The sequence below is a fragment of the Actinomyces sp. W5033 genome (assembly GCF_051303165.1).
This window is the reverse complement of record NZ_JBPPGD010000006.1, coordinates 1-57,204: the sequence shown is the minus strand read 5'-3', so window position 1 is coordinate 57,204 and position 57,204 is coordinate 1. Positions and strand designations below refer to the sequence as shown.

The following is a 57,204-nucleotide window of genomic DNA, read 5'->3' as shown; positions in this document are numbered from 1 at the left end:
TGGACGACGGTGCCCACCACCTGCCCGCCAACGCCCCCGGGCTTGTCCACCGGGTGTGGGAAAAGGTTGTCAGACCTTGTGGAGTCCGGCTGTCCGCACCCTCGTGCGCCACCCCCTGTGACAGCCGTGTCCTGGCGGGCCACGTCCTGCTCCCGTTCTCCCCACATGTGGACAACTCTGTGGAGAACTACCATGATGACAGCTCCGGCCACCCCGCCGGACCCACCCACCCGACGCGAGCACCCGCAGGCGTCCCGAGCCCGGAGGAGGGCACCGTGCCCGACCAGACCACCGACCTGTGGGCCTCAGCGGTCGATCACCTGGCTGCGGCCGGCACGATGGGCACGGGCAAGGTGGCCATGCTGCGCATGACCAACGTCCTCGACGTCGATGACACCCTCGTCGTCGTCGTCGGCTCCACCTTCGCCCGCGACACCTTCGAGAAGGACCGGGCAACGATCTCCGCCGCGCTGGCCGCCGTCGCCGACCGCCAGATGCCCTTCGAGATCATCGTCGATCCCTCCCTCGAGGCCGCGCCCTCACCGCTCCAGCGCGAGCCACGTCCCGCCCCGCGCACCGCGCCCGCCGCCCCGGTGGGCGCACCAGCAGGCCCGACCGCGGACGCCCCCACGCCGCCCGCGCCGCCGTCTGCCCGCCCCACGTCCGGCCTGCGCTCGTCGCCGCAGCCGACCGTCACGCCCGAGCAGCGTCACACCAGCCCGGACCACTCCCGCCTCAACCCTCACTACACCTTCGACACCTACGTCACCGGTGGCTCCAACCGCTTCGCCAACGCCGCCTCCCTCGCCGTCGCCGAGGCCCCGGGCACCGGCTACAACCCCCTGTTCATCTACGGGGGGTCCGGGCTGGGCAAGACCCACCTGCTGCACGCGATCGGCAACTACGCCCGTGAGCTGCGCCCGACGACGCACGTCAAGTACGTCTCCAGCGAGGAGTTCGTCTCCGACTTCATCGACTCGGTGCAGGTCGGGCGCATGAGCTCCTTCAAGGACCGCTACCGCGGCGTGGACATCCTCCTGCTCGACGACATCCAGTTCCTCAGTGGCAAGGAGTCCACGCTCGAGGAGTTCTTCCACACCTTCAATGCCCTGCGCCTGGACAACAAGCAGATCGTCCTGACCTCTGACCAGCCCCCCAAGGAGCTCAAGGGCTTCGAGGACCGGCTCATCTCGCGCTTCACCGAGGGGCTGACCGCGGACGTGCAGCCGCCGGACCTCGAGACCCGCCTGGCGATCCTCGCCCGCCGTGCCCGTGACGAGGGCCAGGATGTGCCCGTCGAGGTTCAGGAGTACATCGCCTCGCGAGTGACCACGAACATCCGCGAGCTCGAGGGCGCGCTCATCCGCGTCACCGCCTTCGCCTCCCTGACCAAGCAGCCCATCGACCTGACTCTGGCGGAGATGGTGCTCAAGGACATCATCTCCGACCCCGCCGGGGAGCAGATCACGGCGGCACTCATCATGGCGCAGACGGCGGACTACTTCGGCATGACCATCGACGACCTGTGCGGCAAGGTCCGCACCAAGACCTTCGTGCACGCCCGCCACGTGGCCATGTACCTGTGCCGCGAGCTCACCGACCTGTCCCTGCCACAGATCGGCCGCGAGTTCGGCAAGGACCACACCACCGTCATCAACGCCAACCGCAAGATCGTCGAGCAGATGTCCGAGCGGCGCTCGACCTACAACGAGGTCATGGAGCTCACCAGCCGGGTCAAGCAGGCCGCTCTGACCGCTCGACGCTGACCACCCGGTCCTGTGGACAAGCTGGGCAGCCGGCTGGGACACACCCCCCGTCGGGCTGTGGACCGCGGCCACGGTCCTGGGGACGCGCCTACGGGCTGACCCCCTGCGTCCACCGCAGCGGCCAGGAGCCCACGAAGTCACCCCCGTGTGATTCCACAGCGCAGGACCTCACGCTGCGGGGCCGAAACCCGGTTCTCCCCAGGATCCACATGTCCTATTACGTCTGCTCACCTCTCTCACACGACGCACCCCCTGCCTGCCCGCACGTGCTCCCACCCGGGCGCCCACGCTCGTAGGTACGTCTAGAATCCGGGTGGATCGTCCTGACCGCAGGACCACAGCACCGTCGCGGACGCCACCGCGCGGGGCACGCCAGCAGAAGGAGCACACCGTGAAGCTCAGGGTTGACCGCGACGTCCTCGCCGAGGCCGTGACCTGGACCGCCCGCTCCGTCCCGGCCCGCCCGCCCGTTCCCGTGCTCGCCGGGGTCAGGCTCGAGGCCCAGGGCGCCAGCCTCGTCCTGGCCTCCTTCGACTACGAGGTCTCAGCCCGATGCGAGGTCCCCGCCGACATCGAGCAGGAGGGCGTCGTCCTCGTCTCCGGCCGCCTGCTGGCTGACATCGCCAAGGCCCTTCCCTCCAAGCCCGTCGATCTCGAGGTCGAGGGCACCAAGGTGATGGTCTCCTGCGGCTCCTCCCGCTTCTCCCTGGCCGCCATGGCCGCCGACGACTACCCGGCCCTGCCCGTCATGCCCAGCGCCGCCGGCACGGTTGACGCCCACGACCTGGCCCAGGCGGTCGCCCAGGTGTCCGTCGCCGCCTCCCGTGACGAGACCCTGCCGCTGCTCACGAGCGTGCAGATGGAGGTTGACGGCGACGCCCTGACCCTCATGGCCACGGACCGCTACCGCCTGGCCGTGCGCGAGATGACCTGGAAGAGCGGCGACTCCACGCTCAACACCCACGCGCTGCTCAAGGCCCGCACGCTGTCCGACGTCGCCAAGTCCCTCACCTCCACGGGCGAGGTCACCATCTCCCTCACCGAGCCCGGATCGACCACCTCCAGCCTCATTGGCTTCGAGGCCGCAGGACGCCGCACGACGAGCCTGCTCACCGACGGCGACTACCCGCCGGTGCTGCGCCTGTTCCCCGAGACGACGACGATCCACGCGACGGTCGGCCGCGAGGAGCTCATGGGCGCGGTGCGGCGCGTGAGCCTCGTCGCCGACCGCTCCACCCCCATCCACATGACCTTCACCCAGGGCAACCTGTCCCTGGACGCCGGCAGCGTCGAGGACGCGCAGGCCTCCGAGCAGCTCGTTGCCCACCTCGAGGGCGAGGACATCACGACGGCCTTCAACCCGGGCTACCTGCTCGACGGCCTGGGCGCTATCACCCAGCCCTACGTCACCCTCGACTTCACCCACGCCTCCAAGCCCGCCGTGCTCACCGGCGTGGACTCCATCGGCGGGCAGCCGGACACGTCCTTCCGCTACCTCATCATGCCGATCCGTTTCGGCGCCTGAACGGCGTGTACGTCTCGGACCTCGCACTCGACGACTTCCGCTCCTACGAGCACCTCGTCGTCTCCCTCGAGCCGGGCACGACGACCTTCGTCGGGCCCAACGGCCAGGGCAAGACCAACCTCGTCGAGGCCGTGGGCTACCTGGCCACGCTCTCCAGCCACCGGGTCGGCAGCGAGTCGGCACTCGTGCGCCGCGCCGCCCCCGGGCAGGAGCAGCCCGGGGGCGCCGTCGTGCGCGCGAAGGTGGTCCACGGCGACAGGCCGACGGTCCTGGAGGTGGAGATCGTCTCGGGCAGGGCCAACCGCGCCCGGCTCAACCGGGGCCAGACCCGGCCGCGCGAGCTGCTCGGGGTCCTTCGCACCGTGGCCTTCACGCCTGAGGACCTCGCTCTCGTGCGCGAGGAGCCGGTGGTACGACGCCGTTTCCTCGATGAGCTCGCCGTCACCCTGCGCCCCGCCCTGGCCGGGGTGCGGGCCGAGCACGAGCGGATCCTGGCCCAGCGTGCCAGCCTGCTCAAGGCGGCGCGGGCGGCCCGGGGGGCGAGCGCCTCAATGATGACGAGCCTGGAGGTGTGGGACACCCAGCTGGCCTCGGCCGCTGCCCGTCTCATCGCGGCGCGGGTCGGCGCCGTCACCCGTCTGCGCGACTGGGTGGCCTCGTGCTACGCCACCGTCAGCGGGGCCCAGTCCCAGGCACAGGTGGCGTACCGCTCGAGCCTGCTGCTGCGCGAGGGGGTGGCGCAGCCCGACCCGCGCCGAGGCTCAGGCTGGTTGAAGCAGGAGCACGGGCTGCTCGACGTCGAGGCGGTGACCTCCCGTCTCATCGCGGCCATGACGGACCTGCGCCCGCAGGAGATCGAGCGCGGGACGAACCTCGTGGGCGCGCACCGCGACGACCTGGCCCTCTTCCTCGGGGACCTGCCGACCAAGGGCTTCGCCTCCCACGGTGAGCAGTGGTCCATGGCCCTGGCCCTCAGGCTCGCCTCCTACGAGATGCTGCGCCACGACGTTGACGCCTTCGGAGGCGACGGCGAGCCCGTGCTCATCCTCGACGACGTCTTCGCCTCACTGGACTCCCGGCGCCGGCGGGCCCTGACGGGCGTCGTCGCCGGGGCCCAGCAGGCCCTCGTGACGGCGGCCGTTGACGAGGACGTGCCGGCCGGACTGGCCGGCGCACGCTTCCGGGTCGAGGCCTCGACGCTGACGGCGGTTGCCTGAGATGGCCGACTCCACGGCCGGCCGCCAGCGGCCCGACGCCCCCGCAGCCGGGCACCCGCACGAGGAGGACGACGCCCTGGCGCTGCAGGTGCTCGCCCGCGCCCAGGCCCACGCCTGGGGCGCGGGCGACGAGCGGGCGCGGCTGGCACGCACCCCGGCCGGTGAGGACGGGCTGGCGGCCTGGGACGCGCCGCGTCGCCGTCGGGCTGAGACAGACGGGCAGCACGACGACGAGGACCGAGGACCTGGGCTGGCCCGGGGCCGTGACCGGCCGGGCCCCACCCGCTTCGACCCGCGTCCGGGGGGCCGTGAGCTGGGTGACGCCTTCACCGAGCGCGGCTGGGCGGGCAAGCTCGCCATGGCCCAGCTGGCCGTGGCCTGGCCGCGGCTCGTCGGCGAGCGTGTGGCTGGTCACACGCGGGTGGTCGCCTTCGAGGTGGGCCGTCTGGACGTGCAGGCGAGCTCGACGGCATGGGCCCAGCAGCTGCGCTTGCTCATGCCCTCGATCCAGCGGCAGGTCGCCGCCGAGATGGAGCGGATCACGGCTGCCGGCCGGGGTCCCGGGGGCCGGCGACGCGTGGAGGTGCCGACGGTCGAGGTGCGTGTGCTGGGGCCCACGGGCCCGACGTGGGGCCACGGGCGCTTCGGCTCGGCCCGTGGGGGACGGGGTCCGCGCGACACCTACGGCTGACAGCCGGTGCCGACGGCGTGCGGGAGGTGAGACTGCCCACGCTGTGCAGGGGCCCCCACGGCGGGGTCAGGAGGGTGCGTCACGATAGAATCGGTCTGGAATTGCCCATAGTGCGCCTGGGGTGCCCGGCAGGTACCCACCTACACGACGCGGCCCCGGACCCGGAATCGGCCGTCTGGGGGACCAGGTCCCATCCGGCGCACACAACGAGGAGCACCTGACACGTGTCTGACCAGGACCAGCCTGTGACCACCGGCGCCGAGAGCCCGGCCGGGACCCGCCCCGTCGGCCAGGGCAGCGCCGACTACGGCGCCAGCGACATCACCGTCCTTGAGGGCCTGGAGGCGGTGCGCAAGCGACCGGGCATGTACATCGGCTCCACCGGCGAGCGCGGCCTGCACCACCTCGTCTACGAGGTCGTGGACAACGCCGTGGATGAGGCCCTGGCGGGCTACTGCGACCACATCGAGGTCACGATCCAGGACGACGGCGGCCTGAGGGTGGTGGACAACGGCCGCGGCATCCCGGTGGACGAGCACCCCACCGAGCACCGTCCCACCGTCGAGGTCGTCATGACGATCCTGCACGCCGGCGGCAAGTTCGGTGGCGGCGGCTACGCCGTCTCCGGTGGCCTGCACGGCGTGGGCATCAGCGTCGTCAACGCCCTGTCCACGCGGGTGGACACCGAGATCCGACGCCAGGGCCACGTGTGGCGCATGAGCTTCGGCGACGGCGGCCACCCGGTGACCGAGCTCGTCAAGGGTGAGGCCACCGAGGCGACCGGCACCACCCAGACCTTCTACCCGGACCCGGAGATCTTCGAGACCGTCGAGTTCGACTACGAGACCCTGCGCCGCCGCTTCCAGCAGATGGCCTTCCTCAACAAGGGCCTGCGCATCACCCTGACCGACGAGCGTGAGGGGGTCACCGACGAGGGCGATGAGATCACCGGGGACGAGATGGGCCCGGCCGATGACCCGGTCAAGGGCCACCGTCAGGTGACCTACTGCTACGCCAACGGCTTGCACGACTACGTCGCCTTCCTCAACAAGGCGAAGAAGGTGGAGGTCGTCCACCCCGAGATCATCGACTTCGAGGCCGAGCAGCAGCTCGACGAGCTGCGCGGCATCAGCCTCGAGATCGCCATGCAGTGGACCAGCGCCTACTCCGAGTCGGTGCACACCTACGCCAACACGATCAACACGACCGAGGGCGGCACGCACGAGGAGGGCTTCCGCACGGCGCTGACCACCCTCGTCAACCGCTACGGCCGTGACAAGGGCCTCATCAAGGACAAGGACGACAACCTCACCGGTGACGACATCCGCGAGGGCCTGACCGCCGTCATCTCCGTCAAGCTCTCCGAGCCCCAGTTCGAGGGCCAGACGAAGACCAAGCTCGGCAACACCGAGGCCCGCACCTTTGTCCTGCAGACCGTCAGCTCACGGCTGGGGGACTGGTTCGACTCCCACCCCGCCGAGGCCAAGGCGATCATCTCCAAGGCCATGCAGGCCGCGGCCGCCCGGGTGGCGGCCCGCAAGGCACGCGAGGCCACCCGGCGCAAGGGCGTCCTGGAGTCCGCCTCGATGCCAGGCAAGCTGCGCGACTGCTCGAGCCGCGACGCCTCCCAGTGCGAGATCTTCATCGTCGAGGGCGACTCCGCCGGGGGCTCCGCCGTCGGCGGCCGCGACCCCGAGCACCAGGCGATCATGCCGATCCGCGGCAAGATCCTCAACGTCGAGAAGGCCCGTCTCGACCGTGCCCTGTCCTCGGACACGATCCGCTCACTCATCACCGCCTTCGGCACCGGCATCGGCGAGGACTTCGACATCTCCCGGCTGCGCTACGGCAAGATCGTCATCATGGCTGACGCCGACGTGGACGGCCAGCACATCGCCACCCTCCTGCTCACACTGCTCTTCCGCTACATGCGCCCCCTCATTGAGCAGGGCCACACCTACATCGCCATGCCGCCCCTGTACCGCCTCAAGTGGTCCAACGCGGAGCACGAGTTCGCCTACTCCGACGCCGAGCGCGACCACCTGCTGCGCGCAGGCGCCGAGGCCGGGCGCCGCCTGCCCAAGGAGGGCGGCATCCAGCGCTACAAGGGCCTGGGCGAGATGAACGACCACGAGCTGTGGGAGACGACGATGGACCCGGCCACGCGCATCCTCAAGAAGGTCACCCTCGACGAGGCCGCCGACGCCGACGAGACCTTCTCGATCCTCATGGGCGACGACGTCGAGCAGCGCCGCTCCTTCATCCAGCGCAACGCCGCCGACGTCCGCTTCCTCGACATCTGACCCGTCGGCCGACGCCGGCAGCAAAGGAAACCAGCCACCGTGAGTGACGAGACCACCAACCTCCCCGTCGAGGAGCGGACCCACGACCGCGTCCAGCCGGTCGATCTCCAGATGGAGATGCAGCGCTCCTACCTCGACTACGCGATGAGCGTCATCGTCGGGCGCGCCCTGCCCGACGTGCGCGACGGCCTCAAGCCCGTCCACCGCCGTGTCCTGTACGCCATGTACGACGGCGGCTACCGCCCCACCTCCTCCTTCTCCAAGTCCTCGCGCGTCGTCGGCGAGGTCATGGGCAACTACCACCCGCACGGTGACGCGGCGATCTACGACGCCCTGGCCCGCCTCGTGCAGTGGTGGTCTCTGCGCTACCCGCTGGTGGCCGGGCAGGGCAACTTCGGCACCCCGGGCAACCTGGGGCCGGCCGCCCCCCGCTACACCGAGTGCAAGATGGCGCCGCTGGCCATGGAGATGGTCCGCGACATCGACGAGGAGAGCGTCGACTTCCAGGACAACTACGACGGCAAGAACCAGGAGCCGACGATCCTGCCGGCCCGCTTCCCGAACCTGCTGGTCAACGGCTCCGAGGGCATCGCCGTCGGCATGGCCACCCGGATCCCGCCGCACAACCTGCGCGAGGTGGCCGACGGCGTCCAGTGGTTCCTCGACCACCCGCAGGCCTCCCGTGAGGAGCTGCTCGAGGCGCTTATCAAGCGCATTCCCGGACCCGACTTCCCCACCGGCGCCACCATCCTGGGCCGGCGTGGCATCGAGGACGCCTACCGCACCGGGCGCGGCTCGATCACGCAGCGCGCGGTCGTGAGCGTCGAGGAGATCCAGGGGCGCCAGTGCCTCGTGGTCACCGAGCTGCCCTACCAGGTCAACCCGGACAACCTGGCGGACAAGATCGCCCAGCTCGTGCGCGACGGCCAGATCACCGGCATCGCCGACATCCGTGACGAGACCAGTGGCCGCACGGGCCAGCGGCTCGTCATCGTGCTCAAGCGCGACGCCGTCGCCAAAGTGGTCCTCAACAACCTGTACAAGCGCACGCCACTGCAGGACAACTTCCCGGCGAACATGCTCGCCCTCGTGGACGGCGTGCCGCGCACACTGAGCCTGGACGGCTTCGTGCGCCACTGGGTGGCCCACCAGATTGACGTCATCGTGCGCCGCTCCCGCTTCCGCCTGCGCAAGGCCGAGGAGCGTCTGCACGTGCTCGCCGGCCTGCTCAAGGCCATCGACGCGCTCGACGCCGTCATCTCCCTCATCCGCCGCTCGCCGACGGCCGACGAGGCCCGCACGGGCCTCATGGGGCTGCTGGGCGTGGACGAGGTCCAGGCCGACGCCATCCTGTCCCTCCAGCTGCGCCGCCTGGCCGCCCTCGAGCGCCTCAAGATCCAGCAGGAGGCCGACGAGCTCCAGGCCCGGGTGGACGACCTCAGGCAGGTCATCGCCTCCCCCGAGCGCCAGCGCGCCATCGTCTCTGCCGAGCTGGCGGAGATCGTCGAGAAGTACGGCGACGAGCGCCGCACGAGGATCGTGCCCTTCGACGGCGAGATGAGCATGGAGGACCTCATCCCGGAGGAGGAGGTCGTCGTGACGATCACCCGCTCCGGCTACGCCAAGCGCACGCGCACCGACCATTACCGCTCGCAGCACCGCGGCGGCAAGGGGGTCAAGGGTGCGGCCCTGCGTGAGGACGACGTCGTCGACCACTTCTTCGTCACCACCACCCACCACTGGCTGCTGTTCTTCACGAACCTGGGGCGCGTCTACCGCGCCAAGGGCTACGAGCTGCCGGAGGGCGGGCGCGACGCCAAGGGGCAGCACGTGGCCAACCTGCTCGCCTTCCAGCGGGGCGAGGAGATCGCCCAGGTGATGGAGCTGAGGGACTACGAGCAGGCGGACTACCTTGTGCTCGCCACACGCCGTGGCCGGGTCAAGAAGACGCGCCTGACGGACTACGACTCCCCGCGCTCGGCCGGCCTCATCGCCATCAACCTGCGCGAGGACGAGGACGGGCAGACGGACGAGCTCGTCTCGGCGAGCCTGCTGAGCGAGGGCCAGGACCTGCTGCTCGTCTCGCGCCACGGCCAGTCCACGCGCTTCACGGCCAGTGAGGACGAGCTGCGCACGATGGGCCGTGCGACCAGTGGTGTCACGGGCATGCGATTCCGCGGGGACGACTCGCTGCTGGCGATGGACGTCGTGGATCCGGGGTGGACGGACGCGGACCTGTTCGTCGTCACCGAGGGCGGTTTCGCCAAGCGCACGAACGTCCAGGAGTACCCGACCAAGCACCGTGGCGGCCTGGGGGTCAAGGTCGCCAACCTCGTCGAGGAGCGCGGGGACCTCGTGGGCGCGTTGGTGACGGCACCGACCGATGAGGTCATGTGCATCATGGCCTCCGGCAAGGTGGTGCGCTCGGCGGTCGCGGAGGTCTCAGTCACCGGCCGCAACACGCAGGGTGTCACCTTCGCCAAGCCCGAGGACGGTGACCGCATCATCGCGGTGGCCCGCAACGCTGAGCGCGAGCTCGACGGGGACGAGCCCACCGCTGACAGCGCTGCCACCGCCGACGAGGCAGAGGCGGTAGCGTTGGCCGACGACGACAGTGAGGAGCAGGCATGAGCGAGCCCGTCACCCACCCGCCCGTGAGCGGAGACATGAGTGCTGACGCCCCGGCGTCGGTCGAGCAGCCACAGGCACCGGAGGAGGCGAGGGCGGGGACCGTCGTCGGTCCGCGCCGCGTGCGCCTGGCGCTGACGAGCGTCAACGCCCTGTCGGTCATGAAGGTCTCCTTCCTGCTGTCCGTGGCCACCGGCATCATGCTTGTCATCGCCGCCGCCCTCGTGTGGTTCATGCTCGACCGGATGCACGTGTTCTCCACGATCCAGGACCTCGTGGGCACGATGTTCGACTCGAAGTCCAACGCCTTCACGGCGCTGGTGGAGTACATGCGCTTCTCCCGCGCGATCTCCATGGCGACGATCATCGCGGTGCTCAACATCATCCTGTCCACGGCGCTGTCCACGATCGGGGCGCTGCTGTACAACGTCACCGCCACGCTCGTGGGTGGGGTCCATCTCACACTGGCGGACGAGTGATCTGATTTGGTCGCTCAGGACCGGCTGGGTTAGTCTCATCCGGTCGCACGGGCCTATAGCTCAGTTGGTTAGAGCGCATCCCTGATAAGGATGAGGTCGCTGGTTCGAGTCCAGCTAGGCCCACCACCCGCGGTGGAACGATGAGGAGGGTTCACATGAACCGGATGATCATCTCAGCCGCGGTTTTCTCATGCCTGGGGGTCCTCGCCTACGCGACCTGGTTCCGGTATGAGTCCGAGCGCGTTGAGCGCTCCGGCTGGGTCGAGGTCGCTGACCCGTCCTGAGCCCAGGGGGCCATGGCGCAATTGGTAGCGCACCTGCTTTGCAAGCAGGGGGTTACGGGTTCGAGTCCCGTTGGCTCCACCACCGCGGCGCAGCCGTGCAGGCCCACCTACCAGTCCACCCACCGCCGGTGCGAGGTGGGCGCCTGTGCCCGTCACCCGTCGTGAGCCCCGGCCATGACCTCCCTCAAGCGAGACCTCCACTGACGAGGCGCTCGCCAGGTGCTGCTGTGGGCTCGGCACGCGCCGTCGCGCCGTCGGCACACGCCTCGCAGGCACCAGCCGCCACCCCTGCGGGAGCCGTGCTGTTCGTACACGGTTGTCCTGTCAGGCGTGCGCGCCACCGTCCCGGGACGCCCGGCCTGCGTTGTCCCCTGCTGGAGCCACAGCCATGCGCCCGGCCGCCCACAGGCGGTGAGCAGGCCCTGTCCCCAGCCGGTGGACAAGCGTGTGGATAACCGCCGCCTCAGGCTGGCGCCAGGCCAACGTTCTCCCCACCTGTGCGCAGCGCTGTGGAGAACTACGTCCATGTGCTTCCACACCCTGATCCACAGGTGTGGAGGAATGACAGGCATGTGCTTCCCCAGAACCCACAGGCGAGAGAAAACCTGTGGACAGATGTGCACCCGGACCTGGGCGCGAAACGGCCCCGCCCGTCACGGGCGGGGCCGGGCTCGGGTGGACTCGGGCCTCAGCTCACCAGCGCCTTGGCGGCCACCAGGGCCAGGAGCACGAGCCCCACGGCCACCGGCCCCCACACCCCCACGGCCTTGCGCCGCTCACGCGGGGCCCAGGCGAACAGAGCCGACACCGCCGCACCTGTGAGCAGGCCACCCAGGTGGCCCTGCCAGGAGATGGACGCCCCCGTGAAGGAGATGACGAGGTTGACGGCCAGCAGGCCCACGATGGCCGAGGTGTCGCGCCCGAAGCGCCGCTGGATGACGAACATCGCCGCGAAGAGGCCGAAGACCGCGCCCGAGGCACCCACCGTCCCGGTCCACCACGAGGCACCCGACGGCGAGGCCAGCAGGTAGACCATGACCGAGCCGCCCAGCGCGCTCAAGGCGTACAAGGCACCGAAGCGCCACCTGCCGAGCAAGGGCTCCAGCGCCGTGCCCGTCACCCACAGGGCCCACATGTTGAAGGCCAGGTGCAGGAGGCTCGAGTGCAGGAAGGCCGTCGTGAGGAAGCGCCACGGCTCGCTCAGCGCCACCGCCGGCGCGAAGAGAAGGTCGGAGGTCAGTGAGGCCAGCACCTGCTGGGCGACGAAGACCACCACGCAGGCCCCGATGAGCAGCCTCGTGAGCAAGGCGTCTGCCACGGCTGCGCCACCCAGGACCGTGCGCACCCCGGGGCGCGCCGCCCCAGCGGAGCGCACGCAGTCAACGCAGTGCACGCCCACAGCGCCGGGGACCTGGCACTCGGGGCACACAGGACGGTCACAACGCTGGCAGCGGACGTAGGAGACGCGACCGGGGTGCCGCGGGCACACGGGGACGGCCGGGACACTCCCGGCGGGGTACTGGCTCATGGGTGCTCCTCACAGGGCGACAAGGGGCCGGGTGCGCCGACGCCGTCGGACCAGGCGGCCCGACGGCGTCGAAGGGGCGGGTGCCCCGGGGACGGACTGAGGTCACACGCTCACTCGGTGACGGACACCGAGGTGATGACGACGTCCTCAAGGGGGCGGTCGCGCGGGTCGGTGCTGACGGCGCTGATGGCGTCCACGACCGCGCGGGAGGCGTCATCGGCCACAGCGCCGAAGATCGTGTGCTTGCCCTGCAGCCACTCGGTGGGCGCCGTCGTGATGAAGAACTGCGAGCCGTTGGTGCCCTTGCCCATGCGGCGGCCGGCATTGGCCATCGCCAGGACGTAGGGGGCGGAGAAGGTGAGGGAGGCGTCGATCTCGTCGTCGAAGACGTAGCCGGGACCACCCGTGCCCGTGCCGAGCGGGTCGCCGCCCTGGATCATGAAGCCGGGGATGACGCGGTGGAAGATGACGCCGTCGTACAGCGGGGAGGAGGAGTCCTCACCCGAACGCGGGTCGGTCCAGCTCTTCGCGCCCGTGGCCAGGCCAACGAAGTTCGAGACGGTCTCGGGCGCCTGCTCGGGGAAGAGCTCGAGGCGGATATCGCCGAGGGAGGTGTGCAGTGTCGCTTCCATGGGTGTCATCGTCGCATGGAGGGCGCCCGCGGTACTCGGACGGCCGCCAGGTCCACGTGCATTTCACCGCAGGCAAAACCCCTGCCCGGGGCCGACGCGATCATCAGGCGGCGCACAGGATGAGGTGCCACCATGGGAGCCAGGACCCGTCCGGGCGTCCGCCCGGCCTCACCGACCGTCCGAGGAGGAGCGATGGAGCTCACCAAGCACGAGATCACCTTCGACACCGACCAGCTGCGCAGTGAGGTCGCCGCGCTGGCCGAGACGCTCGGCGAGCAGGCCGAGCGCGCTGCGGAACGCGCCGCGCAGTGGGTCGCTCCCGCCGTGGAGCGCGCCCGCACCGGAGCGGACAGGCTCGCCAAGGAGACCGCCGGCGCCGCCAAGGAGGTGCAGGAGCGTCTCGAGGTCCTCAGCGAGGACGCCCTCGCACGTGCCGAGCGGGCGGCGTCGGCCGCGCGCACCGCCATCGACGCCCCCGGCACCGTGACGCAGCGGGCTCAGCGCGCTACCGTAGCGGCTGTGAACGCTGCACAGACCACCGCCCCCCGTAAGTCCCGCCGTGTCCTCAAGAGCCTGTGCTGGCTCACCGTCGCCGGTGTCGCCGCCGGCGCCGCCTACGTCGTCTGGCGCCGCAGCCAGCCGGTCGAGGACCCGTGGGCCGAGGAGTACTGGGCCGACTCCACCGAGGACGCCGACGCCGAGTGAGCCGCTCGGCTGACTGAGCCTGACCGAGGGCGCTCCCACTTGCGTGGGGGCGCCCTCGCGCGTCCTGGCTCCCGCTCCGGCTCCCGCACGCCGCGACGGGGTCGTCCCTCCGCGCCAGCGCCCCACTAGCCTGTGCGCATGAACGCTGCCCTGGACACGCCCGGTCCCCTGCCCGCCCCCGCCATCGCCCTGCGTCACGCCACCGGCGTTGAGGGCCTGACCATCCCCCAGCTGGGCCTGGGCACCTACAAGGTCAGCGACGACGACGCCCACAGGACCGTGTCCCAGGCCCTGGAGATCGGCTACCGACACATCGACACCGCCCAGATGTACGGCAACGAGGCCGGCGTCGGCCGCGCCCTGGCCGCCAGCGGCCTGCCCCGTGACGACCTCTTCATCACCTCCAAGCTCAACAACCCCAACCACCGGCGCGCCGACGCCATGCGCTCCTTCGACGAGACGATGGACCGCCTGGGCCTCGACGTCCTCGACCTCTTCCTCGTCCACTGGCCGCTGGCGGCCTCCGAGGGCATCGACCTCGTGGAGACCTGGGAGACGATGGGCGAGATCTTGTCCACGGGCCGCGTGCGGGCCGTCGGGGTCTCCAACCACCGGCCCTGGCACCTGCGGCGCATCATCGAGGCCACGGGCCTGACCCCGGCCGTCAACCAGATCGAGCTGCACCCCTACCTGCGTCAGGACGAGCTGCGTGCCCTGCACGCCGAGCTCGGCGTCGTCACCGAGTCCTGGTCCCCGCTGGGCCGCTCCCGCCTGCTCCATGACCCCGACCTCGCCCGTCTGGCCGCCGAGCTGGGGGTCACCCCCGCCCAGGTGGTCATCCGCTGGCACCTCCAGCACGGGATCGTCGTCATCCCCAAGAGCGTGCACGTCGAGCGCATGCGCGCCAACGCGGACGTCTTCTCCTTCACGCTGGACGCTCAGGCCATGGGTGCCATTGACGCGCTCGACCGCGGCCTGCGCACCGGGTCCCACCCGGACGAGGTCCAGCTCTGAGAGCCCTTCGGTCGGCTCACTTCCAGCGCAGCAGCCCCAGGAAGCCGACCATCATGACGCTGAAGCCGATGTAGAGGTTGCCGTTGACGAGCCAGTCCGAGGCGTGGTGCTGGGTGAAGTAGGGCAGAGGGTAGCGGCCCTGGAACAGGTAGGTGACCACGACCCACAGCAGCCCGACGACCATGAGCCCCACCATCGTGGGGGCGTACCAGCGCGGCGAGGAGGTGTCGCGGACCTTGTGCGGTGTGCGCGAGACACGGTTGGCGGCGGCGCGGGAGGCCTCCAGGCGCTCGCGCTCCGCAGCGGCCTTGGCCGGGTTGCCCGAGCGGCGGGGGTCGGTCGTCCTCTTGTCGGCCACGCCGGGCCTCCTCGTCTCATCGTGTCTACGGGTCGGCGCGCCCACGCCGTCAGCCACGGGGGCAGGTCCGCCATGTGCGCTTAGGCGCCCAGCCTAGGCCATCACTGTGCTCAGCCCATCCACCGCGGGCACGGCAGCGGGACGCCCGTGCCGGCCAGGCCGCCCAGGGCCCTACACTGGCGGCGCTACCCATCAGGAGGCCCAGTGCACTCAGAACAGACCGTCAACCGGCCGCGCTACCGCCGTCGGCACGCCCGCCGCAGCCAGCGCACCTGGTTCGGCCACCTGGTGGGCGGCGTAGGGGAGCTCCTCATCACCGGCGGCCTCGTCATCGCCCTGTTCCTCGTGTGGCAGCTGTGGTGGACAGGCATCGACGCCGTTGACAGGGCCACGGCAGTCCGGGAGGAGTTCGAGACAACCCAGGTCGCCTCCCCGATGAGAGCCGGAAAGCACTACACGCAGGATCCTCCCCCCGTCGCGGCCGTCGGCTACGGCGAGACCATCGGGATGCTCATCGTGCCCGACTGGTACGGCGTGACGAACAACAACATGCCCATCCTCGAGGGCACCGGCGCCGACGTCCTCGACCAGGCCGCCGCGGGCCACTACGAGCACACCCAGCAGGTCGGTGAGGTCGGCAACTTCGCCATCGCCGGGCACCGGCGCACCAACGGCAACTCCTTCCGGCGCATCGACCTGCTCGAGCCCGGCGACGAGGTCATCGTCGCCACCACCGACACCTGGTACGTCTACGTCGTCACCGACTACCAGGTGGTTGAGCCCGACGACGTCGATGTCATCGCCCCCGTCCCGGGGGACCCGACGGCCACCCCCACCCAGCGCACGCTCACGCTCACCACCTGCCACTCACTGAGCGTCGGCGAGTGGGGCAACGACCACCGCTGGATCACGCACGCGACCCTGTCCTACTGGATGCCCCGTTCTGAGGGCCGCCCAGAATCGGTCCTCAACGACCCGGAGGTCAACTGATGTATGGATGGATCTGGCGTCACCTGCCCGGCCCCACCTGGCTCAAGGTCATCGAGGCGCTCCTGCTCGCAGCGGGTGCCGTCCTGCTGCTCTTCGAGGTGGTCTTCCCCTGGGCGAACGAGGCCTTCAACCTGTCCGGGGAGGCGACGGTCTGAGGGGCGACAGGGTGCCCTGACAACGAACAGCCGTGTGGGAGCGCGTCCCGCACGGCTGTTCGTCTGTTGTCAGGGCACGGGGGCCGGGCCCGCCGGCACCCGCTGGTGGCTCAGCTGCCTGAGCTGGTCGTCGCCGCAGCGGTTGCCTGGTACTTGCCGATGGTCACCGTCACGGGCGTGTCCGTGCTGATTGTCGAGCCCGGCGCCGGGGAGATGTCCAGGACGATGCCGTCCTCGTCCGCGCTCGTGGTGGTGCGGGTCGGGAAGGACACCTGGGTGAAGCCTGCCAGGGCCTCGCTGGCCCTGCTCTGCGTCATCCCGCGCACGTCCGGCACAGGCATCTGCCCGGAGCCGACGACGATGGATACCGAGGTGCCCAGCTCCACCTGGGTGCCGCTGCCCGGGGAGGAGGACAGGACGCGCTCCTTGTGGGCAGCGTCCGAGTTGCCGGGAGTGACGTTCCCAGCCTTGAGCCCGGCCTCCTCGAGGGCCTGGCGCGCCTGCTCCTGCGTCATGCCGGTGAGGGCCGGGACGGAGGTCTTGCCGGTGGACACGACAAGGCCCACGGACTCGCCGCGCTTGACGGAGGTGCCGGCCACGGGGCTCGTGCGCACCACCTTGTCCTTGGCGATGGTCGCGGCGTCCTCGCTGGTGACCGTGCCGGCCTTGAGCCCGGCCTTCTCCAGGGCCTCCTTGGCCTGCTCCTGCGTCATGTCGGACACGTCGGGCACCTCCACCATGGCTGACCCGGCTGAGAAGTGCACGGTGATCTCCGTGCCGAGCACGGCGGAGGTGCCCGCACCCGGCTCGGTGGAGACGGCCTGGCCGGCCGGGATGTCGTCGGAGGCGACGTCGGAGCCCTTGACGAAGGTCAGGCCGACGCCCTCGATGGCCCTACGCGCCTCGGACTCGCTCATCCCCTTGACGTCGGGGACCGCCGCGGCCGTGGCCGTCGCCGTCGGTGCGGGCGTGCTGCCGCCCAGGCGGTCGGTCATGAGCAGACCGATGCCGACGCCTGCGGCGATGAGCAGGGCGACGACGAGCACCCACACCCACCGGCGTGAGGGCCGTTGCTCCTCCTCCTCGGCGACGGCCGGCTCGGGGACCGCAGGCGCCGGCGAGGGCGCAGGGGCCGGGACGGGCACCGGCGCGGGGGCCGGGGACAGGACGGTGGTGGCGGAGGTCCACGTGTCCACCGCCGGAGCGAGGACCGCGGCGCCGCGGGCGGCGGCCAGCAGGTCCGTGCGCATGTGGGCCGCATCCTCGTAGCGGTCGTCACGGCTCTTGGCCAGCGCCTTGAGGACCACGCGGTCCAGGGCCTCGGGAACGTCCGCCGCAACCGATGAGGGCGGGCGCGGGATCTCACGCACGTGCTGGTAGGCGATGGCCACCGCCGAGTCCCCGACGAAGGGCGGCTGGCCGGTGAGCAGCTCGTAGAGCAGGCAGCCCGCCGAGTACAGGTCCGAGCGCGAGTCAACGATCTCGCCCCGCGCCTGCTCGGGGGACAGGTACTGGGCGGTGCCGACAACGGCGTGCGTCTGGGTCACGGTGACCGCCGAGTCCTCGACGGCACGGGCGATGCCGAAGTCCATGACCTTCACGGCGCCCGTCGAGGTGAGCATGATGTTGCCCGGCTTGATGTCGCGGTGGACGATACCGGCGCGGTGGGAGTACTCCAGCGCGTCGAGCACCCCGGTGACGATCTCCACGGCCTCTGGGATCGGCACGGCCTCGCCCTCGCCGAGCAGCTCGCGCACCGTGTGCCCCTCGACGTACTCCATGACGATGTACGGCACGGTGCTCACGGAGCCGTCCGGGCCGGTCATCTGCTCCTCGCCGGAGTCGTAGACGGCGACGATCGACGGGTGGTTGAGGGCCGCCGCGCTCGTGGCCTCACGCCGGAAGCGTGCCTGGAAGGTGGGGTCCCCGGCGATGTCCGAGCGCAGCAGCTTGATGGCGATGATGCGCGACAGGCGCGTGTCGTAGCCGAGGTGGACCTCGGCCATGCCGCCGCGGCCAATGAGCTCGCGGATCTCGTAACGACCTGCGAGGACCTGGGGATGCTGTCCAGTCACAGTGCCTCCTTCAGTGGGGTGGTGGACGTGAGGACGCCGTCGTCCATCACCGCTCGCGCTTGGGCCAGGGTACCCAGGCACAGCGCCAGGACCAGCACGGTCACGATGGCGAGGACGATCCGGGACCAGGTCTCGAGACGCAGCCCCAGCAGCCCGCGGTCGCTGGAGTGCCTCCCGGTGCTGGCCGTGGTGGGGCGGGCGGTGGAGGTGCGGCTGACGGCCGGGATGCTGCGGGTGCGCGCGCCCGCACGACGGCCGGTGCGCGAGGTGGCGCGCGAGCCGGCCTCGGCGCAGGCGGTGCGGGCAGCGGCGGCCACGGCGTCGCCCGGCACCACCTGGGCCGGAGCCGGGCTGCTCGCGGTGGTGCCAAGGGTGCCGGCCGAGGCCGTGGCCGCGGGGGCACGGCCCGTCGCTGTCCAGGTGGGGGCCTCGCGCGGGTCCCAGGACTCGGCCGGCAGGTTGACGACGATCCGGTCCAGCCGCCGCGCCACCTCCCGGGCCGAGCGCGGGCGTGCCTCGGGCCTCTTCTCCAGCAGCTCCATGATGATCTTGCGGACCTCGGGGGGCACCGAGTCCGGCATCGGCGGGACGTCCTGGTTGACGTGCGCGAAGGCGATGTCCACCTGGGTGGCGCCCGTGAAGGGCCGGCGTCCCACCAGCGCCTCGTAGCCGATAACCCCCAGGGCGTACAGGTCACCGGCCGGCGTGGCCATGTTGCCCATGGCCTGCTCGGGCGCGAGGTACTGGGCCGTGCCCATGACCATGCCGGTGGCCGTGAGCGGACGCTGGTGCACGCCCGTGGAGATGCCGAAGTCCGTGAGCTTGGCCAGCCCCTCGCGGTTGATGAGGATGTTGGAGGGCTTGACGTCACGGTGGACGACCCCCGAGTCGTGCACCACCTGCAGGGCGCGTGCCACCTGCGCGAGCACCGGCAGGATGTCGGCGGGCGGCATCGTGCCCTGCTCGGAGATGATCTCGGACAGGGCCCGGCCCTGGACCAGCTCCATGATGATCCAGCCAGAGCCGTCCCTCTCGCCGGAGTCCAGGACGACGGCGAGGTTCGGGTGGCGCAGGCCCCGAGAGTTGCGTGCCTCTGCTCTTAGGCGCGACAGGAAGATCTCGTCCCCCGTCAGCTCGTGGCGCAGGATCTTCGCGGCGACGGCGCGACCGGAGCGCAGGTCCGTCGCCTTCCACACCTCACCCATGCCCCCCACGGCGATGCGCTCGACGAGCTGGTAGCGGCCCTGGAGCTCCAGCCCGACCTCCGGCCTCACCGGTTCACCGCCGCGTCGATGACCGCCGCCGCGACCGGAGCGGCCACCATGCCGCCGGTACCGAGGTCAGCGGTCTGCTGCCCGCCGTCGATGACGACGGCCAGGGCGATGGTCGGGTGCTGCGGGTCCGTCCCGGCGAAGCCGACGAACCAGGTGACCGGGCCACCGACGTCGGAACCGGTCTCGGCGGTGCCGGTCTTGCCGGCCACGGAGACCCCCTCCACCTGGGCCTCGGTCCCGGTGCCCTCGGTGACGGCCTGTGCCATGAGGGAGGCGAGGGCAGCGGCAGTCTGGCTGCTCACGGGTGTGCGCGCCACACGCGGCGTCGTCGTGGACACGACATTGAGGTCCGCGTCGAGGGTGCGGGCCACGAGGTAGGGGGCCATCTGCTCGCCGCCGTTGGCGACGGTCGCGGCCACGAGCGCCATCATGAGGGGCGTCGTGCGCACCGAGGCCTGGCCGATGCCCGCCATGGCGGTCTGGGCGGCGTCGGGGTTGGCCGGGTACACCGAGGGCGTCACCGCCAGGGGGATCGTCATGCGCTCGCCGAAGCCCCAGGCCGCGGCCTCCTGGGCCAGGGCCTGGTCGCCCAGGTCCATGGCCAGCTGGGCGAAGGGCGTGTTGCAGGAGGAGGCGAAGGCGTGGGCGACCGTCACCGTCCCGTTGCCACAGGACTCCCCGGCGTAGTTCGTCAGCTCGTGGCTCGTGCCCGGCAAGGTGATGCTGTCCGGGGCCGCGACCTCGGTGTCGGGGCCGAGCGCACCGGCACGCAGGGCAGCGGCGAGGGTGAGGATCTTGAAGGTGGAGCCCGGCGGGTACAGATCCCCTCCGACCGCCCGGTTGACCAGGGGCCTGGCCTCGTCCGCCTCAAGCGCGTCGAGGGAGGCCTGGGCGGCGTCGGCGTCGTGCGTGGCCAGCGTGTTCGCGTCGAAGGAGGGGGAGGAGACCAGGGCGAGGACCGCGCCCGTCGCGGGGTCGAGGGCGACGACGGCGCCCCGACGCCCGCGCAGGGCGTCCCAGGCCGCCTGCTGGACCTGCGGGTCGATGGTGAGCTCGACCGACCCTCCCGACATCGAGCCCCCGGTCACCAGCGCCTTGAGCCGCGAGGACAGCAGGGAGGGGTCGTCGCCGTTGAGCACGGAGTTCTCCGCCTGCTCCAGGCCCGTCATCGAGGCGAAGACGGTGGAGAAGTAGCCGGTGACAGGCGAGTACAGCTCCCCGCCCGTGTAGAGGCGCTGGTAGGCGTAGGCGTCGTCAACGGGCTGGGAGTCGGCGATGACGGTGCCCCCGGCGATGATCTGGCCGCGGTCCGTGCCGTACTGGGCGAAGACGGTGCGCGAGTTGCGCGGGTCGGTCACGAGCGTGCCCTGCTCGGAGGAGGCCTCCCACAGGGCGGGGCGCGCCAGGCCCTGGACCGAGGTGATGGAGGCGGCCAGGGCCAGGAACATCACGAGGACCAGGACGGTCACCTGGTGGATCTGACGGTTCATGCGTCCTCCTGCCCCACGGGTGCCGGCGCCTGGGGCGTTGACGCGCCGGCGTCCTCGGCGGACTCCTCCGGGGTATCCGCGTCCAGCACACTGCGGCGGATCGACGTCGGCAGCTCCGCGGTGTCAATGATCTGCGGCGCGGCCACGGCCGGGCGGCGGGCGGCGTCGGACAGGCGCACGAGCAGCGCCAGGATCACCCAGTTGGCCACGAGGGAGGAGCCGCCGTAGGCGAGGAAGGGGGTTGTCAGGCCGGTCAGCGGGATGAGGCGCGTGACTCCGCCGACGACGACGAAGACCTGCAGGGCGATGGTGAAGGACAGGCCCACCGCCAGCAGCTTGCCGAAGCCGTCACGCAGGCGCATGGCCGTGCTCAGCCCGCGCTGGACGAGCACGAGGTAGAGCATGAGCACCGCCAGCAGGCCGGTGAGTCCCAGCTCCTCACCCAGGGCGGCCACGATGAAGTCCGAGTTCGCGAAGGTCACGAGGTTCGGGTAGCCCGCGCCCCAGCCCGAGCCCAGCAACCCGCCTGAGGCCAGGCCGAACATGCCGGTGACCAGCTGCCAGGACCCGCCCGGCATGTCGAAGACCTCGGGCGCCATGGCGTCGAGCCAGGCCGTCACGCGCTGCTGCACGTGGGACAGGTGGGTGGCCGCGAACCACGCGGCGGGCGTGAACAGGCCGGCCCCGATGAGCAGCCAGGAGGGGCGGTCGGTCGCCACGTACAGGGTGACGACGAACAGGCCGAAGAGCAGCAGCGAGGAGCCCAGGTCCCGCTGCGCCACGAGCACGAGGATGCTCGCACCCCACACGACGAGCAGCGGCCCGAGGTGGCGGGCGCGCGGCAGGTTGAGGCCCAGCACGCGCCGGCCGGCCAGGGCGAGGTTGTCCCGGTTGGCCACGAGGAAGGAGGCGAAGAAGACCGCCAGGAGCACCTTGGTCATCTCCGCCGGTTGGAAGGACATGGGGCCCAGGCGGATCCAGATGCGTGCGCCGTTGATCTCCCGGCCGAGCCCCGGCACGAAGGGCAGGACGAGGAAGAGCAGGCCGCCCCACATCGCCCACCGGTCCCAGCGGCGCAGCACCCGGTGGTCGCGCACGAGCAGCACGAGGCAGAACAGGACGACGCCCAGGGCGCTCCACTCGGCCTGCCTCAGGGCGAAGTCGTGGGGATCGCCCACGCGCTCGTAGGACAGGTCGAGACGGTGGATCATCGCCAGCCCCAGCCCGTTGAGCGCCACCGCCACCGGCAGGAGCACCGGGTCCGCCCAGGGGGCCGTGCGCCGCACCCACAGGTGGACGACGAGCGCCACCGCCACCAGGGCGCCCGCCAGCGTGAGCACCTCGGCGGGCTGGCTGCCCGTGCGGTTGACCGTGGTGAGCACGAAGCCGCCCAGGCCCAGGACCAGGGCGACGACGAGCAGGACGGCCTCCTCCCAGCGCCCGGACGGACGGTGGGGGGCGGTGGCGGCGGCAGGACTGGGCACGGCGGGCCTCACTGGCCCGTCGGGCGGGCGCTGGGCGAGGAGGACGGCGCCGCCGTGCCCGTCGCCGTGGTCCCTGGCGACGGCGTGGCCGAGGAGGGGGCGTCGCCGGTGGTCGTGTACCCGGCGACGGTGGTGCTCACGTACTCGCGGGCGGCCTCGAGGGAGGGCTGGGAGACCGTCTCCTCCAGCCGTTGGCGCATGCGCTCGTCGAGCTCGGCCAGGGAGGGCTCGGAGTAGGTCTCCACGAGGTGCGACAGGCTCACCGGCCCCAGCTCCTGGGGGATCCCCTGGAAGATCGCGACCTTCCCGCCGGAGGTGGAGACGTAGAACTGCGTCTGCGTCCACCGGTAGCCCAGGACGGCGGCGCCTGCCAGGACGACGATGAGGACGAGCGTGCTGAGCACGGCCCGCCTGCGCCGGGCGCGGCGAAGGCGGGACTGCGTGTCGGACAGGTCGTCCAGGGCCTTGTCCTGGCGGCTGCGGGTGCCGGCGCCCTCCTCGAGCCCGGCGACGAGGGCGGCGGCCTTGGCCGCCGGGGTGCGGGGCTCGGCCTCGGGCGCTGCCGAGGCGCTGCGCTCGCGGTGCTGGGCGGCGGAGCCGACCACCTGGGCGCCCGTCTGGGCGGGCTCGTCGGTGTCGATGACGTCGAAGACGACCGCGGTGATGTTGTCCGGCCCGCCGGCGCGCTCGGCCAGGTCGATGAGCTCGTCCGCCGCGGCCCCGGGGTCGGCGACGCCGCCGAGGACGTCCTTGATGGTCTCGGCGGAGACCGGGCCGCTCAGGCCGTCCGAGCACAGCAGCCACCGGTCCCCGGGCACGGCCTCGCGGATCGACTCGTCGAGCTGGACCTCACCCTCGGCGTCGCCCAGGACGCGCAGGAGCACAGAGCGCTGCGGGTGCTGGCGGGCCTGCTCGCGCGTGAGCCGCCCGGTCTCGACGAGGTACTCGACAAAGGTGTGGTCGGTGGTGACCTGGGTGAGCTCGCCGTCACGCAGGAGGTAGGCGCGCGAGTCGCCCACGTGGACCATGGCCAGCTTGTTGCCGCTGCGCATGATCGCGATGCAGGTGGTCCCCAGGCCCGCCAGAGAGGGGTCCGAGGCGGAGCGGGACATGAGGTCCTGGTGGGCGTCCTGCACGGCGGTGCGCAGCAGGCCCAGCAGGTCACCGGCCTGGTGGGAGTCGGCGTCGAGGGGGCTGAGGTGCTCGATGGCGACGGCGGAGGCGATGTCCCCGCCGGCCGGGCCTCCCATGCCGTCGCACAGGACCATGAGGTGGGGGCCGGCGTAGCCGGAGTCCTGGTTGGAGGCGCGCAGCAGGCCCACGGAGGAGCGGGCGGCGTATCGCAGCGAGGTGGTCATGGGCGCAGCTCCAGGGTGGTCTGGCCGATGCGGACCGGCTCGCCCACGCACAGCTCGACGGTGCCCCTCACAGGGCGCCCGCCTGCCGTCGTGCCGTTGGTCGAGCCGAGGTCCTCCAGCCACCAGGCCCCGTCCTTGGGAAAGACCCGGGCGTGGCGTGAGGAGGCGTAGGAGTCCTCCAGGACGAGCGTGCACGAGGGTGAGCGGCCGATGGTGATCGACGTCGGGGTCAGCGGGACGGTGGAGCCTGCCAGGGGGCCCTCCGTGATGACCAGGCGCGTCGCGCCACGGCGGCGGCCGGTGGGGGCCGCCTGGGTGCCGGAGCCGGCCCGGCGTCGGCTCGCTGGGACCGCGCCAGCCACGTCCTGGCGCAGGGCGCGCACGACGAGCAGCACGAAGAACCACAGCAGAGCGAGGAAGCCGAGCCTCGCCAGGGTGAAGGCGAGCTCGCTCACCCGTGCGCCTCGGTCCCGTGGGTGCCGTCCCAGAACATGATCCGGGTGCGACCCACCGTCAGCGTGTTGCCGTCCAGGAGGGTGGCGGCATCGACGCGGTGACCCTCGACGAAGGTGCCGTTGGTGGAGCCCAGGTCCGTGGCGATGGCGTGGCCCTGGGTGAGGCGGATCTCGAGGTGGCGGCGCGAGACACCGGAGTCATCGACGATGATGTCCGCCTCCGAGCCGCGTCCGATGACGGTGACCGGGCCGGTGAGCAGGTAGCGCTGGCCGTCGATGTCGAGGATCGGGCTGGAGGGGGTGGGGGAGGCGGCTGCCGCAGGCGCGGCGGCGCCGCGGCGCGTGGAGGAGTCGATCTCGATGGCGGGGGCGGTCAGGGCCGGGTCCGGCAGGAAGGAGACCTCCACGGGGCCGACGAAGGAGTAGCCCTGCTCGGCGGCGTGGGAGGTGACGACCTCCGCCATCTGGCGCACCATCTCCTCGTGCCCCCAGGCCTCGATGCGCTCGACGTCGGAGGGGGCCAGGTGGATGGTGAAGACGTTGGGCACCACCGAGCGGTCGCGGGCGAAGGATGCGGCGCGCTTGTCCATCGTCTCGCGGAGCTTGGAGGCGATCTCGATGGGCTCGACGTCGTTGGAGAAGCGGGACATCGCGCGTCCGGCGACGTTCTCGACGCCCTTCTCGATCCTGTCAAGGAACCCCATGTCCCTCTCCTCCCAGTCGCGCTGACCTGTACGGCACGGGCCAGCCGCCTCCCATCGTAACGGCTGGGGCCTGGGCAGCGGGAAGGCGGGGTGGCGCCATGCTGCGGCAGGCAGGGGTGGCGGCGCCCGGCCAGGGGCGGGGCAGGTGCGGCCGGGTGACGGGTCTCACCGTCGTCCATGCGGGTCAGGATTGGACGTGGGGGTGCCGGGGCGGCTATCGTCATCCTCGCTTCTCGCGCGAGTGGCGGAATTGGTAGACGCGCACGGTTCAGGTCCGTGTGATCTTGCGATCATGGGGGTTCGAGTCCCCCCCCGCGCACGAGTCAGGGTCCGGGCTGGATAACCAGCCCGGACCCTTGTCGTCGGGGCGCGCCTTGGCGGGCACCGCCCCGCACCCGCGGCGGCTCAGCAGCAGCGGGCCTGGACGTTGCCCTCGTCGAGCTCCGCCTTGGCCCGCCACCACTGGCGGGCGCTCATCGGCTCGTGGCCCGGGTGCTCACGCAGGTGCCGCTCCACGTAGCGGTCGTAGGCCGACTCGCCGGTGAAGTCCCGCCACAGGTCGCGGGCGTGCCTGAGGCCGGCGCGGACGCGGGCCAGGTGGTGTCTCATCGTGGCGTCCAGTCAGTGGTGCGCGTGCGTGCGCCCCGGGATGAGGGCGGGGTCACCCGTGACCTCGTACTCCGCGACGAGCCTCTTCTCCAGCGAGGTGGCGAACAGGTGCTCGGGGGCGTAGAAACGTGACTCCTGGTACGGGTCCTCGGAGGTCGTCGTGTCCTTGGCGCGCACCGCCTTGACCATGGTGACGGCCGCGCACACCATGACGAAGGCGACGAGCGCGAGGAAGACCACGCTCAGCGTGCCCTGGATCATCGTGTTGCGGATGATCGCGCGCTGCACGGCCACCGCCTCCGGGTCGCTGAGCGTGCCCACCAGCGCCCTGGCGTCGCGCCACTGCTGGAAGTAGCCCACCCGCGAGTCGGTCGAGAAGATCTTCTGCCACGAGGCCGCGAAGGTCACCACCGTGTCGAAGACGAGCGGGACCGCCGGGATCCACGCGTGCCTGAGGTATCCCTTGCGCACCGTCATCACCAGGCACAGCAGCAGGGCGATGGCCGCGATGAGCTGGTTGGCGATGCCGAACAGCGGGTAGAGGGTCTGGATGCCGCCGCGCGGGTCCGTCACCCCCATGAGCAGCAGCGAGCCCCAGGCGGCCACGACGGCCGCCGTCGTCGCCCAGGCGCCCACGTGCCAGGACGGGTCGCGGAACCGGGGCCAGATGTTGCCCAGGGCGTCCCCGAGCTGGAAACGGGCCACACGGGTGACCGCGTCCACCGCGGAGAGGATGAACAGGGCCTCGAACATGATGGCGAAGTGGTACCAGAAGCCCATCATCGCCCTGCCGCCGCCGATCTGGTGGAGGATGTGGGACATGCCGACGGACAGGGTCGGGGCGCCGCCCGTGCGGGAGATAATGCTCGGCTCACCGACGTCCGAGGCGACCTGTCGCAGGGCCTCGGCGCCGGTGTACGTCGTCGGCCTGCCCTGCTCGTCCCAGGAGTCCCACACGGGCACGAGGGAGTCGCCGTGCGCGTCCGTCACCCCGAGGTTGGCCACGGCCTGGGCGGCGACCTCCTCGCGGTCGGCGGCCGTGGAGACGACGTCGGGGCCCGCCAGCGCGTCCATGGTGGCCGCGGAGGTGTTCATGGAGAAGTAGATGCCGGGGGACAGCGAGACGGCTGCGGCCAGAGCCATGATGGCGACGAAGGACTCCATGAGCATGCCGGCGTAACCGATCATGCGCACCTGGCTCTCCTTCTGGATCATCTTCGGGCTCGTGCCCGAGGAGACGGTCGCGTGCATGCCTGACAGGGCACCGCAGGCGATGGTGATGAAGAGGAAGGGGAAGAGCGTCCCGGCGAAGACGGGCCCCGAGGTGTTGAGGGCGAACTCGGAGACCGCAGCCATCTCGACGACGGGCCGCACGATGATGATGCCGGCCGCCAGGACGACGATCGTGCCGACCTTCATGAAGGTGGACAGGTAGTCGCGCGGGGTGAGCAGGACCCACACCGGCAGGACCGCGGCGAGGAAGCCGTAGACGATCATGCACCACACGAGGACGGTGGGCGACAGGTGCAGGTAGGCGCCGAGGGGGGACTCGGCCACCCAGCGACCGCCGATGATGACGCCGATGAGGATGGTGAAGCCGACGACGGAGACCTGGGTGATCCGGCCGGGCTGGACGAAGCGCAGCCACAGCCCCATGCACACGGCGATGGGGATCGTCATGCCGACGCAGAAGACGCCCCAGGGGGACTCGGCGAGCGCGTTGACGCAGACCATCGCCAGGACGGCGAGCACGATCATGAGCATGACGAGGACGACGACGGTGGCCACGGCGCCGCCGACCTTGCCGATCTCGTCGGTCGCCATCTGGCCCAGGGAGCGCCCTCCGCGGCGCATGGAGAAGAACAGGACGAGCATGTCCTGGACCGCGCCGGCGACGACGACGCCGAGGATGATCCACAGCGTGCCCGGCAGGTAGCCCATCTGGGCGGCGAGCACGGGGCCGACGAGGGGCCCGGCGCCGGCGATGGCGGCGAAGTGGTGGCCGTAGAGCACGACGCGGTGGGTGGGGTCGAAGTCGCGGCCGTTGTTGATGCGCTCGGCCGGGGTGGCGTTGGAGTCGTCCGGGCGCATGATCGTGCGCTGGATGTAGAGCGCGTAGAAGCGGTAGCCGATGGCGTAGGTGCACACGGCGGTGACGACGAACCAGATGGTGTTGACGTTCTCGCCGCGGGCGACGGCCAGCATGTACCAGCCGAGGACGCCGACGGCCGTGATGGCCGCCCACAGCGCGATCGACCGCGGCGTCCACTTGTGGTGGGGCCTGATGCCGACGGCGACGCCGTGCGTGTTGCGGATGATGAGCCGCTCCTCCTCCGGGGTGAATGAGGGGGGCGCGGGCTGTTCCTGTGTGTCCATGGAGGAACCTTTGACGGTCGGTAAGGGAAGCCACACCTATGTGGCCGCAGACACACTAGGCCCTGTGCTGTGGAGCCGGAAGGGGTGCGGGGCCGCCCGGCCCCGTCGGCGGCCCGGCTCAGGCGCCGACGGTCGCGTCCGCCTGGTCCTGCGCCTCCTGGTCGGCCTCCAGGCCCTGCTCCTCGAGCGACTGCGGGATGATGACCGGCAGCACCGACCACGGGAAGTTGATCCACTTGTCCGTCTCGCGCCAGCAGTAGTCCGGCGTGAACACCGAGCGCGGCTTGCGGTAGATGACCGCGCTGCGCGCGTCCACCGGGACCGTCTCGTCGCCCAGGTCCAGGCCCTCGTGGCTCAGCAGCTCCATCACCATCTTGAGGGTCTTGCCCGAGTCGGCGACGTCGTCGACCACGAGGACCCTCTTGCCCGGCAGCTCGGAGGCGTCCATGAGCGGAGGCAGGACGACGGGCTCCGGCAGGGTCTGGCCGACTCCCGTGTAGAACTCGACGTTCATCGCCCCCATCGCCTTGACCCCGATGGCGTAGCCGATGGCGCCGGCCGGGATGAGGCCGCCGCGGGCGATGGCGATGATGAGGTCCGGCATCCAGCCGGAGGCGACGATCTGCGCGCTCAGCTCCCGCTCGGCCCGGCCGAAGAGCTCCCAGGTCAGATCCTCCCGCTCGGGGGCGGCGCTCGAGGTGGCGCCGTCGTCGAAGGGCTTGCGGGTGGTGGGGGTGCTGATCGCGTCGCTCACCCTCCAGAGGTTAGTGGCCCACGCCTGCCCACTGCACCTTGGGACGGAGGGCGGCGGGGGACGGAGGGCGGCGGCCTCGGTGCCTTGGTGCGGTGAGCACCACGGCCGCGCAGTGGGCTCCGGCGCTGACCCTGCCCGGGGGCCTCACTAGCCTGGGCGCGTGCCCGACCTCCTCAGCCCCGTCATCGACGTCCTCGCCGCCGCGCCCCTGCTCACCGTCTTCCTTGTCATCGGGCTCGGCACCGCCGTCGGGCACGTGCCCTTCGGGCCCATCCGCTTCGGCGCCGCCGGGGCCCTGTTCGTCGGCCTCGCCCTGGGCGCCCTCGACCCCCGCCTGGGCCAGGATCTCGGCTTCCTGCGCAGCCTTGGCCTGGGACTGTTCTGCTACACCGTCGGCCTGGCCGCCGGCAACACCTTCTTCCGCGACCTCAGGCGTCAGCTGCCCCTCATGAGCCTGGCCGTCGTCGCCCTGCTCGTCGCCGGCGGTGCGGGCGCCTTGTACTCGCGGCTGACCGGCATCAGCCCGGCCTTGGACGCCGGGGCCTACGCCGGTGCCCTGACCTCCCCGGTGCTCGACGCCGCCATCGAGGCCGCCGGGACCCAGGAGCCCGCCGTCGGCTACGCGCTGGCCTACCCTGTGGGTGTCGCCGTCGCCATCCTCGTCGTCGCCCTCATCATCCAGCGTGACTGGCCCGCGGCGCGCGACCCCCGGCCGGCCAGCGCCGACGGCATCACCGCCACCAGCGTCCACCTCCTGCGCCGGGTGCGGCTCGACGAGATGGAGGCCTTCCAACGGGCCCGCATCCGCATCTCCTACCTCGAGCGCGACGGCGACACCCGCGTCGCCACCCCCGGCGAGGAGCTGCTGCCGGGGGACAAGGTCGTCGTCGTCGGTTCCCCGGCGGCGGTCGAGGAGGCCGTCCACGAGCTCGGCTCCGGGCTCAACCGCTGCCTCGCCAAGGACCACAGCGTCGTGGACCACCGGCGCCTGACCGTCTCCTCAACCCGGGTCGCGGGCCGCACCATCGGCGAGCTCGACATGCCTGGCCGCTTCCGGGGGGTCATCACCCGGGTCAAGCGCGGCGACCTCGACCTGCTCGCCCGCGACGACCTCGTGCTCGAGCTCGGTGACCGCGTGCTGGCCGTCGTGCCCTCCGACGAGCTCGAGAGGGCTGCCGACTACTTCGGGGACTCCGAGCGCTCCATCGCCCAGATCGACGCCTTCAGCGTCGGCGCCGGCATGGCCCTGGGTGTCCTGCTGGGCCTGGTCGCCCTGCCCCTGCCCGGCGGGCTCAGCCTCAGGCTGGGCGTCGCCGCCGGGCCGCTCGTCGTCGGCATGGTGCTCGGCAGGCTGGGGCGCACCGGCCCCTTCCTGTGGGGCCTGCCGCACGCCGCCAACGCCACCATCCGCCAGCTCGGCCTGCTGTTCTTCCTCGCCGCCATCGGGCTCGCCTCCGGCCCGGACTTCGCGGCCGCGGCCTTGTCGCTTACCGGCCTCGCCGTCGGTGGCCTGGCCGCGCTCATCGTCGTGGTCAACGCGGCCGTGCTGCTCGCGGGCGCGCGGCTGGCCGGCGTGAGCGCGGTGCGCGCCGCCGGCGGCTTCGCGGGGCTCGTCGGCCAGCCGGCGATCCTCGCCTTCGCCCTGTCCAAGCGAGACGACGAGCGGGTCGAGGCCGGCTACGCCACGCTCTTCGCCCTGGCCATCGTCGTCAAGATCGTCATGGTCCAGGTGCTCGTGGCCCTGTGAGGCTGGTGAGGGCGGGGGACGGAGGCCGACGTCGGGCCTACGCTCAGCACATGCTTGTCGCCTTCTCCGTGTCCCCCACCACCACTGACGCCCCGGACGGCTCCGTCAGCCAGGCCGTGGCGGCCGCCGTGCGCGTGGTGCGCGAGTCCGGCCTGCCCAACGAGACCACCGCCATGTTCACCACCCTTGAGGGCGAGTGGGACGAGTGCATGGACGTCGTCAAGCGCGCCTGTGAGGCCGTGGCGGCGGTGAGCCCGCGCGTCGCCCTGGTCCTCAAGGCCGATATCCGTCCCGGGTGGGAGGGCCAGCTGAGCGCGAAGGTCGAGCGGGTCGAGGAGCACCTACGCTGAGGCCCGCAGGTCAGTGCGCCGGCAGCGCGCGGTGGTGCCGGCATCAGCGCAGCACGGCCAGGACGACGGCGGCCGAGCGGGCCGCCGCCTCGTCGGCGCCGATGTGGAAGTCCTGCCCGGCCTCGGGCCCGCACAGGTCCGAGACCCCTCGCACCGAGAGGAACGGGGTCGCGTGGGCGCGGGCGACCTGCGCGACGGCCGTGGTCTCCATGTCCGTGCTCACGGCCTGCGGGAAGAGACTGCGCGTGGCGCCAACATTCGCCGCGGTGACGAAGGAGCCCCCGGCGAGCATCTGGCCCACGTGCACCCGCGAGGCGCCCGAGGTCGCGGTCGCCGCACGCAGCGCGGCCCCTCCCACCTCGCGCACCCGGGCGACGAGGGCGGCGTCGGCGGGGAAGACGGCCGGCTGGCCCGGCGTCTGGCCGGGCGCGTAGCCGAAGGCGGTGGCATCGACGTCGTTGTAGGCCGCCTCCGTGCAGGCGCACACGTCACCGACCTCGACGGTGCGACCGAGCCCGCCGGTGGTGCCGGCGGAGACGATGGCCCCGGGGGCCACCTGGGCCAGGGCGCTGGCCAGGGCGCTCGCGGCGGCGACCAGCCCGACGCCGCAGCGCAGGAGGACGACCTCGCGCCCGTCGAGGTCCAGGGACCAGGCCTGCGCGGGGCCGGGCAGCTCGACGGCGGGTGCGTGCGCCCGTCCGGGCAGGGCGTGGAGGAAGGGCTCGGCCTCCTCCTGCATGGCGACGACGACGAGGGCTGTGACCGGTCGGGGGCTGGGGCTCATGAGCTGAGCCTAAGCGGGAGCGGCGTGCGCTCCCCGGTCCCGCCTGCCCCCAACTCCTCGGTTTGCGCGCGAACTCCCTGGGGTTAGGCCGTACGCTCGCGCGCAAACCGAGGAGTTGGGGGTGGGGGCGGTGAGGCTGGGGGCGGGGCCTCGGCACCGGCGGGTGCGGTGAGCCGCGCGAGCACCACCTCGACGCTCAGGCGCAGGTAGCCCTCCGGCCCTCCGCCCACGCCCCTGGTCTCACCGACGGCCTCCGCCCGGATGGAGTCGAGGAAGAACATGGCGACGATGTCGGTGATGACCTCGGCGGGAAGCAGCGGGGTGCGTCCCAGCCGGGCGAGAATCTCCTCGATGAGCCCGCCGACGACGGCGGTGAACTCCTGGCGCACGCCTGCGGGGGCTTGCTGGTGGGCGCCGTCTGCCTCACCGCGCTCCTCGGGGTGGCGCATGAGGTGGAGGCTCTGCTCGCTCGAGAGGATGTACAGCGCGCGGACCTCGGGCCTCACGGCGTCGAGCAGGTCCATGATCGCGTCGATCGAGATGGTCTCGGGAAGGTCGTCCAGCGCTGCGCGGATGGATACCAGCAGCCGGGCCGAGTGGGTCCGGAGCGCCTCGACGAGGACCTCGTCGAGGGAGGAGAAGTTGGAGTAGAAGGCCCCGCGCGTGAAGCCGGCGGCAGAGACGACGTCGTCGATGCGGGCGGCCCCGAGACCCTTGCTGATGATGACGTCGGCAGCGGCGTCAATGAGGCGGGCCCTCGTGTTCTCGCGCTTGCGCAGCCGCGTCTCAGCCAGGGACGGGCGCCTGCGGGTCAGGTGGGGCATGTCTTCTCCGGGGACGGGTGGGGTCAGGGAAGCGGGCCAGGTCGGCGGTGGGCCGGTGTCTGGGGAGTCACAGCCACAGCAACTTCCATACACAAGTGTACCGAGTACATTCGTGTATGGAAGTTTCGGTCCCCTCACCCGGGCACCCAGAAAGGAAGCGCGTTGTCCGCCCTCCTCCACAGCCTCGGACGCTGGTGCGCCCAGCACGCCACCCGTGTCATCGCCCTCTGGCTCACCGTCATCGCCGTCCTCGGCGCCGTCGTCGGCGCCACCGGCGTCAATCTCTCCAGCGCCTTCACCATCAACGACGTCGAGTCCATACAGGGCCTTAACGTCCTGGCCAACCGGCTCCCCCAGGCCGCCGGCACCACCGAGCAGGTCCTGTTCACCGCCGACGACGGCAACATCGAGGCCCACCGCGCCACCATCGACCGCTTCATCGACGCCGCTGGCAGCCTCGAGGGCGTCGCCGCCGTCACCCACCCCTTCGGCTCCGAGGCCGACGCCGCAACCGGGACCCCCGCCTCCGCCAGCACCGTCTCCGACGACGGCGCCCACGTCCTGGCCCAGATCCAGGCCGACGCCGCGGTCGGCTCCCTCACCTCCGGGGCCGCAACCGGCGCCGCCCAGCGCCTTGCCGCCGACATCGCCGGTCTCATCGAGACCACCCACGCCACCGACCCGGCCCTGACCATCCAGTCCTCCGGCACCATCGGCGCCACCGTCAGCCTCGGCATCGGCCCCCAGGAGCTCGTCGGCGTCGTCGTCGCCTTCGTCGTCCTGCTCCTCACCTTCGGCTCGGTCCTGGCCGCCGGAGCCCCGCTCATCTCCGCCTTCTTCGGCGTCGCCACCGGCATGCTCGGCATCTTCGCCGTCGCCAACACCATCGACGTCACCTCCGTCACCCCGGTGCTCGCCGTCATGATCGGACTCGCCGTCGGCATTGACTACGCCCTGTTCATCATCTCCCGGGCACGCGAGTACCTGGCCGACGGCGTCAGTGGCACCGACGCCGCCGCACGGGCCACCGCCACCGCCGGCTCCGCCGTCGTCTTCGCCGGCACGACCGTCATCGTCGCCCTGTGCGGCCTCGCGGTCGCCCGCATCCCCTTCCTCACCACCATGGGCATCGCCTCCGCAGCCGTCGTCGCCTGCGCGGTCCTCGTGTCCCTCACCGTCGTGCCCGCCCTCATCGGCCTGCTCGGCGAGCGCCTGCGGCCTCGCAGGCGCGCCGACCGCCGCTCCTCCGCCCGCCCGGGCCCCGCCACCCGCTGGGTGCGAGGCGTCACCCGCCACCCGTGGCTGTCCATCACGGCTGTCGTCGCCCTGCTCGCGCTCGCCGCCATCCCGGTCACCGGCCTCAGGCTGGCCCTCACCGACAACGGATTCGAGCCCAAGGGCACCCAGGCCCGCGACACCTATGACGCCATCGCCGAGGCCTACGGCGACGGCTACAACTCACCCATCATCGTCATCGCGGACATCACGACCTCCACCGACCCCCTCGGCGTCGTGCAGGAGCTGTCCCAGCGCCTGGAGTCCATCGACGGCGTCGACGACGTCGCCATGGCCACCCCCAACCAGGACGCCACCCTCGCCCTCGTCCAGATCCGCCCCTTGCACGGGCAGGCGGACGAGCGCACCGAGGCCGTCGTCCACACGGTCCGCGCCCGTGCCCCCCAGTGGCAGGAGGAGCTGGGCGTCACCGACCTCATGGTCACCGGGCAGACCGCTGTCGCCATCGACGTCGCCGAGTCCCTCAACAGCGCGCTGCTGCCCTTCGGGCTCGTCGTCGTCGGGCTGTCCCTCATCCTGCTTATGGTCGTCTTCCGCTCCCTGGCCGTGCCCCTGACCGCGACACTGGGATACCTCGGCTCCCTGGCCGCCGGCATGGGGGTCGCCGGTGCCGTCTTCGGCTGGGGGTGGCTCGCGGGCCCGCTCGGCGTCACCAAGGTCGGCGCCGTCATCTCCTTCATGCCGGTCATCGTCATGGGTGTGCTCTTCGGCCTCGCCATGGACTACGAGGTCTTCCTCGTCTCACGCATGCGCGAGGAGTGGATCCGCAGCGGCGGCCCGGCCGCCGTCGCCGCCGGCCGCCACGACGAGGCCCGCGCGCTGTCCCAGCGGGCCGTCCAGCGCGGCTTCACGGGCTCCGCGACGGTCGTCGGCGCTGCCGCCGTCATCATGACCGCCGTCTTCGCCGGCTTCATCCCCGCCGAGCTCGTCCAGATCAAGCCGATCGCCATCGCCCTGACCGTCGGCATCGCCGTGGACGCCTTCGTCGTGCGCATGACCCTCGTGCCCGCGCTGATGAGCGTGCTGGGACCGTGGGCCTGGTGGCTGCCGCGCTGGCTCGAGCGCCAGATCCCCGTCATCGACGTCGAGGGCGAGGGCCTGGCCCGCACCCTCGAGCACGAGGCCTGGACCGCTGGGCACGGCGAGGTCGTCCTGCGCGCTGAGGGCCTCAGCGCCGCCGACGCCGACGGCGCCGCCCTGGCCGGACTCGACCTCACCGTCGCCGCCGGGGAGGTCGCGCTCGTGCGCACCACCCGCTCCCTCTCGCGCCGGGCCCTGGCCGCCCTCGCGGGCGGGCGCCTGCAGCCCAGCAGCGGTGTGCTCGCCGTAGCCGGCCACGTCCTGCCCGACGGCACCGCTGCCATCCAGTCCGTCACCACCGCCGTCCACGCCTACGACGACCCCGTGGACCCGCGTGTCGCCCTCGTCGTCGTCGATGACCCCGGACAGCGGCGGTGGGGGCGGGTGGCGCGGCTTGCGGCCGACGGTGTCGCCGTCGTCGTCACGGTGGGCGCCGGTACACCCCTGGTCCCGCCCACCGGATGCGGGGTCGAGGTCAGCAGCGTCGTTGACGTTGACGCCGACGGCACCGCCCACCTGCTCCGCGCACCCTCACGGCGGGCTGGGCGGCAGGGCCCACCGCCCGGCGCCCCCGCCGCCACCATGACCGCCATCCACACTGAAGGAACCGAGGTCCACGCATGAAGCGCCGCCCCCTCATCCTCTCCCTCCTCGTCGTCCTGCTGCCCGCCCTCGCCGGGCTCATGGTCGTCAGCGCCGCCCAGACGCCCGCCGCCGAGGCGGCCACCATCCCCGCCGCCATCGTCAACGACGACGGCATCGGGGCCACCACTGCCGACGGGCGGTCCCTGCCCGCCGGCCGTATGCTCGTCGGCCGTCTCACCAGCCCCGAGGCCGCGCTCACCGCCCGCTCCACCACCGGGGCCTCCACCGGCGTCCTCGACTACGAGGTCGTCAGCGCCGAGGCCGCCGCTCAGGGGCTGTCGGACGGCACCTACGACGTCGTCGTCACCATCCCGAAGGGCTTCAGCCAGTCCATCGTCGCCACCCTGTCCGGGACCGCGACCCCCGCCGCCATCGAGCTGCGCACCACGGACGCCGCCTCTCAGGCCGTGGCCGCCGCCAGCGCGGACGTCGTCTCCGCCGCCGCCGACTCGCTCGGCACGACCGTGTCGATCGCCTACCTCAACGGCTCCCTCACCTCCATGACCACCATGGCCGAGCAGGTGGGCCTCATGGCAGAGGCGGCCACCGCACTGTCTGACGGGGCGGACGCGATGTCTGAGGGCGCCACCGGCCTGGACGCGGGAGCCGGCACGCTGGCCCAGGGCGCCACCGGCCTCGCCGACGGCCTGGCCCGCCTCGACGGTGGGGCCAGCCAGCTGGCCAGCGGGGTGGGTGCGGGCGCCGGCGGCGCCACCTCCCTGTCCGGAGCCACGACGAGGCTCTCCGACGGCGCCTCCGCCCTCGCGAGCGGGACCGGTGACCTTGCCAGCGGCGCCGCCACCCTGTCCGAGGGCGTCAGGAGCCTCGACGGCGGGGCCCGTGACCTGGCCACCGGGGCCGGCACCCTGTCCGCCGGCGTCACCAGCTATGTCACCGCCGTCGGACAGCTGCGCACCAGCCTCACCACCCGGATCGCCCCCGGGGCAGACGACCTCGCCACCGGCCTGAGCGCGCTCAGTGCGGGACTGGGGGGCGCCGCCGACGACGTCGCCTCGGGCACCCTGTACGGCGGCGTCAACGCGCTTGCGGCCGGGGCCTCCGCCGCCTCCGCCGGGGTGGGCGAGTACGTTGCCGGGGTGTCGGCTGCCGCGACCGGCCTGGGGCAGGCCACCGCCCTGGCCTCCTCCGCCTACGAGAGGTGTGTCGCCGACCACGGAGCCGACGACGCCACCTGCGTCATGCTCGCCCAGGCGACCGGTGCGCTGGGCACCACCGAGGACACGGCTGCCTCGGGCACCGTCCTCGGCGGCCTCAACACCCTCGTGGCCCGCGGCACGGGCGTCACCAACGCCGCCAGTGCCCTCGACGCCGGCGCCGCGGCGCTGCTCCATCAGATGCCCGCGCTTGCCGACGGCGCCGCCTCCGCGGCCACCGGGGCCGCTGAGCTCGCTGACGGGCTGGGTGGCGCCACCGACGTCTACGACCCGGCCACCGGCACCGGGGCCAGCGTGACGGGCGTGCTCAACACGCTGGCCGCCCAGGGCGCAGTGCTCACGGTGGGGGCCACGCAGCTGTCCGACGGCGTGACGTCCCTGTCCACCGGCACCTCTGGCCTCGCCACCGGGGCCTCGACCCTCTCCGACGGGGTCGCCGGCCTGTCCACCGGCGCGACGAACCTGAGCGCAGGCGCCTCACAGCTGTCCCAGGGCGCCGTATCGCTTGCGGAGGGGCTCACGACCCTCACCAGCGGGGCCACCGCCGTCTCGAGCGGGACCGCCACCGCCGTGCAGGGGGCCACGCAGCTGTCCGACGGCGCCTCCCGGCTCGCCGTCGGCACCGGTGAGCTCGTCACCGGCTCCGCGGACCTGGCCGACGGGGCCACGCGGCTCAACGACGGCATCAGCACCGCAGCCGGCTCCCTGCCCTCCTACACCCCGGAGGAGGCTGCGGCGCTGGCCTCCTCGCTCGCCCAGCCCGTGACGGTTGACGCCACCGGCGCCACGGGGGCCGATGAGCGCACGAGCGTGGCGCCGGGCGCCGTCGCCCTGGCCCTGTGGGTTGGTGCGCTCGTGTGCGTGGCAGGGCTGGGTGTGCTCACCCGTCGTCGTGTCGAGTCGGCCATGACGCCGGCCCGCCTGGCGGTTGCCGAGCTGCGGCCCGCCCTCGCGCTCGCGGTGGTCCAGGCCCTCCTCGTCGTTGTCGTCGTCCTCCTGGCCGGGGTGGAGACCGGGGGCACCGGGACGGTCGTGCGGGTGCTCGCCCTCGCCGCTGTCGGCGCCGTGGCGATGACGACGCTGCACGCGGCCCTCGTCGCGGCGCTTGGCAACCGTGCCGGCACCGCCGTGTCCCTGCTCCTGCTCGTGGTGCAGGCCGTCGTGGTCCTGTCCGTGCCGAGCGGGGCGCTGGCGGGGCTGTCCGGGGGCCTGCCGGCCACGGTCCTCGCGCAGGCGCTGCGCGGGGTGGTGCTCGGGGCGGCGGGCTCCATCGGGGTGGGCGGCGCGCTCGCCGTGCTGTGCGCGTGGGCGGTGGGGAGCGTCGTCGTGCTCACCCTGGCGGTGAGGCGGCGGCGGGCGACCAGCCTTGAGGCGCTGCGCCGCCTGGGCAGCCCCGACGTCGTGCCCGCCTGACGCGCCCGGCCCACACGGCCCGCGCCTGCCACCCGGCCCACGCCCCTCGTCTCCACCTCCTCGCCTCCATCTCCTCGCCTCCATCTCCTCGGTTTGGGCTCGAACTCCACCCCAACTCCCAGGGAGTTCGCGCGCAACCCGAGGAGTTCGGCGGCACGATGAGGGCATGAACGAGACCTCACCCGCACAGCCCTTCACCCCCGCCCGCTACGTCGAGCCCGAGGACTTCCCCGCCTGCGAGCTGTCCACCCCCTCGATGCGCACCCTCGAGGCGGTGGACCGCCCCCGCTACGGCGTCATCCGCCTGAACGTCGAGTACACGGTCAAGGACGGCACCGCCCGCCACCTGCAGGTCCTCATGCCGCCGCGCGCCACCACCTGGCCCGACACCGCCACCGATGTCTACCCGACGGTGCTCTACGTCCAGGGCTCGGCCTTCCGCGAGCAGCAGCTCGGCCTCGAGATGGCCAACCTCGCCGGCTTCGCCGCCCGCGGCTACGTCGTCGCCATCGTCCAGTACCGCGGCAGCGAGATCGCGCCCTTCCCCGCCCAGGCGAAGGACGCCAAGACGGCGGTGCGGTGGCTGCGCGAGCACGCGAGCGAGTACCACGTGGACGTGGACCGCATGGCCATGTGGGGCGACTCCTCCGGCGGCCACACCACCCTCATGACCTACGCCACCGGCACCGCCGGGGCCGACGACGACCCCGCCTTCTCCGACGAGCCCGTGACTCAGGAGCTGGGGCTCAGGGCCTTCGTCGACTACTACGGCCCCACCCACATCGGCCGCATGAACGAGCACCCCTCCATCCAGGACCACCTCGAGGCGCACTCGCCGGTGGGCGACCTCATCGGCGGCGTGCGGGTGGACGAGCACCCCGAGCTCGTCGCCCCCACCGTCATCTGGGACCACGTGCCGCCCGCGAGCGAGCGCGCGCTGCCGCCCCTGCTCGTCATCCACGGCGACAAGGACCGCATCGTGTCCTTCTCCCAGTCCGTGTGGCTCGTGGAGGACCTGGAGGCCAAGGGGCAGGACGTCACCTTCTTCCGCCTGGCGGGGGCCGACCACGGCGGCGCCCCCTTCTGGCAGCCGGAGGTGCTCGACGTCGTTGACGACTTCCTCCGCCAGCACCTGGCCTGAGCGCCTCTGCCTTCACCTCCAACCCCGAACTCCTCGGTTTGCGCTCGAGGTCCCTGGGAGTTGGGGTGGTGTTCGAGCGCAAACCGAGGAGTTGGGCGGGGCTAGGGGGCAGGGCAGGGGCTCAGGCGACCGGGAGCTCGTCGACGCGGTTGTCGTAGGGGCCCTCGCCCAGCACCGTCCACACGCGCACAGCCGTCAGCCGCAGCCCCATCCGCACCGCACCCGGCGCCACCTCGGGCGCAGCCCCCACCTCGACGTCGGCCTCCGCGCTGAACCAGCCCCGGTGCGGGGGCGGCGTCGGCCCGCTGAGCGTGGCCCGGGGCAGCAGCCCCACCTGCCTCACCTTCGCGGTCCCCAACGTCGCCAGCACACTCACCCGCCCGCTCCTGCCGGCCGGGTCCGCGAACACCGTCACCGGGCGGCTGCGCGGCCCCGCGCCCCCGACGGTCGTCATCATGACGACGCGCCCGGGCGCCAGCAGCGCGTCTGCGCCAGGCAGGACGACGCCGGCGCCCTCCCCGGTACCGGCCCCTGGGGGCACGGCAGCCGGGTCCTGGTCCACCACGCCGTCCACCACGGCTCAGGCGGCCGGGGGCTCGTCGTCGGGCACGACGACGGTCCACTGGTCGCGCGCTGCCAGGAAGGCGCGCACGGCCGCCTGGGCCTCGGCCAGGGAGTGGTTCGCGCCCCAGCCGCACTGGACCTCGTTGGCGGCGGGCACCTGGGTGGCCGCCAGGATGTCGCGGCACGTCGCCTCAAGCAGCGCCGCGAACTCCTCCGGCTCGATACCGAGGGTGAGGGCGTAGAAGCCCGTCTGGCAGCCCATGGGCGAGAAGTCCACGAGCCGGTCCGTGTGGTTGCGCATGAGCTCGGCCGTCAGGTGCTCGATGGAGTGCACGGCCCGCATCCCCAGGTGCTCGACGTTGGGCTGGCACAGGCGCACGTCGTACTTGACAAGCACGTCCCCGCCCGGCAGGCGCTTGCGGTCCGCCACCCGCACGAAGGGCGCGAGGACCCTCGTGTGGTCGAGGTTGAAGGACTCGACGTTCATCCGGGGGCCGTCGGTCAGGGTGGACGACTCGTTGTGCTCACTCATGGCCCCAGGGTAGGCGGGCTGCGCGGCAGGATGGGGCCGTGCCCGACACCCCAGCCCCCACCGCGCCGGCCTCACAGCCCCGCCCGGCGCCGGCCGCCCCACCGTCCCCGCGCCGCTGCCCGCTGGCCCGATACATCCTTGGCGAGACCTGCGCCCCCACCCTCGTCTACCTCCACGGCATCACCTCCAGCGCCGTGTCCAGCTCTGGCGCCATCGAGCACTGGGCCGCGGCCGGATACCGGGTCCTCGCCCTCGACGCCCGTGGGCACGGGCTGTCGCCCCGGTGGCGCGAGGAGGAGCTGGCCGAGGCCGGCACCGTCCTCCTCGAGGACCTCCTCCACACCCTGGGCGAGCTCGCCCAGGAGCGCCACGCCCGCCGTGCCGTCGGCCTTCCGGTCGCTGCGGCGCGCCCCGTCGTCGTCGGCCACTCGATGGGGGCCGCCACCGCGATGGTCGCCGCCACCCGGCGCCCCGACCTGCTCAGCGGCGCCCTGCTCATCGACCCCGCCCGCTACGGCACCCGCGGCCCCGCGGAGCTGCGTGAGCGCGGCGCCGCCCGGGCCCGGCTGCGTGCGAGGGACCTGGCCGACCTTCCCGCCGCCCTCAGCCGTGCCCTGGCCGACGACGAGCTGCCCGACGTCGAGGCCCTCACCAGCGTCTGGGCCCAGCAGCGCACGGACCCGGCCCTGCTGACCACCGGCGTCGTCGCCCCCGAGGTCCCCTGGACGCAGACCATGGCGGCGCTCGCGGTCCCGACCCTGCTTGTCACCGGCGACCGGCCCGGCTCGGCACGCGTGGGCACCGCGGGCCTGGCGCTCCTGCGTGGCCTGGGCAACCCGTGGCTCGAGACCGCCCTCGTGCCCGGTGCCGGGCACGACGTGCGCCGCAGCGACCCTCAGGCCTTCCACCAGGTGACCGACCCCTGGCTGCACCGGGTCCTCGGCGCCTGACCCCGCCCGCGCACCGGCTTCGGTGCCGCATGAGGGTGACCCGAACACCGACGCGCCACAGCATGAGCGCATAGGATCGAGCTGTCCCGGCAACGAGGCCGGCATCCCGGCCCCCAGACCGTGGGGCCCGAGGAAGGAAGACCATGCCGACGCCGTCCGTGCGCCGTCCCAGGCCCGCTGCCGTGCGCGACCGCCGCGCCACCACCTCCCGCCCCGCACGCCGGGAGCCCATGAGCAGGACGCAGGTGATCGGCCTCGTCCTCGGGGTGCTCGCCTTCCTCCTGCCGCTCCTGCTCGACGTTCCCGGCCTCGAGGAGATGGGCGAGCGGATGCTCGCGATCTTCCTGCTGGCGATCGTCCTGTGGGTCACCGAGGCCATCCCCCTCGTCGCCACCGCGGTCCTCGTCATCGGGCTCGAGGTCCTGCTCGTGTCCAACCAGGCGCTCGTGCCGGTGCCTGAGGACGCCACCTCCTACTCCAAGTTCCTCGGGGCGCTCGCCAACCCCGTCATCATCCTGTTCCTCGGTGGCTTCCTCGTCGCCGACGGCGCCGCCAAGTACCACCTGGACAAGAACCTCGCAGCCGTCCTCATCAAGCCCTTCACCGGCTCGGCGCGCACCACCGTCCTCGGGCTCATGGTCATCACCGCCCTGCTGAGCATGTTCATGTCCAACACGGCGACCACCGCCACGATGTTCGCCGTCATCATCCCCATCCTCGGTGCGCTGCCCTCCGGCAAGCCCCGCACGGGCCTGGCGCTGTCGATCCCCGTGGCCGCCAACGTCGGGGGCATCGGCACGCCCGTGGGCACGCCCCCCAACGCCATCGCCCTGGGGGCCCTGGCCGAGCGCGGCTACCACGTCTCCTTCGCCTCCTGGATGCTCATGGCCGTACCGCTCATGGTCGTCATCCTCATCGGCGCCTGGCTGCTGCTCATCACCTTGTTCATCCCCAAGGGCCTGGGCGTCGAGCTTGACATGAAGACCTCCTGGGCCACCGACCGCAAGGCCATCACCTTCTACGTCATCGCCGCCTGCGTCATCGTGCTGTGGATGACCGAGTCCCTGCACGGCGTCAACGCCAACGTCGTCGGCTTCCTCGCCGTCGTCGCCCTGCTCGTCACCAAGGTCATGGGCGGCGAGGACCTCGGAAGGCTCTCCTGGCCCGTCCTGTGGCTCGTCGCCGGCGGCATCGCGCTCGGCGACGGCGTGGGCGCGACCGGCCTGGACACCTGGATCCTCAGCCTCTTCGACTGGAGCGCCATGCCGGCGCTCGTCGTCGTCATCGTCATGGGTGCCCTGGGGCTGGGCATGTCCAACGTCATCAGCCACTCCGCCGCCTCCAACCTCCTCATCCCGCTGGCGATGGGCCTGGCCACCGGGATCGACGGCCTCGAGCCCGTCACCATCGCCGTCGTCCTCGCCCTGGCCTGCTCGCTGGGCATGAGCCTGCCCATCTCGACGCCCCCCAACGCCATCGCCTACGCCACCGGCGAGGTCACCACGGCGGACATGGCCAAGGTCGGCGTGGTCGTGGGCGTCGTCGGCACCGCCCTGCTCGTCCTGCTCATGCCCCCGCTGTGGGGCGCCCTGGGGCTGCTGTGAGCGGGCTCGGCGCGTCGGCCGGGCACGCCCGCGCGCCGATCACCGTCGCCGTGCTCTCACCGGGCATGGTCGGCGGGCAGGTGGCCCACGAGGCCAGGCGCGCGGTCGGGGAGGTCGCCAACGTCGAGCGCCTGCACTCCCTCAGTGAGCTCATCGCCCTGGTCTCCGGGCCCGAGGCCGCACGGGTCGGCGACGTCGCCGTCATCTTCGCCACCGACGAGGTCGGCCCGCTCGACGACGTCGCCACCGTCCTGGCCGGCCACCCCGCCCTCGCCACCGCCCGCCTGGCCCTGCTCACCGAGCGCACCGCCCTGACCGGCATCGGCCACGCCTTCGACACGGACCTCGTGCGCGAGGTCATCGCCGTGCCGTGGCGGCCCGGCGCCATCGAGTTCCGGGCCGCCGCCCAGCTGCGCCGGTGGATGCGCGACAACCGCCCCAGCGACGAGCGCTCCCGCAGGCTCAACGGCGCAGGCAGCTCCAGCGTCACCCACGCCCCCCTCATCGAGGCCCTGTCGCACTCCACCGACCGGCTCACCGAGAAGTTCATCGACGCCTGCGAGAAGGTCCTCGGCCCGCGCCCCCGCCTCCAGCTGCCCGCCGGGGTGCGGCTGACCCACCAGGGACAGCCCGTCGACGCCGTCGGCGTCGTCCTGTCCGGGTCGGTTGCCCTCACCCGTGAGACCCCGGTCGGTGAGGTCGTCCTCCACCACGCCACCACCGGGCGCATCGTCGGGCTCGTGTCCCTGGCCGAGCGCGGGCAGGCCTTCGTCACCGCCACCACGACCACCGACGTCGAGCTCATCCTCCTGTCCATCGAGCAGCTCGACCGCGCCCTGAAGGAGAACCCGGTCACCGAGCAGATCCTCGCCGCCCTGCTCATCTCCTCCCTCACCAAGCGCCTGTCGCGCTCCGAGATCCTCCAGGTGGAGAAGATCGAGCTGGCAGCCGCCGTCGAGGCCCAGCGTGCCGCCACCCAGGAGGCCCTGGACGCCCTTGAGCAGGCCCGCCTCGAGCTGCTGGCTCAGGAGCGCTTCGCCACCTTGGGCGAGCTCGCCGCCGGTGTGGCCCACGAGCTCAACAACCCGGTCTCCGCCCTCGAGCGTGCCAACGACCACCTGCGTGCGGACCTGCTCACCATCATGTCCACACACCCGCAGGGGCCTCTCATCCGTGAGTCCGTCACGGCGGCACTGAGCCGTCCGGCGGTGTCCACCCGGGACGAGCGCGTCGCCCGCCGGGCCCTGGAGCGCGTCGTCGGGGACCGTGAGCTCGCCCGGCGCCTCGTCACCCTCGGCATGAGCCAGGACACCCCCCGCGAGGAGGTGCAGGCCCTCGTCGCTGACCCGGAGCGCCTGGAGGTGGCGCTGGCGGCCGCCTCCATCGGCCGGGAGGAGCGCAACGTGCGCACCGCCACCGGGCGGGTGCGCAGCCTCGTGTCCTCCCTATCCACCTACGTGCGCCCCGAGGGGGAGATGGACCAGGACGTGGACGTGCGCGAGGTGCTGGAGGACTCCCTGCGGCTCACGGCCCACCGGCTGCGCGGTGTCGAGGTCGAGCGCGACTACGACGACGTGCCCACCGTCCCCGGGCGGGCGGGCGAGCTCGCCCAGGTGTGGACCAACATCCTGTCCAACGCCGCCGACGCCCTGTCCGGCGCCGTCAAGGACGCCGAGGCTCAGGGCACCGCCTTCCACCCGGCGCTCACCGTGCGGGTGGTGGCCGAGGCGGCGGGGGTGCGCGTCGATGTCGTGGACAACGGCCCCGGCATCGACCCCGAGACCCTGCCGCGCATCTTCGAGCCGCGCTTCACCACCAACCACGGCAAGGTCCGCTTCGGCCTCGGCCTGGGCATGGGCCTGGCCAAGGCGGTCGTTGACGCCCATGACGGCACGATCGACGTCGATTCCCGCCCCGGGCGCACCTGCGTCCGGGTCGTCCTTCCCACCAGCACCGGCGCCTCGCGCCCCGACCCCAAGGAGCAGCCATGAAGCTCACCATCCTCGTCGTCGACGACGAGCCCGAGGTCCGCGACGCCGTCGTCGGCGACCTGCTGCCCTTCGCGGACGTCGTCCGTGTCGAGCCGGCCGAGGACGTCGAGGACGCCTGGGCGGTTGTGGAGGAGGTGGAGGAGGACGGCGACGTCGTCGCCCTCGTCCTGGCCGACCACCGCATGCCCGGCACCACCGGTGTGGACATGCTCATCGACATGGAGGACGACGAGCGCACCGCCGACGCGCGCAAGGTCCTCGTCACCGGGCAGGCGGACCAGGCCGACACGATCCGCGCCGTCAACGAGGCGGGCCTCGACCACTACGTCGCCAAGCCCTGGCGGCCCGAGGACCTGCAGGTGGTGGTGCGCGAGCAGCTGACGGACTTCGTCGTGGCCACGGGGCTCGACCCGCTGCCGCACCTGCGCGCGATCGACGGCGCCCGTGCCATGGAGATGCTGCGCTGAGCACGGCCCCACCCTGGGGGAGCAGGGTGCAGGGGCCGCCGCCATGACAGGATCGGCCCCATGAACCACAACCAGGACACCGTCGCGGGCCACAGGACCCAGGGAGAGGTCACCGCCCTCACCCTCGCCGCCCTCGCCGTGGGATGTGCCGGCATCTACTTCACCCGCAGCCTCGTGGGGCCCGCCTTCTTCGCGCTGACCCTCGTGCTCACCGTTCGCCCCCTCGTGTCCTGGGCCTCGCGCCACCGGGTGCCACGACCGGTGTCCGCGCTGGCGGCGGTGCTCATCATCTACACCTTCGTCATCGGGCTGTTCGTGGCCCTGGGCGTCGCCGTCGCCCAGCTTGTCGAGACGCTGCCGCAGTACTCGGCGAAGTTCCAGGAGATCTGGACGCAGCTGCAGGGGCTGCTGGTGTCGCTGGGCATCGAGCAGGACACGCTGTTGGACCAGCTCGCCTCTATGCTCTCCGCCAGCCGTGTCGTGGGCCTCGCCCAGGGGCTCATGGGGCAGCTGACCTCCTTCGGGTCGATCCTCATGGTCATGGGCATGACGGTCATCTTCCTCATGTTTGACATGTCCCGGATCGAGGTGCGGGCGACCGCCCTGGCGGAGCTCAAGCCGGGGATCGCCTCCGGCCTGGCCGGCTTCGCCCGGTCGGTGCGCTCCTACTGGCTGGTCTCCACGGTCTTCGGCCTCATCGTGGCCGTCCTCGACGTCGTCGCCCTGGCCATGCTCGGGGTGCCCATGGCGGTCACCTGGGGCGTGCTCGCCTTCATCACGAACTACATCCCCAACATCGGCTTCGTCATCGGTGTCATCCCGCCGGCCCTGCTCGCGCTGGTGGACTCCGGTCCCTGGACCGCCCTGTGGGTCATCGTGGCCTACGTCGTGCTCAACTTCGTCATCCAGTCCCTCATCCAGCCCAAGTTCACCGGTGACGCGGTGGGGCTCAACACGACGACGACCTTCCTGTCCCTCATGTTCTGGTCCAGCGTCATCGGCGCGCTGGGCACCATCCTGGCGGTGCCGCTCACGCTCTTCGCCAAGGCCGTCCTCATCGACTCTGACCCGCGCTCGGCCTGGGTGGGGATCTTCCTGTCCGCCGGTGACGCTCCGGTGGGGCAGCCCGAGGCGGTCGGGCCGCAGACGGTCGCCGCGCTCGACCTCGACGGGGACGGCGCGGATGAGGTCGTCGGCGCGGTGCCCGAGGACCTGCTCCAGGCGCTGGACGCCTCCCCCGAGGACGGGGTAGACGCCGTCCGATAGCCCTCAGCCGGCCAGCGCCGCCTGGTCCAGCACCGTCTGGCGCACGAACTCCAGCGGGGTGTAACCACCGATGACGGCGTCGTTGACGATGAGGAAGGGAGTGCCCGTGATCCCCAGCTGGTGGGCGTGCTGCGTGGCCTGAGCCACCCGGTCCACCGTCTGCTGAGCGGTCATGTCCGCGCGGAAGCGCTCCAGGTCCGCCACCCCGGCCTGGGCGGCGAAGGCCATGAGTGACTCCTCGGTGTACTCCGGGTGGCTCCTCGGGTCCGCGGCCGCGTACATGGCGTCATGGAGCTCCCAGAAGCGTCCCTGGTTCGCCGCCGCGATCCCCGCCTGCGCGGCCAGCGGTGAGGAGGCCGCGATCTGGGCCAGGTCCCGCCACTCCACGCGCAGCGTGCCGTCCGCGACCAGGTCGGACAGGCCCGGCTCGACCTGCTGCGCGAACATCGTGCAGTAGGGGCAGGAGAAGTCTGAGTACAGGACGAGGACCACGGGCGCGTCCACGTCACCCTTCGCCTGACCGTCGGCGGGGTCGCGGCGCACCTCGGCGCGCATGAGCGCCAGGACCTGCTCGTCCGTCACCGAGGGCGCGGAGGTCGGCTGGGCGGTGGGTACCGGTGAGGACGCCTGCGGGCTCGCCGTGGCCGGGGCCGTCGGCGAGGACGTGGCGGGGCTCGCGGCGCCCACGCCCCGGTCGCGCACGACGAGCAGGGACGCGATCAGGGCCAGCAGCACGGCGATGATGATGAGGACCGTGAGGATCGCCGGGGGCAGGCCCGGCCGTGGCGCGGGGGAGGTGGGGTCAAGCCTGGGGGAGGGGTCCATACTCATAAGGCCAGTCTCGCAGACCCGGGCGTTCAGGCCAGCGCCGCCACCACGGCCGTCCCCAGGGCGGCGCCCAGCCAGGCGCAGGTCACCGTGCCCAGCGTCATCGCCGCCGCATGGGCGGCCTCAGCGCCCCAGCGCCCCTCAAGGACCAGTCGTGCGCCCTCGACACTCGCCGTCGAGAAGGTCGAGTACCCGCCCAGCAGCCCGGCGCCCACCACGGTCACAGTGGTGGACGGCAGCACTGAGGACACGGCCGTGAGCAGCCCCAGCAGCAGGCACGCAGTCATGTTGACCACAACCGTCCCCCGTGGGGCACCCCCGCCCCGCGGCACGAGGGCGTCCACCCGGTAGCGCGCGCAGGCCCCTGCCCCGCCCGCCACAGCCAGCCACAACCAGGTCATGTGCGCCCCCGCCGCCCCAGGGCCCCGCCCAGGCCCAGCCCCACGGCGGCCACCACCACGCCCAGTGACACCGAGCCCAGCAGGTGTGCCAGTCCCATGAGGAGCCGACCGCCCGCCAGCAGCGTCTGGGACTGCAGGACGAAGGTCGAGTGCGTCGTCAGGCCCCCGAGGAGTCCAGTGCCCACCGCCAGGCGCAGCTCGCGCCCTGCCCGCAGCGTGCGCGCCTCGAGGAATCCGTACAGGACTCCCAGCGCCAGGGCGCCCGACAGGTTGAGGGCCAGGACCCCCGCGAGGGGCGCCGTCGGCACAAGGGACAGCAGCCACACCCGCGCCAGGACGCCCAGGGCCCCGCCGGCCATCACCAGCAGGTACGTCACTGCCCCACCCGCTGGGCCACCTGGTAGCCCCCGACGTCGAGGACCAGCTGGTAGACGGCCCCCGACGACGACGTGCTCATCGCCCACTCGGCCGCGTCGGCAGGAGGGTTGCCGCCCCAGGCCGGGGAGTAGGAGTCGATGACGACGTAGTCCGTGTCCACCGAGGAGGTCCCCACCCAGTACACGCTCGCGCGCGGCACGAGGTAGGCGAGCAGCCCGAGGTCCGTCTCCACCGTCGAGCCCTGCGCGACCGTCTCGACCACCTGCCGGGCCGCTTGCGCGCGCGGTGGCTCCTGGCCCCAGCCCTCCTCGAGCATGCCGGCCAGCGCCAGGCGCGGCGCCGTCGCCACCCCCAGGGCGATGGGCAGCCCCACGGCCACCGCAGCCAGCCAGCGCACGCCCGCGGCCGCCTGTGCCCACGGGCGGTCCCCCTTGAGGCGCCGCAGGACGTCGAGCAGCGCCCCCACGGCGACCGGCATGAGCACGGCGTTGTAGTGCCAGTGCTCCCACTGCCAGTAGGCCTCCTTGCCGGACAGGAAGCGCCAGGCGAGCGTCGGCAGGACCAGCGCCATCCAGGGTGAGGCCAGCCCCACGAGCCCCGCCGTCGTCGCCAGCACGCCCAGGGTCGCCACCTTGACCGAGGGCGTCAGCAGCCGCTCGAGCAGGCCGCCCGAGACGGTGGAGGCCCCCGACCCGTCCCCGCTGTTGCCGCCCAGCCCGTACTCCCACGCGCCGGTCGGGGACAGGGCCGGCAGGATCACGGCGACCGTGAGCAGGAAGGACAGGAGGCCGAGGAGCGCGAGCCCCAGACCCAGGCCGGCGCCCGTGAGCCGGTGACGCCCCAGCCGCACCTCGTCGCTCTGGCCCCGCCAGGCGATCGCCAGGCCGGCCATGAGGACGGTCAGGCCCAGGTCCTCCTTGACGAGCACCAGCGGCGCCACCCACGCGGCGCACGAGCGCCACCGGCCCTCGACGAAGGCGGCTGAGGCCCAGGCGAGCATGGGCACCGCGAAGGCGATCTCGTGGAACTGGGCTGCCACGGCCCCCTGCAGGCCCCAGGACAGGACGTAGACGAGGCCGAGCGCCCCACCCGCCCAGGGGCCGACCGTGCGCGCCGCCGCACGGGTGATGGGCCAGGCGGACACAGCCAGGAGCAGGTCCTGCACGAGCAGCAGCGCCAGGGGGGAGGGCCACAGCGCCCACACGGGGGCCAGCAGCACGAGGACGGGGTGGAAGTGGTCGCCCAGCAGGTTGTAGCCCTCACCCTTGATGGGCACGACCGGGGCCTCAAGGTGCGCGTAGGCCTTGGCCAGCTCGGAGAAGATCGCCAGGTCCCAGCTCGGCACCTGCATCGAGGTCCACTGGCCCACCGAGTAGGTGCACATCAACAGGGCGCCCACAGCGACCGCCACCACCGCCGGCAGGACACCGGCGGCAGGGCGCAGGCAGGCGCGCGACAGGGGTCTCATCAGCGCCGAGCCTACTGACTGCGGGCCGGGCGCCGCCGGAGCCCTCCCCGGTGGCCCGGGAGACGGACGCGGCGACGTAGGCTGCACCCAGTGCCGTCCCGAGGAGAACGCATGCCGAAGACCGTCGAGGACCTGGTCGCCGAGGGCCAGCTCCAGCGCAGGCTCACCAACCGTCACGTCCAGCTCATCGCCATCGGCGGGGCCATCGGCACAGGCCTGTTCATGGGCTCGGGAAAGACCATCTCCCTGGCCGGCCCCTCCGTGCTCCTCGTCTACGCCCTCATCGGGGCGGTCCTCTTCCTCGTCATGAGGGCGCTCGGCGAGGTCATGCTCTCGGACCTGAGCTACAAGTCCTTCGCCGACGTCGCCGCCGACCTCATCGGGCCCTGGGCGGGTTTCCTCACCGGCTGGACCTACTACTTCTCCTGGCTCGTGACCGCGGTGGCCGAGGTCGTCGTCATCACCGGGTACGTGCAGTTCTGGTGGCCCGGTGTGCCGCTGTGGCTGCCGCCGGTCGCCACGGTCGCGCTGCTGCTGTCCATCAACCTCACGACGGTCAGGGCCTTCGGGGAGATCGAGTTCTGGTTCTCCATCGTCAAGATCATCGCCATCCTCGCGCTCGTCGTCATCGGGGTCGTCATGGTGGTCGCGGGCTTCACCGCCCCGAACGGCGCCGTCGCCTCCGTGAGCAACCTCTGGTCCGACGGCGGTCTGTTCCCACGCGGCTTCGGCGGCTTCGCCCGGGCCTTCCAGATCGCCGTCTTCGCCTTCATCGGCACCGAGCTCATTGGCACGACGGCGGCTGAGGCGAAGGACCCGCACGTCACCCTGCCCAAGGCGATCAACGCCATCCCCGTGCGCATCGTCCTGTTCTACCTGGGGGCGCTGGCGGCCATCATGATGGTCACGCCCTGGCGCGAGGTCTCCCCGGACAACAGCCCCTTCGTGTCCATGTTCGCCCTCGCCGGGCTCGGGGTGGCCGCCGGCGTGGTGAACTTCGTCGTCCTCACCGCGGCGGCCTCGAGCGCGAACTCGGGCCTGTACTCCACCTCGCGGATGCTCTACGGGTTGTCCTGGGCGCGTCAGGCGCCCCGCGTGTTCAAGCACCTGACGGGGCGCAGCGTGCCCGGCTGGTCCCTGCTGGTGACCTGTGGGGGGCTGCTGACCTCGATCCCGCTCATGTACCTCTCGGGCTCGATCATGTCCGCCTTCACGACGGTGACGACGGTGGCCTCCGTGCTGTTCATCGTCGTGTGGGGCGTCATCGTCGTGTCCTACCTGCGCTACCGCACGCGCTACCCCGAGCGCCACGAGGCGAGCGCCTTCACGGTGCCCGGCGGGCGGCTGGCGGCCTGGGTGAGCCTGGCCTTCTTCGTGTTCGTCGCGTGGACGCTCACCCTGGCTCAGGACACGCGCCAGGCGCTGCTCGCCTCCCCGCTGTGGTTCGTCGTCATGGGCGCTGCCTGGGCGGTCCACCGGCGGCACGCGCAGCGCTGAGCGTGCCGCCGGTGGGCGCGTGGCCGGGGCGGCGCCCGGGGGTCAGTGGCGCAGCAGCTCGTCGCGCGCCTGGGTGAAGGCCTCGACGCAGCGGCGCACGTCCGCCTGCGTGTGCGCCGCGCTCAGCTGCACGCGGATCCTCGCCCGCCCCTTGGGCACCACCGGGTAGGAGAAGGCGATGACGTACACGCCCAGCTCCAGCATCCGGTCCGCGATACGGCCCGCCAGCACCGCGCCCTCAGGCCCGGGGAACATCACCGGCACGATCGCGTGCGAGCCGGGCAGCAGCGTGAAGCCCGCCTGCTCCATGAGGGAGCGGAAGAGCCCGGCGTTGCGCGCCAGCACCGCCCGCGACTCGTCGGCGTGCCGGGCGATGCGCACCGCCCGCAGCGACCCGCCGACGACGGCGGGGGCCACCGTGTTGGAGAACAGGTAGGGCCTGGCCCGCTGGCGCAGCAGGTCGACGACCTCCTGGAGGCCCGCGATGTATCCGCCGCTCGCCCCGCCCAGCGCCTTTCCGAGCGTGCCGGACAGCACGTCCACCCTCACCCCGAAGAGCTCGGGCGTGCCCGCCCCCGTCGCCCCGACGAAGCCGGTCGCGTGGGAGTCGTCCACCATGACGAGGGCGCCGTGCTCCTCGGCCAGGGCCACGATCTCGGGCAGGGGCGCGTAGGAGCCGTCCATGGAGAACACGCCGTCCGTGACGATCATGACGCGGGGGGCGCCCGCCTCCTTCGCCGCCTCGAGCTGGGCTCGCAGGTCCTCCATGTCCCCGTTGCGGTACCGGTAGCGGGTCGCCTTGCACAGCCGCACGCCGTCGATGATCGAGGCGTGGTTGAGCTCATCGGAGATGATCGCGTCGCCGGCGCGCAGCAGGACGTCGAAGATCGCCCCGTTGGCGTCGAAGCAGCTGGAGAAGAGGATCGCGTCCTCGGTCCCCAGCCAGTCGGCCAGCTCACGCTCGAGCTCGCGGTGCGGGGACTGGGTGCCGCAGATGAAACGCACCGAGCTCATGCCGAAGCCCCACTGGTCCAGGGCCTCGTGGGCGGCCTCGCGCACGCGCGAGTCGTCGGCCAGGCCCAGGTAGTTGTTGGCGCAGAAGTTGAGTGCGGGTCCCCCGGTGGTCTCGATCTCGGATCCCTGCGCGCTCGTGATCTCCCGCTCGTGCTTGTACAGCCCGGCGGACTCGATGGCGGCCAGCTCCTCGCTGATCTCCTTGTTGAAGGTGAGCATCCTTCACTCCTCCCAGTTGATGATGACCTTGCCGCACTCGCCGGAGCGGGCGGCCTCAAAGGCGTCCTGCCACTGCTCGGGGGCGAAGCGGTGCGTGACGAGCCCACGGACCTCGTTGCGCAGGCGCTCGGACGAGCCCAGCATGAAGGCCCCCTTGTACCAGGTGTCGTACATCTCGCGTCCGTAGACGCCCTTGAGGGTGAGCATGTGGGTGATGACCTTGTTCCAGTCGATCTCGTAGCCCGCCTTGGGCAGCCCCAGCATGGCGATCCTCGCGCCGTGGTTGCACACGTCGATCATCTGGCGGGTGGCGGCGGGGGCCCCGCTCATCTCGAGGCCGACGTCGAAGCCCTCCGTCATCCCCAGGTCACGCATGACCTCGTGCAGGTCCTCGCGGCCGGTGTTGACGGTGGTGACCCCGACCTTCTCCGCCAGGGACAGCCGGTAGTCGGACAGGTCCGTGATGACGACGTTCCTTGCCCCGCAGTGGCGTGCGATGGCGGCGCACATGACGCCGATGGGGCCCGCACCGGTGATGAGGACGTCCTCGGAGGCGAGAGGGAACTGCATCGCCGTGTGGACGGCGTTGCCGAAGGGGTCGAACAGTGCTCCGAGGTCCGGGTCGATCTGCTCCGACTGCGGCCACACGTTGCGGGCCGGCACGACCACGTAGTCGGCGAAGGCGCCGTCGCGGTTGACGCCGATGGAGCTCGTGCGGATGCACATGTGGCGCCGGCCCGCACGGCAGTTGCGACAGCGTCCGCAGGTCACGTGCCCCTCGACGCTCACCCGCTGGCCGATGGACAGGTAGTCGGTGTCGTCCTCAGCGGTGGACTCGTCGGTGGCGGTGCCCGTGCCGATCTCCACGATCTCGCCGTAGAACTCGTGCCCGAGCGTCATCGGCGGGTGGAGCTGGGCGGCGGCGAACTCGTCCCAGCCTGCCAGGTGCAGGTCGGTGCCGCACAGGCCGGTGCGTAGGACGCGGATCTTCACCTCCCGGAATCCGGTGGTGGGTTCGGGGACGTCCTGCAGCTCGAGCCCGGGCCCCGGGGCCGGCTTGCGCAGTGCACGCAATGGGATCTCCTTGTGCATGGGCCGCGGCGGCGCGGCCGGGTTGCCCCGCCGGGTGGGCGGTCAGCGCGGCCCAGCCTAGACGCCGTGGGCCAAGGGGACCTACCGGTTCCGGTACCGCGCCGGGGCCAGGGGCAGCAGGCTCGTCACAGGTCGCCCTTGCGCTGCAGGCGCTGGAGGCTGAGCCAGCCCACGGGGATGGGGACCCAGAAGGTGACGAGGCGGTAGACGATGGCGGCGGACAGGGCCACGCCCGAGGGGATGCCCGCCGCGACGAGGCCCGCGGTCAGCGCGATCTCCACCGGACCGATGCCTCCGGGCGAGGGCACCACGCTGCCCACCGTGTTGGAGGCCAGGTAGGTGATGGCTAGGACCGAGAAGGGCAGGGTGTAGCCGAAGGCCCACAGGCTCGCCCCGAAGGAGAAGATGTAGGACAGGCTCAGCAGCAGCGTGCCGCCCACACCCAGCGCCAGGCGGCCCGGGTTGGACAGGACCCACATCACGCGCGGCCACACCTGCCGGTAGGTCGGCTCGACCTTCTCCCACAGGAAGGTGCGCGCCCGCGGGATGAGCAGGGCCGCGGCCACGGCGGCCACCAGCACGACCGCGGCCAGCATGATCCACCCCGACGGCAGGGTCAGGCCCGTCGAGCGGCCTGTGAGCGCCGCCAGCAGGACGAGCAGCACCACCGTGACGGCGAACTGGACCACCTGGACCAGGGCAACGGTGGCGACGCCGATCGCCGTCGGGACGCCCTTGCGGGCCAGGAAGCGCAGGTTGATGGCGGCGCCACCGACTCCCGCCGGGGCGACCAGGGAGACCACCGAGGAGGCCAGGTGCACCTCGGTGGAACGCATGACCCCCAGCCGCACCGGGGAGAAGGCGACGAGGGCGAGGCCTGCGCCCACGTACGTCGCCAGGGAGAAGACGAGGGCCGCCAGGATCCACCATACGTTCGCCTGGCTCACCGCCGTGCTGATCTGCTCGAGGTTCATCCGGGCCAGCAGCGTCCACAGCGCCACCAGGGCGATGACCGCCATGACGACGGTGCGCGTGGAGAAGCGGGTGAGCCGGGCGGGCTCGGCGTGCGCCGTCGGAGTGAGGGCGACGAGGGCGTCACGCAGCTCCTGCAGCACCCTGCCACGCCGGCCCATCGCCTCACGGGTGGAGTCCGGCAGCACGACCTTCTGCAGCATCGGGGCGATGGAGGCGAGCTGCTGGGTGCTCAGCACCCGGGAGGCCGAGGTGATGGCCCGATCGACGCCGACGGCGGAGGCGATAAGGGCCAGCGCCTGGGCGAGGTCCACGCGCCGGGACAGCTCGTTGGAGGCGATCTCCCCAGAGTCCCAGTCGAGCAGCCACACCTGCTCGTGGGCATCGACGACCACGTGCGCGCCGTCGAGCTCGCGGTGCGCCAGGCCAGAGGCGTGGGCGGCCGCCACCTGCTCCCACAGCTGGGTGAGGACGGGTTCGGGCACGCCGGAGCCCAGGGTGTCGAAGGACCGGGCGCCGGCGACGTGCTCGGTGACGAGGATGACGGACTCCTGCGCCTCTGCCAGGCCGAGGAGGGCGGGCGTGCGCACACCGACGCGCCTGGCCTCCAGGGTCATGAGGACGGCGTGCTCGGCGGCGGGCCGTACCGACAGGTCGCGGGTGGGGGACAGGCCTCGCACGCGCAGGCGGTCCCACAGCCCCGTGAGGAAGCCGGCGACCTGGCGGTCGGCGTCCAGGACGGTGACGTCGCGGCGCACGCCGTCGGCGTCCCACACGGCGTAGACCCGGTGGACGGAGGGACGGCCCTCGGTGAGCGCGGCGGAGTGCGCCTCGGCGAGCGCCGCCGCGGTCTCGACACCGTCTGCCGGGGTGAGCGTGTTGGCGGGCTCGTCGGCGGGCGGGTTGGGGGGCTGGGGCTCATGGGACGGCTCGGTGGTGGGGCCGACGGCGAGGCCGGCGTCGGTCGTGCCCGGCAGGGGGTCGAGGTCCACGGGTGCGGCCAGGGGGGTCTCGCGCACGCGCTCGGTGTAACCCAGGGGCGCGTCCGTCGTCACCGTCCAGGCGCGCGGGTCCGAGGTGGGGTCCATGCGCACCACGCGCACGGCATCGACCCCGGCACGGCGCAGGGCACGGACAAGGGCGACGCCGTGCGCCCGGCGGTCATCGACCCCGAGGGCCCAGCGCACCAGCAGCCCGACGCAGCGGCCGATGAGCACCGACAGCAGGGCGCCCGGCAGCGTGAGGGCCGAGCGCAGCACCGTCAGCCCGACGATGACCCACACGAGGCCCCAGGCGATGCGCACCGTCGTCGCCGTGCGGCGGTCCCCCGCGCCGGTGAGCAGGCCCGAAAGGGCGGCGAAGGTCGCCGAGACTCCGATCTGCGCCGTGCCTGAGGCCGTGACCGTCAGGCCCGCAGCCAGGGCCTCGGGAGCCCACATCACCAGCGCCTGGTAGGTGAGCAGACCGATGAGCCAGCCGCCGAGTGCCCCGAGGGCCCCCTGCAAGGCGCTGCGCCACGCGCTCTGGAACAGGCGGGTAAGCAGGACCGTCACCGGGATGAGGAAGGTGGCCAGGCCCTCGACCGCCTGGAACGGCAGGACGAGAATCTGCCGCAGGACCACGGTGAGGACGTTCTGCACGTCCTGGGTCACGCCGGTGGTCGTCTCGTGCGCGTAGATCGCCAGCACGATCATCGACAGGGCCCCGACGGCGGTGAGCGCGAGGTCGAGCAGGTCCTCGGCACGGCGCAGGCGCTGCGGCTGGGAGTCGATGAGAAGCGCGTGCGAGCGAACGGCCGGGGTGGGGCGGGGGACCGGTGGGGCGACCGGCGTCAGGCCGATGCGCGGGATGCCCACGGGGGAGGTGCGCGGGGCCGGGCCGAGGTCCGCAGGCGCCGGGTGAGAGGTGCCCTCGCCCTGGGTGGGGCCGTGGCCGGGGCGGGCGGTGGATGCGCCAGAGGCGTGGTCCATCGAGGCGTCCGGGGCCGCGGCGTCAGTCATGTCCAGGAGTCTACGGGCGTGGTGGTGTGTGGTTGTTGGTGGGTGGGGGTGGTCAGTGTCCCTGGGCGTGCTCGGCGTCGTCGGTCAGGACCGAGGCCAGGCGGACCAGGTCGAAGGGGGTGGAGGTCTCGGTGGTGGTGATGGTGCCGTCCACGGGCTGTGGCTGGCCCCCGGCGACGCTGTAGGTGGCCCGCCAGCTGGTGGTCAGGGCCACGACCACGCCCTGGGCGCACCGGCGGTAGCGGTGGACCACCGTGTGGTGGGGGTAGGCGGCCCCGGGGTCGGTCGTGGTCAGGCTGGTCCCGTCGCCCCAGTGCCAGGTGTAGGACACCGGGGTGGCGGTGACGTTCACGGGCACGCCGGCCACCGTGGTGGCCAGTGTCCTGGGTGAGGGGTCGGTGTGGACGATGAGGTCCCTGGTGACCACGACCCGCTCGCCCGGGGGCTGGCGCACCAGGCCCGAGCCGCCCACCAGCAGGGAGGACACGTCGCTGGCCGAGACCACCACCGGCACCGGCTCCTGCCCGCCAGCGGCGGGCAGGCACAGGCGGCTGACCGAGCGCGGCCCCATAGCACCCGCGACCTCCTGCCCCGTCAACCCGCACACCACCGACTCAGGCACAGGCTCAGCCGAACCACCAGCCACCACGGC

The 57,204-nt window shown here is 72.1% G+C and carries 48 protein-coding genes and 3 tRNA genes; 26 read left to right on the top strand and 25 right to left on the bottom strand.

Annotated elements, in window-relative coordinates; genetic code table 11:
- Positions 1-275 precede the first annotated feature (275 nt).
- The 10 genes from dnaA (at position 276) to ACSJJR_RS05410 (ending at position 10,975) form a co-directional block, all read left to right on the top strand.
- Positions 276-1,766, top strand: a complete 1,491-nt coding sequence (dnaA, locus tag ACSJJR_RS05455) for a chromosomal replication initiator protein DnaA (protein ID WP_435942517.1) — start codon at positions 276-278, stop codon at positions 1,764-1,766.
- Between the two features lie 391 nt (positions 1,767-2,157).
- Complete coding sequence (dnaN, locus tag ACSJJR_RS05450; protein WP_435942516.1) at positions 2,158-3,291, top strand: DNA polymerase III subunit beta; 1,134 nt, start codon at positions 2,158-2,160, stop codon at positions 3,289-3,291.
- 5 nt (positions 3,292-3,296) lie between these two features.
- On the top strand, positions 3,297-4,508 hold the full coding sequence (recF, locus tag ACSJJR_RS05445; RefSeq protein ID WP_435942514.1) for a DNA replication/repair protein RecF: 1,212 nt from the start codon (positions 3,297-3,299) through the stop codon (positions 4,506-4,508).
- A gap of 1 nt (position 4,509) precedes the next feature.
- Positions 4,510-5,199 carry a DUF721 domain-containing protein gene (locus ACSJJR_RS05440; protein ID WP_435942512.1) on the top strand — a complete coding sequence of 230 codons (690 nt, stop codon included), beginning with the start codon at positions 4,510-4,512 and terminating at the stop codon, positions 5,197-5,199.
- A 245-nt stretch (positions 5,200-5,444) separates the two neighbouring features.
- On the top strand, positions 5,445-7,502 hold the full coding sequence (gyrB, locus tag ACSJJR_RS05435; RefSeq protein WP_435942668.1) for a DNA topoisomerase (ATP-hydrolyzing) subunit B: 2,058 nt from the start codon (positions 5,445-5,447) through the stop codon (positions 7,500-7,502).
- A 39-nt stretch (positions 7,503-7,541) separates the two neighbouring features.
- Positions 7,542-10,133 (top strand): DNA gyrase subunit A, encoded by a 2,592-nt coding sequence (gyrA, locus tag ACSJJR_RS05430; protein WP_435942510.1) that lies wholly within the window; start codon positions 7,542-7,544, stop codon positions 10,131-10,133.
- The gene (locus tag ACSJJR_RS05425; RefSeq protein WP_435942508.1) at positions 10,130-10,609 is read left to right on the top strand and encodes a DUF3566 domain-containing protein; all 480 of its coding nucleotides are present in this window, start codon (positions 10,130-10,132) and stop codon (positions 10,607-10,609) included. Before gyrA ends, ACSJJR_RS05425 begins: the two co-directional genes overlap by 4 nt.
- A gap of 49 nt (positions 10,610-10,658) precedes the next feature.
- Positions 10,659-10,735, top strand: a tRNA-Ile gene (locus ACSJJR_RS05420).
- A gap of 29 nt (positions 10,736-10,764) precedes the next feature.
- Entirely contained in the window at positions 10,765-10,893 is a 129-nt protein-coding gene (locus ACSJJR_RS05415) for a hypothetical protein (RefSeq protein ID WP_435942506.1), read from the top strand.
- Between the two features lie 6 nt (positions 10,894-10,899).
- Positions 10,900-10,975 (top strand) — tRNA-Ala (locus ACSJJR_RS05410).
- Positions 10,976-11,581: 606 nt separating this feature from the next.
- On the opposite strand, the gene ACSJJR_RS05405 is transcribed toward ACSJJR_RS05410, so the two are convergent.
- Both ACSJJR_RS05405 and ACSJJR_RS05400 read right to left on the bottom strand, forming a co-directional pair.
- Complete coding sequence (locus ACSJJR_RS05405) at positions 11,582-12,421, bottom strand: rhomboid family intramembrane serine protease (protein WP_435942505.1); 840 nt, start codon at positions 12,419-12,421, stop codon at positions 11,582-11,584.
- A 110-nt stretch (positions 12,422-12,531) separates the two neighbouring features.
- Positions 12,532-13,053 carry a peptidylprolyl isomerase gene (locus ACSJJR_RS05400; RefSeq protein WP_435942503.1) on the bottom strand — a complete coding sequence of 174 codons (522 nt, stop codon included), beginning with the start codon at positions 13,051-13,053 and terminating at the stop codon, positions 12,532-12,534.
- A gap of 192 nt (positions 13,054-13,245) precedes the next feature.
- Here ACSJJR_RS05400 and ACSJJR_RS05395 point away from each other — a divergent pair, with 192 nt between their 5' ends.
- Complete coding sequence (locus tag ACSJJR_RS05395) at positions 13,246-13,758, top strand: hypothetical protein (RefSeq protein ID WP_435942502.1); 513 nt, start codon at positions 13,246-13,248, stop codon at positions 13,756-13,758.
- A 138-nt stretch (positions 13,759-13,896) separates the two neighbouring features.
- Positions 13,897-14,772 (top strand): aldo/keto reductase, encoded by an 876-nt coding sequence (locus ACSJJR_RS05390; RefSeq protein ID WP_435942500.1) that lies wholly within the window; start codon positions 13,897-13,899, stop codon positions 14,770-14,772.
- A gap of 16 nt (positions 14,773-14,788) precedes the next feature.
- Here the strand turns inward: ACSJJR_RS05390 and ACSJJR_RS05385 are convergent, their stop codons facing one another.
- Positions 14,789-15,130, bottom strand: a complete 342-nt coding sequence (locus ACSJJR_RS05385; RefSeq protein WP_435942499.1) for a cell division protein CrgA — start codon at positions 15,128-15,130, stop codon at positions 14,789-14,791.
- A 288-nt stretch (positions 15,131-15,418) separates the two neighbouring features.
- On the opposite strand from ACSJJR_RS05385, the gene ACSJJR_RS05380 reads away from it, so the two are divergent.
- Both ACSJJR_RS05380 and ACSJJR_RS05375 read left to right on the top strand, forming a co-directional pair.
- The gene (locus ACSJJR_RS05380) at positions 15,419-16,120 is read left to right on the top strand and encodes a class E sortase (protein WP_435942667.1); all 702 of its coding nucleotides are present in this window, start codon (positions 15,419-15,421) and stop codon (positions 16,118-16,120) included.
- Positions 16,120-16,275: a hypothetical protein gene (locus ACSJJR_RS05375; RefSeq protein ID WP_435942497.1), complete on the top strand. Its 156-nt coding sequence runs from the start codon at positions 16,120-16,122 to the stop codon at positions 16,273-16,275. The genes ACSJJR_RS05380 and ACSJJR_RS05375 overlap by 1 nt, the downstream gene beginning before the upstream one ends.
- 110 nt (positions 16,276-16,385) lie before the next feature.
- On the opposite strand, the gene pknB is transcribed toward ACSJJR_RS05375, so the two are convergent.
- The 7 genes from pknB to ACSJJR_RS05340 are packed head-to-tail and all read right to left on the bottom strand — an operon-like array spanning position 16,386 to position 25,115.
- A complete protein-coding gene (pknB, locus tag ACSJJR_RS05370; protein WP_435942496.1) occupies positions 16,386-18,350 on the bottom strand; it encodes a Stk1 family PASTA domain-containing Ser/Thr kinase in 1,965 nt (654 codons plus the stop codon).
- Positions 18,347-19,624, bottom strand: coding sequence for a serine/threonine-protein kinase (locus tag ACSJJR_RS05365; protein WP_435942494.1), 1,278 nt, complete (start codon positions 19,622-19,624; stop codon positions 18,347-18,349). The genes pknB and ACSJJR_RS05365 overlap by 4 nt, the downstream gene beginning before the upstream one ends.
- On the bottom strand, positions 19,621-21,114 hold the full coding sequence (locus ACSJJR_RS05360; RefSeq protein ID WP_435942493.1) for a penicillin-binding transpeptidase domain-containing protein: 1,494 nt from the start codon (positions 21,112-21,114) through the stop codon (positions 19,621-19,623). Before ACSJJR_RS05360 ends, ACSJJR_RS05365 begins: the two co-directional genes overlap by 4 nt.
- Positions 21,111-22,598, bottom strand: a complete 1,488-nt coding sequence (locus ACSJJR_RS05355) for an FtsW/RodA/SpoVE family cell cycle protein (protein ID WP_435942492.1) — start codon at positions 22,596-22,598, stop codon at positions 21,111-21,113. Before ACSJJR_RS05355 ends, ACSJJR_RS05360 begins: the two co-directional genes overlap by 4 nt.
- Before the next feature lie 8 nt (positions 22,599-22,606).
- Positions 22,607-23,956, bottom strand: a complete 1,350-nt coding sequence (locus ACSJJR_RS05350; RefSeq protein WP_435942490.1) for a PP2C family protein-serine/threonine phosphatase — start codon at positions 23,954-23,956, stop codon at positions 22,607-22,609.
- Positions 23,953-24,411, bottom strand: coding sequence for an FHA domain-containing protein FhaB/FipA (locus tag ACSJJR_RS05345; protein WP_435942489.1), 459 nt, complete (start codon positions 24,409-24,411; stop codon positions 23,953-23,955). Before ACSJJR_RS05345 ends, ACSJJR_RS05350 begins: the two co-directional genes overlap by 4 nt.
- Positions 24,408-25,115, bottom strand: a complete 708-nt coding sequence (locus tag ACSJJR_RS05340) for an FhaA domain-containing protein (protein WP_435942487.1) — start codon at positions 25,113-25,115, stop codon at positions 24,408-24,410. The genes ACSJJR_RS05345 and ACSJJR_RS05340 overlap by 4 nt, the downstream gene beginning before the upstream one ends.
- Positions 25,116-25,350: 235 nt before the next feature.
- Between ACSJJR_RS05340 and ACSJJR_RS05335 the strand changes: the two genes are divergently transcribed.
- Positions 25,351-25,434: transfer RNA gene (locus tag ACSJJR_RS05335), tRNA-Leu, on the top strand.
- Between the two features lie 86 nt (positions 25,435-25,520).
- Here ACSJJR_RS05335 and ACSJJR_RS05330 read toward each other — a convergent pair.
- The 3 genes from ACSJJR_RS05330 to ACSJJR_RS05320 all read right to left on the bottom strand — a co-directional run bounded on the left by ACSJJR_RS05330 (position 25,521) and on the right by ACSJJR_RS05320 (position 28,842).
- Complete coding sequence (locus ACSJJR_RS05330; protein WP_435942485.1) at positions 25,521-25,724, bottom strand: YbdD/YjiX family protein; 204 nt, start codon at positions 25,722-25,724, stop codon at positions 25,521-25,523.
- A gap of 12 nt (positions 25,725-25,736) precedes the next feature.
- On the bottom strand, positions 25,737-28,100 hold the full coding sequence (locus tag ACSJJR_RS05325) for a carbon starvation CstA family protein (RefSeq protein ID WP_435942484.1): 2,364 nt from the start codon (positions 28,098-28,100) through the stop codon (positions 25,737-25,739).
- A gap of 118 nt (positions 28,101-28,218) precedes the next feature.
- Positions 28,219-28,842: a phosphoribosyltransferase gene (locus ACSJJR_RS05320; protein WP_435942666.1), complete on the bottom strand. Its 624-nt coding sequence runs from the start codon at positions 28,840-28,842 to the stop codon at positions 28,219-28,221.
- Between the two features lie 172 nt (positions 28,843-29,014).
- Here ACSJJR_RS05320 and ACSJJR_RS05315 point away from each other — a divergent pair, with 172 nt between their 5' ends.
- Both ACSJJR_RS05315 and ACSJJR_RS05310 read left to right on the top strand, forming a co-directional pair.
- Positions 29,015-30,601: an aspartate:alanine exchanger family transporter gene (locus ACSJJR_RS05315; protein WP_435942482.1), complete on the top strand. Its 1,587-nt coding sequence runs from the start codon at positions 29,015-29,017 to the stop codon at positions 30,599-30,601.
- 50 nt (positions 30,602-30,651) lie between these two features.
- On the top strand, positions 30,652-30,951 hold the full coding sequence (locus ACSJJR_RS05310; RefSeq protein ID WP_435942481.1) for an MTH1187 family thiamine-binding protein: 300 nt from the start codon (positions 30,652-30,654) through the stop codon (positions 30,949-30,951).
- Positions 30,952-30,994: 43 nt separating this feature from the next.
- On the opposite strand, the gene mtnN is transcribed toward ACSJJR_RS05310, so the two are convergent.
- Both mtnN and ACSJJR_RS05300 read right to left on the bottom strand, forming a co-directional pair.
- Positions 30,995-31,735 carry a 5'-methylthioadenosine/S-adenosylhomocysteine nucleosidase gene (gene mtnN / locus ACSJJR_RS05305; RefSeq protein WP_435942479.1) on the bottom strand — a complete coding sequence of 247 codons (741 nt, stop codon included), beginning with the start codon at positions 31,733-31,735 and terminating at the stop codon, positions 30,995-30,997.
- Between the two features lie 83 nt (positions 31,736-31,818).
- Positions 31,819-32,559, bottom strand: a complete 741-nt coding sequence (locus tag ACSJJR_RS05300) for a TetR/AcrR family transcriptional regulator (protein WP_435942478.1) — start codon at positions 32,557-32,559, stop codon at positions 31,819-31,821.
- A gap of 162 nt (positions 32,560-32,721) precedes the next feature.
- On the opposite strand from ACSJJR_RS05300, the gene ACSJJR_RS05295 reads away from it, so the two are divergent.
- The 3 genes from ACSJJR_RS05295 to ACSJJR_RS05285 all read left to right on the top strand — a co-directional run bounded on the left by ACSJJR_RS05295 (position 32,722) and on the right by ACSJJR_RS05285 (position 39,309).
- Entirely contained in the window at positions 32,722-35,559 is a 2,838-nt protein-coding gene (locus ACSJJR_RS05295; RefSeq protein ID WP_435942477.1) for an MMPL family transporter, read from the top strand.
- Entirely contained in the window at positions 35,556-38,168 is a 2,613-nt protein-coding gene (locus ACSJJR_RS05290; RefSeq protein ID WP_435942475.1) for an ABC transporter permease, read from the top strand. The genes ACSJJR_RS05295 and ACSJJR_RS05290 overlap by 4 nt, the downstream gene beginning before the upstream one ends.
- Positions 38,169-38,334: 166 nt before the next feature.
- Entirely contained in the window at positions 38,335-39,309 is a 975-nt protein-coding gene (locus tag ACSJJR_RS05285; RefSeq protein WP_435942474.1) for an alpha/beta hydrolase fold domain-containing protein, read from the top strand.
- A gap of 121 nt (positions 39,310-39,430) precedes the next feature.
- Here the strand turns inward: ACSJJR_RS05285 and ACSJJR_RS05280 are convergent, their stop codons facing one another.
- Positions 39,431-39,871: a hypothetical protein gene (locus ACSJJR_RS05280; RefSeq protein ID WP_435942472.1), complete on the bottom strand. Its 441-nt coding sequence runs from the start codon at positions 39,869-39,871 to the stop codon at positions 39,431-39,433.
- Between the two features lie 18 nt (positions 39,872-39,889).
- Positions 39,890-40,405 (bottom strand): S-ribosylhomocysteine lyase, encoded by a 516-nt coding sequence (locus ACSJJR_RS05275; protein WP_435942470.1) that lies wholly within the window; start codon positions 40,403-40,405, stop codon positions 39,890-39,892.
- 38 nt (positions 40,406-40,443) lie between these two features.
- Here ACSJJR_RS05275 and ACSJJR_RS05270 point away from each other — a divergent pair, with 38 nt between their 5' ends.
- From ACSJJR_RS05270 to ACSJJR_RS05250, 5 genes are all read left to right on the top strand, one after another.
- Positions 40,444-41,355, top strand: coding sequence for an alpha/beta hydrolase (locus ACSJJR_RS05270; RefSeq protein ID WP_435942468.1), 912 nt, complete (start codon positions 40,444-40,446; stop codon positions 41,353-41,355).
- A gap of 143 nt (positions 41,356-41,498) precedes the next feature.
- Entirely contained in the window at positions 41,499-42,959 is a 1,461-nt protein-coding gene (locus tag ACSJJR_RS05265) for an SLC13 family permease (RefSeq protein ID WP_435942467.1), read from the top strand.
- Positions 42,956-44,950 carry an ATP-binding protein gene (locus ACSJJR_RS05260; RefSeq protein ID WP_435942465.1) on the top strand — a complete coding sequence of 665 codons (1,995 nt, stop codon included), beginning with the start codon at positions 42,956-42,958 and terminating at the stop codon, positions 44,948-44,950. Before ACSJJR_RS05265 ends, ACSJJR_RS05260 begins: the two co-directional genes overlap by 4 nt.
- On the top strand, positions 44,947-45,417 hold the full coding sequence (locus ACSJJR_RS05255) for a response regulator (protein WP_435942464.1): 471 nt from the start codon (positions 44,947-44,949) through the stop codon (positions 45,415-45,417). Before ACSJJR_RS05260 ends, ACSJJR_RS05255 begins: the two co-directional genes overlap by 4 nt.
- A gap of 60 nt (positions 45,418-45,477) precedes the next feature.
- Positions 45,478-46,683: an AI-2E family transporter gene (locus ACSJJR_RS05250; protein ID WP_435942463.1), complete on the top strand. Its 1,206-nt coding sequence runs from the start codon at positions 45,478-45,480 to the stop codon at positions 46,681-46,683.
- Positions 46,684-46,686: 3 nt separating this feature from the next.
- On the opposite strand, the gene ACSJJR_RS05245 is transcribed toward ACSJJR_RS05250, so the two are convergent.
- Genes ACSJJR_RS05245 through ACSJJR_RS05230 form a run of 4 tightly spaced genes read right to left on the bottom strand, consistent with a single transcriptional unit; the run spans position 46,687 to position 49,758 of the window.
- Positions 46,687-47,514 carry a DsbA family protein gene (locus tag ACSJJR_RS05245; protein ID WP_435942461.1) on the bottom strand — a complete coding sequence of 276 codons (828 nt, stop codon included), beginning with the start codon at positions 47,512-47,514 and terminating at the stop codon, positions 46,687-46,689.
- A 26-nt stretch (positions 47,515-47,540) separates the two neighbouring features.
- Positions 47,541-47,912 (bottom strand): fluoride efflux transporter FluC, encoded by a 372-nt coding sequence (locus tag ACSJJR_RS05240; protein WP_435942460.1) that lies wholly within the window; start codon positions 47,910-47,912, stop codon positions 47,541-47,543.
- Positions 47,909-48,289, bottom strand: coding sequence for a CrcB family protein (locus ACSJJR_RS05235; RefSeq protein ID WP_435942459.1), 381 nt, complete (start codon positions 48,287-48,289; stop codon positions 47,909-47,911). Before ACSJJR_RS05235 ends, ACSJJR_RS05240 begins: the two co-directional genes overlap by 4 nt.
- On the bottom strand, positions 48,286-49,758 hold the full coding sequence (locus tag ACSJJR_RS05230) for a DUF2079 domain-containing protein (RefSeq protein WP_435942457.1): 1,473 nt from the start codon (positions 49,756-49,758) through the stop codon (positions 48,286-48,288). The genes ACSJJR_RS05235 and ACSJJR_RS05230 overlap by 4 nt, the downstream gene beginning before the upstream one ends.
- A 111-nt stretch (positions 49,759-49,869) precedes the next feature.
- Between ACSJJR_RS05230 and ACSJJR_RS05225 the strand changes: the two genes are divergently transcribed.
- Positions 49,870-51,255, top strand: a complete 1,386-nt coding sequence (locus tag ACSJJR_RS05225) for an amino acid permease (protein WP_435942455.1) — start codon at positions 49,870-49,872, stop codon at positions 51,253-51,255.
- A gap of 42 nt (positions 51,256-51,297) precedes the next feature.
- On the opposite strand, the gene ACSJJR_RS05220 is transcribed toward ACSJJR_RS05225, so the two are convergent.
- The 4 genes from ACSJJR_RS05220 to ACSJJR_RS05205 form a co-directional block, all read right to left on the bottom strand.
- A complete protein-coding gene (locus ACSJJR_RS05220; RefSeq protein WP_435942454.1) occupies positions 51,298-52,488 on the bottom strand; it encodes a glycine C-acetyltransferase in 1,191 nt (396 codons plus the stop codon).
- A gap of 3 nt (positions 52,489-52,491) precedes the next feature.
- The gene (gene tdh, locus ACSJJR_RS05215) at positions 52,492-53,562 is read right to left on the bottom strand and encodes an L-threonine 3-dehydrogenase (RefSeq protein WP_435942453.1); all 1,071 of its coding nucleotides are present in this window, start codon (positions 53,560-53,562) and stop codon (positions 52,492-52,494) included.
- 143 nt (positions 53,563-53,705) lie between these two features.
- The gene (locus tag ACSJJR_RS05210) at positions 53,706-56,552 is read right to left on the bottom strand and encodes a lysylphosphatidylglycerol synthase domain-containing protein (protein ID WP_435942452.1); all 2,847 of its coding nucleotides are present in this window, start codon (positions 56,550-56,552) and stop codon (positions 53,706-53,708) included.
- A 52-nt stretch (positions 56,553-56,604) separates the two neighbouring features.
- On the bottom strand, positions 56,605-57,204 hold a 600-nt coding region (locus ACSJJR_RS05205), incomplete at its 5' end, for a hypothetical protein (protein ID WP_435942450.1).

Excerpts from the sequence above, each read along its gene's own strand:
- ACSJJR_RS05440 (WP_435942512.1), top strand. The coding sequence starts at position 4,510 with ATGGCCGACTCCACGGCCGGCCGCCAGCGGCCCGACGCCCCCGCAGCC.
- ACSJJR_RS05425 (WP_435942508.1), top strand. The coding sequence starts at position 10,130 with ATGAGCGAGCCCGTCACCCACCCGCCCGTGAGCGGAGACATGAGTGCT.
- ACSJJR_RS05415 (WP_435942506.1), top strand. The coding sequence starts at position 10,765 with ATGAACCGGATGATCATCTCAGCCGCGGTTTTCTCATGCCTGGGGGTC.
- ACSJJR_RS05405 (WP_435942505.1), bottom strand. The coding sequence starts at position 12,421 with ATGAGCCAGTACCCCGCCGGGAGTGTCCCGGCCGTCCCCGTGTGCCCG.
- ACSJJR_RS05400 (WP_435942503.1), bottom strand. The coding sequence starts at position 13,053 with ATGGAAGCGACACTGCACACCTCCCTCGGCGATATCCGCCTCGAGCTC.
- ACSJJR_RS05395 (WP_435942502.1), top strand. The coding sequence starts at position 13,246 with ATGGAGCTCACCAAGCACGAGATCACCTTCGACACCGACCAGCTGCGC.
- ACSJJR_RS05390 (WP_435942500.1), top strand. The coding sequence starts at position 13,897 with ATGAACGCTGCCCTGGACACGCCCGGTCCCCTGCCCGCCCCCGCCATC.
- ACSJJR_RS05375 (WP_435942497.1), top strand. The coding sequence starts at position 16,120 with ATGTATGGATGGATCTGGCGTCACCTGCCCGGCCCCACCTGGCTCAAG.
- ACSJJR_RS05360 (WP_435942493.1), bottom strand. The coding sequence starts at position 21,114 with ATGAACCGTCAGATCCACCAGGTGACCGTCCTGGTCCTCGTGATGTTC.
- ACSJJR_RS05350 (WP_435942490.1), bottom strand. The coding sequence starts at position 23,956 with ATGACCACCTCGCTGCGATACGCCGCCCGCTCCTCCGTGGGCCTGCTG.
- ACSJJR_RS05340 (WP_435942487.1), bottom strand. The coding sequence starts at position 25,115 with ATGGGGTTCCTTGACAGGATCGAGAAGGGCGTCGAGAACGTCGCCGGA.
- ACSJJR_RS05330 (WP_435942485.1), bottom strand. The coding sequence starts at position 25,724 with ATGAGACACCACCTGGCCCGCGTCCGCGCCGGCCTCAGGCACGCCCGC.
- ACSJJR_RS05325 (WP_435942484.1), bottom strand. The coding sequence starts at position 28,100 with ATGGACACACAGGAACAGCCCGCGCCCCCCTCATTCACCCCGGAGGAG.
- ACSJJR_RS05310 (WP_435942481.1), top strand. The coding sequence starts at position 30,652 with ATGCTTGTCGCCTTCTCCGTGTCCCCCACCACCACTGACGCCCCGGAC.
- mtnN (WP_435942479.1), bottom strand. The coding sequence starts at position 31,735 with ATGAGCCCCAGCCCCCGACCGGTCACAGCCCTCGTCGTCGTCGCCATG.
- ACSJJR_RS05300 (WP_435942478.1), bottom strand. The coding sequence starts at position 32,559 with ATGCCCCACCTGACCCGCAGGCGCCCGTCCCTGGCTGAGACGCGGCTG.
- ACSJJR_RS05290 (WP_435942475.1), top strand. The coding sequence starts at position 35,556 with ATGAAGCGCCGCCCCCTCATCCTCTCCCTCCTCGTCGTCCTGCTGCCC.
- ACSJJR_RS05285 (WP_435942474.1), top strand. The coding sequence starts at position 38,335 with ATGAACGAGACCTCACCCGCACAGCCCTTCACCCCCGCCCGCTACGTC.
- ACSJJR_RS05275 (WP_435942470.1), bottom strand. The coding sequence starts at position 40,405 with ATGAGTGAGCACAACGAGTCGTCCACCCTGACCGACGGCCCCCGGATG.
- ACSJJR_RS05265 (WP_435942467.1), top strand. The coding sequence starts at position 41,499 with ATGCCGACGCCGTCCGTGCGCCGTCCCAGGCCCGCTGCCGTGCGCGAC.
- ACSJJR_RS05255 (WP_435942464.1), top strand. The coding sequence starts at position 44,947 with ATGAAGCTCACCATCCTCGTCGTCGACGACGAGCCCGAGGTCCGCGAC.
- ACSJJR_RS05250 (WP_435942463.1), top strand. The coding sequence starts at position 45,478 with ATGAACCACAACCAGGACACCGTCGCGGGCCACAGGACCCAGGGAGAG.
- ACSJJR_RS05245 (WP_435942461.1), bottom strand. The coding sequence starts at position 47,514 with ATGAGTATGGACCCCTCCCCCAGGCTTGACCCCACCTCCCCCGCGCCA.
- ACSJJR_RS05240 (WP_435942460.1), bottom strand. The coding sequence starts at position 47,912 with ATGACCTGGTTGTGGCTGGCTGTGGCGGGCGGGGCAGGGGCCTGCGCG.
- ACSJJR_RS05230 (WP_435942457.1), bottom strand. The coding sequence starts at position 49,758 with ATGAGACCCCTGTCGCGCGCCTGCCTGCGCCCTGCCGCCGGTGTCCTG.
- ACSJJR_RS05225 (WP_435942455.1), top strand. The coding sequence starts at position 49,870 with ATGCCGAAGACCGTCGAGGACCTGGTCGCCGAGGGCCAGCTCCAGCGC.
- ACSJJR_RS05220 (WP_435942454.1), bottom strand. The coding sequence starts at position 52,488 with ATGCTCACCTTCAACAAGGAGATCAGCGAGGAGCTGGCCGCCATCGAG.
- ACSJJR_RS05210 (WP_435942452.1), bottom strand. The coding sequence starts at position 56,552 with ATGACTGACGCCGCGGCCCCGGACGCCTCGATGGACCACGCCTCTGGC.